The following is a 57,671-nucleotide window of genomic DNA, read 5'->3' as shown; positions in this document are numbered from 1 at the left end:
AGCGATATTGTGTTCGATCAAAGCATATTCTTCAGAAAACCAACGTATCAGATCACATATTTCTGGGTTTTTCGCTAAAATCTGGTACATTATGGCCGTTTTTTTAATCAAGTAAGCTCGCTTCATTCATCGACCATGTTTGAAGCGAGCTTCTACTATCGAGTGAATCAAATCCATGGCTACTCCACAGATTGATAAATTGAGAAATATCGCGATCATCGCGCACGTTGACCACGGTAAAACAACACTGGTTGATAAACTGCTACAGCAATCAGGCACTTTAGAGTCTCGCGGTGAAGCTGAAGAGCGAGTCATGGACTCGAACGACATCGAAAAAGAGCGTGGCATTACCATCCTTGCTAAAAACACAGCAATTAACTGGAATGACTACCGCATCAACATCGTAGATACCCCAGGACACGCGGACTTCGGTGGTGAAGTTGAGCGTATTATGTCAATGGTAGACTCAGTGCTGCTGATTGTTGACGCTGTTGATGGCCCTATGCCTCAAACACGCTTCGTCACACAGAAAGCATTTGCTCACGGTCTTAAGCCAATTGTTGTTATCAACAAGATTGACCGTCCTGGCGCTCGTCCTGATTGGGTTATGGATCAAGTATTCGACCTATTCGATAACCTAGGTGCAACTGATGAACAGCTAGACTTCAAAGTGGTTTACGCATCAGCGCTTAACGGTTGGGCTTCTCTAGAAGAAGGCGAAACTGGCGAAGATATGGAACCGCTATTCGAAACCATCGTTGAAGAGGTGACAGCACCGCAAGTTGACCTAGACGGTCCACTTCAGATGCAAGTTTCTCAGCTAGATTACAGCTCTTATGTTGGTGTTATCGGTGTTGCTCGCGTAACTCGTGGTAGCGTTAAGCCTAACCAACAGGTTACTGTTATCGGTGCGGATGGTAAGACTCGCAATGGTAAAGTCGGCACTGTAATGGGCTACCTAGGCCTTGAACGTCACGAAGTTGACCAAGCTAACGCAGGTGACATCGTTGCAATCACTGGTCTTGGTGAGCTAAAAATCTCCGATACTATCTGTGCACAAAACCAAGTTGAAGCGTTGCCAGCACTTTCTGTTGATGAGCCAACGGTAACCATGACGTTCCAAGTAAACACGTCTCCGTTTGCTGGTAAAGAAGGTAAATTCGTAACGTCACGTAACATCCTTGAGCGCCTAGAAAAAGAACTAGTACACAACGTTGCACTGCGCGTTGAGCAACTAGATGATCCAGACAAATTCCGCGTATCAGGCCGTGGTGAACTTCACCTATCTATCCTGATCGAAAACATGCGTCGTGAAGGCTTCGAGCTAGCGGTATCTCGTCCTGAAGTTATCATCAAAGAAGAAGATGGTCAGCTAATGGAACCGTACGAAACGGTAACTATCGACGTGATGGAAGAGCACCAAGGCGGCATCATGGAGAACATCGGCCTACGTAAAGGTGAGCTGACTGATATGTCTCCAGATGGTAAAGGCCGTGTACGTATGGACTTCATCATGCCATCTCGTGGTCTGATTGGTTTCCAAACTGAATTCATGACGCTAACGTCGGGTTCTGGTCTTCTTTACCACACATTCGATCACTACGGTCCGCACAAAGGTGGCGAGATCGGTCAACGTATCAACGGCGTACTGATTTCTAACGGTATGGGTAAAGCGCTAACCAACGCACTATTCAACCTTCAAGAGCGTGGCCGTATGTTCATCGGTCACGGTGTTGAAGTATACGAAGGCATGGTTGTTGGTATCCACAGCCGTGACAACGACCTAACAGTAAACGTACTGAAAGGTAAGCAGCTAACCAACGTTCGTGCATCAGGTACTGATGACGCACAGGTTCTTACTCCGCCAATCATCATGACGCTTGAGCAAGCACTTGAGTTCATCGATGACGACGAGCTAGTAGAAGTAACGCCTGAAAGTATCCGTATCCGTAAAAAGTTCCTAACGGAAAGCGATCGTAAGCGTGAAGCACGTAACGCTAAGTAATTTTACTTAATCGTTATTTAAGCTTTAAAGCCCTGAGTTGATATCAACTCAGGGCTTTTTGTTGTTACGCAGTCGTAAAGAATGCGTGGCCTTTGTTCATCAGGTAACAGCTATAGTCGCTGAGGCCACAAACGAAAGCCGCCTCACTTGGAGGCGGCCTTAAAGCACTACTTTTGATTGAGCTTTTGCAGGAACTTATCTGATTCTGCTATCGCGGCATTCATATCCTTGATTGCGTACTGGATATCTTGTTCTAAGTTTGCAAACTCGCCTTGCAGTGAACCAATCGCACTCGCATTGAGGTTGTGCTTCAAGTAAAGCGTATTGTCGCGCAATGTATTGAGTACAGGTGTCATCTTATCTTCTGCACGCTTCATCGCGCTTAACATAGTGTTGTATGAGCGCTGAGTCTCTTTGAGTTTCTGTTCACTTGCCCGTTTGAGCTTAGTGCTGGTATAGAGACCTAACTCGCTTTGCCATTCGGCGAAGAGTGCGTCTGACACATCTTCAATTGCTGCAATTCGGTCACTGACTTCTTGTGCTGCTTTTTCACTGTCTTGGTATTTGTCGTTAATCTGGTTGTAGACGGTTTCCAGTTCGCCACCATCAAACTGAGTGAGTGCTGAGAGCGCTTCCAGTGCACTTGTGAACTCTTGTTGCGCATCTTGCTGAGACTGTTTGGCATCTTCGACACGATCTACCATGATGTCGCGTTTGTGATAGCCTACTTGTTCCATCGCTGAGTAATAAGCAGATTGACAGCCCGTGAGGGTAAAAATGGAGAGCATCAGCGCCAGTAAGTACGGCATGATTGTGTCCTTTCCTTTAAAATGATGATGTTAGGATGGCGGAGTTGATGAGGAGTTACAAGTTGAATATCGAGCAATTGAGCAAGCAAAGTCTGAACTTTGGGCGATATCTGCTCACCCGAATGGGGCATGACAGAGTGAACGTTAATGCGGGCTATCTGGCATACATTACCTTGCTGTCGATCGTACCTATGTTAACCGTGCTGTTATCTGTACTGTCTTCGTTTTCTGTATTCGCTAACGCTGGGGACGTGATCCAAGATTTTGTCATTACCCATTTTGTTCCCGCAGCAGGGGATGCAGTAAAGCAGGCGCTACTCGAGTTTGTCGCCAATACTGGCAAGATGACCGCCGTGGGTGGTTTGTTCTTATTTGTCGCCGCTTTGATGCTGATCTCCAACATTGATAAGAATCTCAATTACATCTGGCGAGTGGAGCACAAACGGCGTGCCGTGTTCTCATTCTCCATGTACTGGATGGTATTGACTCTAGGGCCGATCTTGGTCGGGGCGAGTATCGCCGCAACTTCCTATGTAACGTCATTAAAAATTATCGATAGTGAAGCAATTTCAGGGGCTTACGACTTTCTGTTGCGCTGGCTGCCTTTTTTGTTGTCCTTCTTTGCGTTTATGGGCTTGTATATCTTAGTACCGAATAAGAAGGTCTATGTCTCTCATGCGGTAGTCGGGGCTATTGTTGCGGCCTTGCTGTTTGAGGCAAGTAAAAAAGGTTTTGCGGCGTACATTACTCAATTTCCTTCCTACCAGTTAATTTATGGCGCGCTGGCTGCGATTCCAATTCTGTTTGTCTGGGTTTACCTGTGTTGGCTGATTGTTTTGATTGGCGCTGAGGTTACGGCGGCATTAGGTGAGCGAGAGCAGTGGAGTGATGACCAAGAAATGGTACACTCGACGGAAACGATTAAACAGCAGCAAGAAGGAAAAAGCAGTGATAGCGCTGATCCAAAGAGTAAGTGAAGCCGCAGTGCGCGTTGATGGTGAAGTGGTTGGTGAAATCGACCAAGGTCTACTTGTTCTACTTGGTGTAGAAAAGGACGATGATGAAGCTAAAGCGAAGCGATTGATGGAGCGTGTGACCACTTACCGAGTATTTGGTGACGATGAAGGCAAGATGAACCTCAACGTGAAACAGGTGGAAGGTAAAGTGCTGGTGGTTTCCCAATTTACCTTGCCTGCCGATACCAATAAAGGTACCCGTGCTGGCTTCTCCCGTGGAGCGCATCCAGCGGATGCTGAGCGTTTATACGATTACTTCGCTGACCAGTGCTCGCAAGTGCTGCCGACAGAGCGAGGGCGCTTCGCTGCTGATATGAAAGTATCACTGGTTAATGACGGCCCAGTAACCTTCTGGTTACAGGTATAATTATAAAGATAGGCTAGAGGGGAAGCGCCAAGTGCGTTTCCATTGAAAAGGAATTTTATGTTTAAGCTGATCACGCCAAAAACGGATAACCAACTCAATAAGTATTACCACTTTCGCTGGCAAATGCTGCGCGAACCTTGGCGCATGCCGTTAGGCTCTGAGCGTGATGAATACGATCCGATGAGCCACCACCGCATGATTGTTGATGGTCGTGGTCGACCTATGGCTATAGGCCGACTTTACATCACTCCGGACAGTGAAGCGCAAATTCGTTATATGGCAGTGAAAGGCAATCGTCGTAGCAAAGGTATGGGCTCGCTGGTGCTGGTGGCACTGGAATCGCTTGCCCGTCAGGAAGGGGCCAAACGTCTGGTATGTAATGCGCGTGAGGATGCCATTTCTTTCTACGAAAAGAACGGTTTTGAGCGCCGCGGTGAATTAACCGATGAGCGTGGCCCTGTGCGTCACCAGCAGATGGTCAAAAAGCTCGACCCGATGGCTAACGTACTACGTAAGCCTGAGTGGTGTACCGAGCTGCAAGAGCGCTGGGAGCATCAAATCCCTATCAGCGATAAGATGGGCATCAAGATCAATCAGTACACGGGCTATCAGTTCGAGTGTTGTTCTCAGCTCAACCCTAACCTCAACCCGCACAACACTATGTTTGCAGGTTCTGCTTTTACCCTTGCGACCCTGACAGGGTGGGGAATGACGTGGTTGTTGATGAAAGAACGTGGTTTGAGTGGTGATATCGTTCTGGCTGACAGCCAGATTCGCTACCGTCATCCGGTGACGCAGAATCCAGTAGCTTCAACCTCTTTAGATGGGATCAGTGGAGACTTGGACCGCCTGGCTTCCGGTCGAAAAGCCCGTATTGTCATCCATGTCACTATTCACAGTGGCGATACGGAAGCCGTTGAGTTTGTCGGCACTTATATGCTGCTACCGAATTATAAGTCGATGCTGGATTTGCCTGCCTCTTCATCTTCTGAAGAATGATTTGCTTCGTTGGCGGGTACGATTGGTTCGATCGGCTCGCCACACACATCTTGAATCACATTGGTCAGATTGAATATATCGGACCACAATCTCTGGCAGTTGTGCTCACTGGTAAAAATTAATGTGCCAAACTCAGGTTTGGTCAGATCTAACGTCCCTGCCAGCTGCGCTTTCTCCCCTTTCGATGCAATCTCAATCCGGCCACGATCGGCTTGGAGTGTGATTTTATCTAAGGGCCAGAGCTGCAGATAGCTTTGATCGCCATCGACACTTTTTGCTTCCAGCGCACCGTCATGCAGGTAGCCATTGAGCGTACCGCTCAGGCTATGCGCCAGCATTGAATAATCACCAGATAAACCACTCATTTCCAGTTCGACTTCAGCTAGCCCGGCGAGCTTAAACGGCAATTGGGCCTGCAGTAGCGGTTGATTGACTTGAAAACCATCGGCATGCAGTGACAGTTGCCATGGGGCACTGACAGATTGACGCTGCCATTGTCCGCTTGCTTCGATATAGCCTTGATCTAGCGGGATAAAAGCGCGCTCTAAGGTAATGTTACCCTGCTTGGCCGACGCTTTTAGTACGGCTTGGGTAGTCAGCAGCTGTTCAATACTGGCATTGTTGGCACTGATTTCCAGGCTGCCATCGTAAAGCCCGACTTGATCATCATGAATCAAAGTCAGCTCTTGCCCTTCGATATTGAGGCCAGATAACTGCCAGTAGGGAGGACGTTCGACTTGAATAAGTTGGGCATTTTCGATGTCGAGCTCAGCAATCTTAAGCGAGTGCAGAGGCTGTGACATTTGCGCCAGAGTACTGATGAGCTGATCGGTTTGATCCAGCCATTTTACCCCAGTGACCTTTAGGCGGTTAAGTGCGATGTCTTCTGGTGTCAGTATTCCGCTTAGCTGAACACGGCCTTGCTTGAAATCAGTATCAAACTCATCCACTGAGATGTGATTTGAAGTGAAGCCCAGCTTGGCTGTTGGTGCGATAAACCTTAGCTGGTCGAAATCCACACTCTCAGCATCAAACGAGATATAGCCTTGTTCTTGTTGCCACAGAGGGCGATCGAGCGTGAGATTTTCCAAAGACGCATCGAGATGATTGAATTGCCACCCAGCGTAATGGAGGTTGCTGCTGAGGAGGTCGAGACTATTAATATGATAAATCGGTAGGTCGAGCGATTTGAGTCTTGAGAGTAATTTCTCAGCCGAGCTATTTTGCGGTAAATCGAGTTTATTGACGGTGACGTTGATCAACGACCATCCTTGGCTAAATTGCTCCGCTTGACCGGAAATTTCCGCGCCATACCAGCTGAATGACGCGCCATAGATCGTGCTGTCTTGTGCCTGATATTGCGCGTCGATCAGTAGGTTATCTAATGCTTCCCCTTTGACATACAGCTGCTTGGCTGACAGTTGAATGTCACCATAGGGCAGGTTTTGCTCTTGGTTGAGCCATTGAGGCTTTTTCACCTGCAGATTGACGTCTCTGGCTGACCAACCCGGCGCAGTAATGTCGACATGCTGCAGCGCCAGTTGCTGCAAGTGAATGGCATGCAGCAAAGGTGAATTCAGTTCGTTGATGTCTAGATTGGCGCCTTCAATTAAGACAGAGTCAAACGAGGCTTGGTTGTTTTGCCACAGTGTTGGACTTAACCAGACGGTCAGCTTGGGGATGAGTATAGCTTTTGGCTCTGCGTCAATTTCAACATCTTCTAATGTCAGTTGGAAGGGAGGGGAATATGACGCTTGCTGAGCCGTGATGGTATAAGGGGTCAGATTTTTTAGCATCAAGTTGACCACTTGGCTCGCATAGCTGGTGTTGAGCAGAACGAACAGGGCCAGTAGCGGTAAGCTGATCAGGCTGACAATTGCAATGGCAGTCAGCAGCAGTGCTTTCTTCAAAATCTCGACCTTCCCTCGGAGTAGATGTAGCTAGCTTGGAACATTTTTGCTTTTCAGGCAACAAAAAGCCCCTCGAAAGAGGGGCTTAGCTAAGCAATTGGTGACGATATCACTAATCTAGCTGAGGGCCTGCCGCAACCAGAGATTTACCTTCATCGTTATCTGTGTACTTGTCGAAGTTGTTGATGAAGCGCTGAGCCAGATCTTTGGCTTTGCTTTCCCACTGTAGTGGGTCAGTGTAAGTATCACGTGGATCTAGGATTGCTGGGTCAACGTCATGCAGTGCTGTCGGCACTTCCAAGTTAAAGATTGGAATGTGCTTAGTCTCTGCTTTTTCAATCGAACCATCTAAGATCGCATCAATGATGCCGCGAGTATCTTGAATAGAGATACGTTTGCCACTGCCGTTCCAACCTGTGTTAACTAGGTACGCTTCAGCACCCGCTGCTTCCATACGTTTCACCAGTACTTCTGCGTACTTGGTTGGGTGTAGCGTTAGGAACGCCGCGCCGAAACAAGCAGAGAAGGTTGGTGTTGGCTCTGTAATGCCACGCTCAGTACCTGCAAGCTTCGCGGTAAAGCCAGACAGGAAGTGGTACTTGGTTTGCTCTGGAGTCAGCTTAGACACAGGAGGCAGTACGCCGAATGCATCCGCAGACAAGAAGATCACCTTGTTGGCATGACCTGCTTTTGATACTGGCTTAACTATGTTCTCGATGTGCTCAATTGGGTAAGACACACGAGTGTTTTCCGTTTTTGAGCCGTCATCGAAATCAATCGAGCCGTCGCTAAGTACCGTTACGTTTTCAAGCAGCGCGTCACGACGAATCGCATTGTAGATGTCTGGTTCTGCTTCTTTTGAAAGCTTGATGGTTTTCGCGTAACAGCCGCCTTCAAAGTTGAAGATGCCGTCGTCATCCCAACCGTGCTCATCATCGCCGATTAACTCACGTTTAGGGTCGGTGGATAGTGTGGTTTTACCTGTTCCAGATAGGCCGAAGAAGACAGCAACATCGCCGTTTTCTTTACACTTGTTAGCACTACAGTGCATAGAAGCAATGTCTTTAAGAGGAAGGAAGTAGTTCATCATAGCGAACATACCCTTCTTCATCTCACCACCGTACCAAGTACCGCCGATCAACTGCATGCGTTCAGTCAGGTTGAAGACAGTAAAGTTTTCAGAGTTTAGGCCGTGCTCTTTCCATTTTTGGTTGGTGCACTTAGCACCATTCATTACGACGAAGTCTGGTTCGAACGTTGCTAGTTCTTCTTCGCTAGGACGAATGAACATGTTCTTAACGAAGTGCGCTTGCCACGCGACTTCAGTAATAACGCGGATGCTTAGACGAGTATCTGGGTTGGCACCGCAGTATCCGTCAATCACGAATACACGTTTACCTGATAACTGGTCAGTGACCTGATCTTTAAGGTCATTCCAGATCTCTTGAGTGATGGGCTTGTTGTCGTTTTTAACCGCATCAGAAGTCCACCACATGTGTTCTTCTGTAGTTGCGTCTTTAACGATGTACTTATCTTTTGGTGAGCGTCCAGTAAAGATACCAGTATCCACGGCAACCGCACCCAGCTCAGTGACTACACCCTTTTCGTAGCCTTCTAGATCAGCGCGCGTTTCTTCTTCGAACAACATTTCGTAACTTGGGTTGCGGACAACCTCTTTTACGTTGTGAAGCCCGTGTTTGGTAAGATCAATTGTTGCAGCCTTTGCATGTTCCATAACGGTCATAGGTGCTCCTTGTAGGAATATTTTGTAGGGATTTTGTAATAATGTTTTGATTGTTATCTGCTCACCATGCTAGCAACGGGTCTGAGTGAAAACAGGGATATAGCTCAAAAATTATCCATGATTTCTATAGGGTTTTAAGCGACTCATCACATATTGGCTGGGATAGTGTATCCCGCGCGCAAAGGATTGCGCTAGATCAAAAAGGATTATTAATTGATTAAAATTAAGCGGTTGCTTTATTACGTGAAAGGCTAATGTTTACGGGGCTTTGATCACAAAAAGGCCAGCGATGTGCTGGCCTTTTGACTGGTAAATTACGTGCTTCTTAAATTATAAAAATTAATGCAGCGTTTTGTTGCCTGAATCGGTCTGATCGAACAACTCAGATACCTGAGCTTCGTCGAACGTATAGTTCGTGCCGCAGTAATCACAATGTAAAGAAATTGAGCCGACTTCCGCCAAAATGTCATTTACTTCCGCACGATCGATGGTCACGATGGCGGCGCCACTGCGCTCGCGTGAACAGCCACAGTGGAATTCGACAGGTTGTGGGTCAAACAGGCGAACTTTCTCTTGGTTGTATAGACGATAAAGTAGGTCGTTCGCTTCGAGCGTGAATAGCTCTTCGTTTTTGACCGTATCTGTCAGTTGCTCTAGGTGCTCGAAATCTTCAGGTGTACCTGTACCATCTGGCATCACCTGAATCAGCATACCCGCAGCACGCTGCTGGCCTTCGTGTTCTCCGAGGCGCAACCATATACGCGTCTTCAACTGCTCTGAGTTTGCGAAGTAGCTTTCAAGAATGTCCGATAAGTTGTCGCCATCAAGGCCAACAATACCTTGGTAACGTTCGCCCTTTTTAGGATCGATAGTGATCACTAAGTGACCTTTACCCAACATGTCATGAATGCTGGCATCATCGGCGATATCCCCTTCCCAGCGCGCGACGCCACGCACTTTCTGGTCGTGATCGCCATTAATGACAGCCAGAGATACCGGGCCGTCACCTTGTAATTGCATCGTGATAGAGCCTTCGAACTTTAAAGTCGCGGTCAGCAGGGTTGTCGATACCAGTAGCTCACCCAACAGCTTCTGTAGTGGTGCTGGGTATTCCTTGCTAGAAATGATGCGTTGGTAGGCTTCATCCAATTGTACCAACTCGCCACGTACAGACAGGTCTTCAAAAAGGTAGCGGTTTAAAACATTGTTTGCCATGTAAGCATTTCCTCGTACGTATGGTACTACTGATACCAGCCAGATGGTGGCTGATATTATTGATGTTTAAATTTGATGATGTCGCGACGCTGCTTTTTATCAGGGCGACGATCTGGGCTTGGGCTATGCGCATGAAGTTTGCGACGGGCGGCATTTTCTTCACGCTTAGCAAGACTGTCCCCAGTTTCGGTATAGAGGGTTTGTGCTTCGGGAGCGCCACGTCGTTGATCCGAAATCTTTTCGATAACCACGGTTTTCTCCTCGTGCCCCTGTCGAAGAGTAATGATTGCGCCGAGCTCAACCGCCTTACTCGGCTTGCTGCGTTGGCCATTATAGTGAACTTTACCGCCGTCGACCATATTTCGAGCAATGGAACGAGTTTTGTAAAAACGTGCTGCCCATAGCCATTTATCGAGTCGAACTGCTTCAGTTTGGGAACCCATTGTGGATACTAGCCTCTAACTGGTGGTGAATCTTGTGCCAAATTATTGGTGTAACAATGGTGATGAAGCGCGCATTTTTCAAGGTACATGGTAAAATTCCACCGCTTTACATGTTAATCAGGCCGTTAACTATTTAGCCTGTTTCATATTTTGGTAGAATAATTGGTTCAAATAAAAACTCTAATTATAGAGTACTTTGCTTGGTAAACATTACCTTGCATGGCTTCGTCAGCTGGTGATCAAAAGGATTGTGAGTGAACATACGTGGTGTAATTCAACTAGATAGTTTCCTGAAAAATCAGGACCGCTTGAGCTCAATGGCAACGGTAGTGTTGCTGGGCATGAGTGCATGGGTATCTGGTGCATTGATCTGGAAGCCGATGGAGTCGCAATCGGTAACCCCTTGGCAGCCAACGTCAGTGGCAGGTAGTGTCAGCAAGGATTCGGGTTTAAATATCGCTGAGCTGCAAAACAGTAACTTGTTTGGTCGCTATCAAGCGCAGGCGCCGGTTGAGAAAAAGCCTGTAGTAACCGAAGCGCCGAAAAGTCGCTTGAACGTCATCTTGGTCGGTGTTGTAACTAGCACTGAAGCGAATAAAAACCTTGCGGTGGTGGCGAGTCGAGGTCAGCAGGCGACTTATGGTATCGGCGAAACCTTGGAAGGTACCAGGGCGACGGTAGTTCAAGTCTTGTATGATCGTATTATCGTCGATAACTCCGGCCGTAATGAAACTGTCATGCTAGAAGGGCTTAAATACACCAAGAATCTACAGCAACAGCCTAAAACCAAATCGATTAAGGCAGACGTCTCCGCCGATAAGCTGGATGAAATACGCTCTGTCATTCGCAAAGACGCGAAACAAATTTTCCAATACGTTCGTATGTCTCAGATAAAAAGAGATGGCGAAGTTATTGGTTATCGCTTAACCCCTGGAAAAGAGAAAGAACTATTCGAATCAGTTGGCTTACAGTCAGGGGATATAGCAACACAAATCAATGGCCAGGATCTGAGTAACCCCGCGACGATGGGGGAGATCTTCAAAAATATGTCTCAACTTACCGAGCTGAATTTAACGGTAGAACGAGATGGCCAGCCTTATGAAATTTATATTGAATTATAAGAATGATGCAGATGCGTGAATCATTCCGAGGAGTAGAGAGTGAACCATTGGCTTAAAAAAAGCGCTTGGCTTTTAGCAGGAAGCTTGTTGACGTCACCTGCCGCTGTATTCGCTAACGAATACAGTGCGAGCTTTAAAGGCACAGATATTCAAGAGTTCATCAACATTGTTGGTCGGAATCTGGAAAAAACCATCATTGTTGATCCATCCGTACGTGGCAAGATCGATGTACGCAGCTACGACATGCTGTCGGAAGAACAATATTACAGCTTCTTTTTAAACGTTCTGGAAGTCTATGGCTACGCTGTGGTGGAAATGGACAACGGTGTCATCAAGGTCATCAAATCTAAAGATGCGAAAACCTCCGCGATTCCCGTGGTTGGCGATGGATCAATCCAAGGCGATGAAGTCGTAACTCGTGTTGTTGCAGTTCGTAATGTCTCGGTGCGTGAGCTTTCACCTCTGCTTCGTCAGCTAAATGACAATGCGGGTGCAGGTAACGTTGTGCACTACGACCCAGCTAATATCATTCTTATTACAGGCCGCGCAGCGGTGGTTAACCGATTGGCAGACATCATCAAACGTGTCGACCAAGCGGGTGACAAAGAAATCGAAGTAGTTGAATTGGATAATGCTTCTGCTGCTGAGATGGTTCGTATTGTTGAAGCTCTGAACAAGACGACTGATGCGAAAAGCACACCTGCTTTCTTACAGCCAAAACTGGTTGCCGATGATCGCACGAACTCTATTCTCATTTCCGGTGATCCTCAGGTACGTCAGCGCCTGCGTAAGCTGATTAAGCAGCTTGATATTGAGATGGCTACCAAAGGCAATAACCGCGTGGTGTATCTAAAGTACGCCAAAGCGGAAGACTTGGTTGATGTGTTGAAAGGTGTCTCTGACAATCTTCAGGCAGAAAAATCATCAGGTTCTAAACAGTCGTCCAGCGCCAAACGTGGCGAGGTGATGATCTCAGCTCACCCAGGTACCAATGCGCTCGTACTGACTGCGCCGCCAGATATTATGAATGCGCTTCAGGATGTAATTTCTCAACTGGATATTCGCCGCGCGCAGGTGCTGATTGAAGCCTTGATTGTCGAAATGACAGAAGGTGACGGTATTAACTTAGGTGTCCAGTGGGGCTCGCTCGAAACTGGTGCAGTAATCCAGTACGGCAATGCCGGAACCAAGATCGGTAACGTAATGGTGGGCCTTGAAGAGGCTGAAGATCAAAAGAGTACAGAGTATTACACCAATAGTGCAGGTGAACGAGTACCTTATGATGTTACGGAACCAGGAGACTACTCCACATTGGCTTCAGCGCTCTCTGGCGTTAATGGTGCGGCACTTAGTGTAGTAATGGGAGACTGGACGGCACTGATCAGCGCAGTATCAAGCGACACCAACTCTAACATCCTGTCTTCTCCGAGCATTACTGTAATGGACAACGGTGAAGCATCTTTCATTGTCGGTGAAGAAGTACCCGTCATCACTGGGTCTGCGGCAGGGTCAAACAACGACAACCCATTCCAGACTGTTGATCGTAAAGAAGTTGGTATCAAGCTCAAAGTCGTTCCTCAAATCAACGAAGGTAACTCGGTACAGCTTACCATTGAGCAAGAGGTGTCTAACGTTCTGCCTGCGACCAGTAACGCAGCGGTGGATGTCAGCTTTGCTAAACGCCAGCTCAATACGTCAGTTATGGTAGAAGATGGCCAGATGATTGTACTGGGTGGTTTGATTGACGAGCGCGCACAAGAAAGTGAATCTAAAGTTCCGCTTCTGGGCGATATTCCTTACTTAGGCCGTCTATTTAAATCGACCAGCTCTCAGCTACAAAAATCCAATCTAATGGTATTCATTAAGCCAACCATCATTCGCGATGGTGTGACCGCAGATGGTATTACTCAGCGTAAATACAACTTTATTCGTGCCGAGCAGCTTTACAAGGCGGACCAAGGTCTGAGATTGATGGAAGACGTGCAAACGCCTGTGCTGCCTAAGTTTGGTGAAGATATTAGTCACCCTGCTGAGATTCAGGCTTTCCTAGACCAAATGGAAACTAAGTGATGGATGAGTTAGTCACATTCCGTCGTTTGCCATTTAGTTTTGCCAACCGCTTCCAACTGGTACTTGAGCCTTCAGAGCAAGGTCTCACGCTGTATTATGTTGCGCCGTTGGCATTTGAAGCCTTGATCGAAGTAAAACGTGTGGTAGGCGAACATTTTGAGCTGCGCGAAGTGTCCAAAGATGAGTTCGATTCCAAATTGACGGAAGCGTATCAGCGCGACTCGTCGGAAGCTCGTCAGCTAATGGAAGACTTAGGCGCAGATAGTGATGACTTCTTCTCGTTGGCTGAGGATTTGCCGCAAGATGAAGACCTGCTTGAGTCAGATGACGATGCGCCTATCATCAAGTTGATCAACGCTATGCTCGGTGAAGCGATTAAGGAGGGGGCATCGGATATCCACATCGAGACCTTCGAAAAAGCACTTTCAATCCGTTTCCGCATTGATGGCGTATTGCGTGATGTGTTGTCGCCGAGTCGTAAGCTAGCACCGTTATTGGTCTCTCGCGTTAAGGTTATGGCTAAGCTGGATATCGCTGAGAAGCGTGTGCCTCAAGATGGCCGTATTTCTCTGCGTATTGGTGGTCGAGCGGTTGATGTGCGTGTTTCCACCATGCCTTCGTCGCACGGAGAGCGCGTGGTGATGCGTCTTCTGGATAAGAATGCCACTCGACTTGATCTGCATAGCTTAGGCATGACGCCAGCCAACCATGAAAATTTCCGCAGCATGATTGAGCGCCCGCACGGCATCATTTTGGTTACCGGCCCAACTGGCTCGGGTAAATCGACTACCTTGTATGCTGGCCTCCAGGAACTCAACAGCAACGAACGCAATATCCTTACCGTTGAAGATCCGATTGAATTTGATATCGATGGGATCGGTCAGACGCAAGTTAACCCTAAGGTAGATATGACCTTCGCTCGTGGCTTGCGTGCAATTTTGCGTCAGGACCCTGATGTGGTGATGGTCGGTGAGATCCGTGACTTGGAAACGGCGCAGATAGCTGTTCAAGCTTCTTTAACCGGTCACTTAGTAATGTCGACCCTACACACCAATACGGCAGTGGGTGCGATTACCCGTCTGCGGGATATGGGTATTGAGCCGTTCCTTATCTCGTCCTCACTATTAGGAGTATTGGCACAACGCCTAGTTCGTACTCTTTGCCCTGATTGTAAAGTACCTTACGAAGCAGACAAAGAAACCAAAAAGCTGTTTGATCTGAAGAAGAAAGAAGAGCTAATTCTTTATCGAGCTAATGGCTGTGAAAACTGTAATCACAAAGGTTATCGTGGTCGTACTGGTATTCACGAGTTGCTGGTGGTTAACGAGCAGGTACAAGAGAAAATTCACAGCGAAGCTGGCGAGCAGGCAATTGAAAAAGCCATTCGTGAGCATACGCCAAGTATTCGTGATGATGGCCTGAGTAAAGTCCGTCAAGGTATCACTTCTCTTGAAGAAGTCATGCGGGTGACTAAGGAAGGCTAATGGCAGCGTTTGAATATAAAGCCCTCAATAAAAAAGGCAAAACCCAGAAAGGGGTGATTGAAGGCGATAACGCACGTCAGGTTCGAGCCCGGCTCAAAGAGCAGGGGTTAATGCCGGTTGAGGTGAATGAAACACGTCAGAAAGCCAAGAAGCAGACCGAGCAAGCTGGGTTAACCTTTAAGCGTGGCATCAGCACACCTGATTTAGCTTTGATTACTCGCCAGCTAGCGACACTGGTTCAGTCGGGAATGCCTCTAGAAGAGTGTCTTAAGGCGGTTTCAGAGCAGTCTGAAAAGCCGCGCATTCGAACCATGCTGCTCGCCGTGCGCTCAAAAGTCACCGAAGGCTACACGCTGGCTGACAGTTTGGCGGACTTTCCGCACATCTTTGATGATTTGTTCCGCTCTATGGTGTCGGCGGGTGAAAAGTCTGGTCATCTAGATGCGGTTTTGGAGCGTTTGGCGGACTATGCAGAAAATCGTCAAAAAATGCGCTCGAAGCTGCAGCAGGCGATGATCTACCCTGTGGTGCTGGTGGTGTTTGCTGTCGGTATTGTAGCGTTTTTGCTCGCGGCAGTGGTACCCAAAATTGTCGGCCAGTTTGTTCAGATGGGACAAGAACTGCCTCAATCGACTCAGTTCCTTCTTGCTTCCAGTGATTTTATTCAAAACTGGGGCATTCAAATTTTAGTCGCTCTGACCGTGTTGGTGTATCTGTTTAAGTTTGCTCTCAGTAAGCCTAATCTGCGCCTGAGTTGGGATCGCAAAATTGTTCATATGCCGATGATTGGAAAAATCTCTCGTGGCCTGAATACCTCTCGCTTTGCGCGTACGCTATCCATCTGTACTTCCAGTGCAATTCCAATATTGGAAGGGATGAAAGTGGCGGTAGACGTAATGTCGAACCATTACGTTAAGCAGCAAGTTCTCAGCGCGACCGATAACGTCCGTGAAGGGGCAAGCCTGCGTAAGTCACTTGAGCAGACCAAGCTTTTCCCACCAATGATGCTGCACATGATCGCCAGTGGTGAACAGAGTGGTGAGCTGGAAAGTATGCTGACTCGTGCGGCCGATAATCAGGATGCCAACTTTGAATCCACAGTCAATATCGCATTAGGTATCTTCACCCCGGCATTGATTGCACTGATGGCTGGATTAGTACTGTTTATCGTAATGGCGACCCTGATGCCAATTTTAGAAATGAACAACTTAATGAGTGGATAGTCATACTGAGAGCAGTTTAACCTCTCGCTATGAATTTTTATTTGGAGAATATAATGAAAAGAAAAATGAACAAGCAGTCTGGCTTTACGCTTTTAGAGGTGATGGTTGTTGTCGTCATCTTAGGTATTTTAGCAAGCTTTGTTGTTCCTAACTTGTTGGGTAATAAAGAAAAGGCTGACCAACAAAAAGCTATTACTGATATTGTTGCGCTAGAAAATGCACTGGATATGTACAAGCTGGACAACAGCGTTTATCCAACCACAGACCAAGGTTTGGAAGCGCTAGTTAACAAGCCATCAAGCCCTGAACCGCGTAACTACCGCGATGGTGGTTACATCAAGCGCCTGCCAACCGACCCTTGGGGTAACGACTACCAATACCTGAGCCCAGGTGACAACGGTAACATCGATATTTTCACTCTAGGTGCTGATGGCCAAGAAGGTGGTGAAGGTGTCAATGCCGATATCGGCAACTGGAACATTCAGGACTTTCAATAAGGCAGAGGCGGCATAAGCCGCCCTCTTTTTCCTATGCGTCAAGGTTACCCAACTCTCTCTCGTACTGGCTTTACTCTGCTGGAAATCTTACTGGTTCTGGTACTGGTGTCCCTTGCTTCTGTGGCAGTGATCTCCACGTTACCGACCAGCTCAAAAGATGTAGCAAAGAAGCAGGCCGAGTCTCTTTTTCAGCGAATAATGCTACTCAATGAAGAAGCGATGCTCAGTGGCCGAGATTTCGGTCTGCGCGTCGATGAGAAGAAATCGGTCTACTACTTGATGTCGCTGGAAAGTGAAGGCTGGCAGAAACTCAATATCGACCAGATTCCTTACGAAACGAAGTTGAATGAATCGGTAGCCGTGACGCTGACTATGGGTGGTGGCGCGTGGGGCGATGATGATCGTCTGTTTAAGCCGGGAAGCCTGTTTGATGAAGATATGTTTGCTGAGTACAAAGAAGAGAAAAAGCTGCGTCCGCCACAAGTATTTATTGTGTCCAGTGGTGAAGTGACGCCATTTTCTGTTGCCATTTATCCTGAGCAAGGTGATGAAGAGCAGGATGCGTGGAAAGTAGTGGCAAAAGAAAATGGACAGATAGTGTTGTTGGCTCCGGGAGAAAGCGAAGATGAAAGCTAAACGGGGTATGACGTTACTGGAAGTGTTGGTTGCGTTGGCAATATTCGCTACTGCCGCGATCGCGACCATTCGTTCCGTCAGTCAACATATCAACACCTTAAATTACCTGGAAGAAAAAACCTTCGCTGCGTTAGTCGCGGATAACCAGATGGCTAAAGTGATGCTGGCAGGCAGCAAGCCGAGCAAGAAAAAAGGCAAAGACGAATTGGCTGGGCGCGATTGGTTCTGGTCTATAGAACCTGTTGAAACGGCCGGTGATATTTTGCAGGCGTTTGATGTCAAGGTGGCCACCAGTGAAAAAAGTTCGCCAGTAGTTACGGTAAGAAGTTATGTGGCGAAGTAAAACATCGGCCTCTCAGGGCGGTTTCACTCTGATTGAAGTTCTGGTGGCGATTGCCATCTTTGCCAGCTTAAGCGTGGGCGCTTATCAGGTGCTGAATCAAGTACAGCGCAGCAACGAGCTGTCCATGGAACGCAGTGAGCGACTGAAAACGCTGCAACGTGCCTTAGTGTTTATGGATGGCGACTTTCGTCAGATGGCTCTACGCCAGACTAGAACTAATGGTGAGGAGTCCAATGGCCTGTTGGTGCAGTGGAAAGAGTATTTGCTGGATTCCGATGCCAACGGGATCATGTTTACCCGTTTAGGCTGGCATAACCCGCAGCAGCAGTTTCCGCGTGGTGAAGTGAGTAAAGTAGGCTACCGAATAAAGGATGACGTGCTTGAACGTGTCTGGTGGCGCTATGCTGATACGCCCGCAGGGCAAGCGGGAATAGCGATGCCGCTGATCGACAAAGTGGAAAAGTTTAATGTGAAGTTCTTTGACGGCTCCGACTGGAAAAAAGAGTGGGATAAGAAAGCCATGTTGCCTCAGGCAGTAGCGGTTGAACTTGAACTGGAAGATTACGGCAAGATTGAACGCATTTATATGACAGCGGGTGGTGAGATTGGCGGTTCTGAGGAGAAAAGCGATGGCAGCTAAACGTCCTCAGCGCGGTGTCGCCCTGATTGTAATTTTGCTGCTCTTAGCGGTTATGGTCAGTATCGCCGCCAGTATGGCCGATCGTTTGTTCAGTCAGTTCAAGCGTGCTGGCAGCCAAATCAATTATCAGCAAGCGTACTGGTACAGCTTGGGTGTTGAAGCGCTGGCTAAGTACGGTATTGAACAAAGCTATAAAGACAACGATGACAGCATCAATCTATCCCAGCCTTGGGCTCAAGAGTTGGATAGCATGCCATTGGACTATGGCACAGTTAGTGGCAAGTTGCATGATGCTCAGGCGTGCTTCAATATCAATGCGTTGTCTGATGTGGAACAAACCGCTGGGTCTGCACAGTTACCCTTCTTGGTAGAAAAGTTTCAGAATCTGCTTGAAGAGCTGCAGGTGGACAACTACGAAGCAGAAACCATCGCCCAGTCGCTGTGGGAATTTGTGGATAGCAATGATTCAGTTAACTCATCATCGGGTGTCGAAGACAGCCATTACGAAGGTTTATCGCCTGCATATTTGAGTGCCAATACCTTGTTGGCCGACAGCAGTGAGTTACGATCAGTAAATCAGGTTAGCGGCGAAGTGATGGAAAAAGTCAGCCCGATGATTTGCGCGCTGCCAACTTCTGACTTTCGTCTTAATGTGAATACCATTGCGCCCGAGCATGCAGCGCTGCTGGCGGCAATGTTCTATCCGAATCTGAGTTCGTCTCAGGCAAAACAGATTTTGGAAAACCGTGGCCCCGATGGATGGGCGTCAACGGATGACTTTCTCGCTGAATCGGACCTGAGTGGTTTGAGCGAGGATGTTAAAAAGCAGGTCAAAGGTTACCTGAGTGTCGACAGCGTGTATTTTGAGCTCGATGCTGAGGTGCTGGTGGATAAATCCAGGGTGCGAATCCGCAGCCTGTTGTTTAGTAATAATAGAGAAACTGCAACGGTAATACGCCGTCGCTTTGGAGGGATCGGTGAACGAGTTTCTAATCGTTCGGCTGAGCAAAAGTAAAACAGCAGCGATTCAATGGCTGGTTTGGTCAGAAAGCCAAAAGGAAGTGATAGCGAGCGGTGAACTGCAAGATCACCAGGATTTGGCCGAGCTTGCCAATTACGCAGAAGGGCGCCAAGTTATTGTACTGGTGTCTGCAGCCAATCTGGTTCTGACTCAGTTGGAAGTCCCAGCAGGCGCGAATCGTCAGTTTGATTCTATGCTGCCATTCATGTTGGAAGACGATGTGGCGCAGGATGTCGACGAGCTGCACTTTACTGTCTTGGCAAAGGAAGCCAATCAGGCGTATGTCTGTGGTATTGACTACAGCTGGCTGGAATCAATATTGGCTGACATGCGACAGCTTGGCTTCGCGGTGCGTAAGGTATTACCTGACGCATTGGCTTTGCCTGTCGCTGAAGAGTCAGGTTTGAGTGCAGTAGAGCTGGATGGCCAGTGGTTAGTGAAAAAAGGTCAGTTCAGTGCGGTAAGTATTGAACTAGCTTGGTTGCCGCTTTTGGCTCAGTCTGACTGGGTGAAGCAAGAGGAGGAGTACCTGCCACTTCAGGCATACTCACACTTACCAGAGCTGACATTGGCGGATGAGCAAAAATGGCACAATGAACAACCACAGTTGGTCATGCAGCTGCTTTCTGAACAAGCTGTCAAAAGTAAGCTCAACCTGTTGTCTGGTGAGTTTAAGCCGAAATCGTCTTTTGGTCGTCATCTCAAAGTGTGGCGTAAAGCAGCGATTGCAGCAGGAGTTTTGGTTGCCATTCTCAGTGTCGACAACTGGCTGCAAATCCAAAGTGCTGAAACGCAAGCCAATGCCTATCGTCAGGAAAGTGAACGTATTTTCCGCCAAGTGACCAGCAAGAACAAAATTCCGACCGTCACCTATCTAAAACGGGAAATGGAACGAGAGGAGAGCCGACTGTCCGGTGGCGGTAGTGGTGACTCAGTTCTGGAATGGATGGTGAAAATGCCTCAAGTGATGAAGCAGGTACCGGGCCTAAGGCTCACTAGCTTCAAGTACGACAGTACTCGTGGCGAAGTCAGGCTTCAGGCGCAAAGTAATGATTTCCAAACGTTTGAAAAAGCGCGTGAGCTGATGTCGGGTCAATTTACAGTTGAGCAGGGACAACTGAGTAAATCAGGGACTCTAGTTAACGGCACCTTTGTGCTTAAGCGTTTATAGGGAGCCGCTGATGAAACAATTATTATCTTCACTTCAGACGTGGTGGGTTGGCACTAGCCAGCGTGAGCAGCGCTTATTAATCGCTTGTTCGGTACTGCTGTTTTTGGGTGTGATCTACTGGGGCATATTGCAACCAGTCAGTCAGCGTGCCGAAATGGCAACGAATCGTATCCAGAGTGAGAAACAACTGCTCAACTGGGTGAAAGACAAAGCAGACAATATCAGCCAACTGCGTGCTCAGGGTGGAGTAGCGTCGTCGAGCTTGCCACTTAACCAGTCCATTTCTTCAACGGCTTCACGTTTTGGTGCAGAGCTTGTCAGGGTCCAGCCGCGTGGCGAGGAACTGCAGGTTTGGGTTCAGCCGATGCCATTTAACCGCCTGATTGATTGGATGACGTTCCTGCAGGAAAAGCATGGTGTCTCAGCAACCTTTATGGATATTGATAAAGGTGAGCAAGATGGGACGGTTGAAGTCAAGCGCCTACAGTTTGTTAAAGGATAACGCGAAGTGAAAAGAGTCATTCTGCTCAGTTTGGCGCTGGTGATGGTCTTTCTAGTCAGTGCTGTGGCGCATGTTCCCGCTCAGGTTGTGCTGAACTATTTACCATTGCCACCGCAGTTAGTGATTAGTGGTGTTTCAGGTACCATCTGGGATGGCAGCGCCACAGGTGTTAGTTGGCAAAGACAGAAGTTAGGGGCTTTGCATTGGCAATTGGCGCCACTGAAACTTCTAACGGGCAAAGCCGAAGCACAGGTCCGTTTTGGTCGAGGTAGTGACATGCAAGTCACTGGACGCGGTGTTGTAGGCTACAGTATGTCGGGCCCTTATGCCGAGAATCTGATCGCTTCATTACCGGTTGAAAAAATCCTCGAACTGACACCTCCGATGCCAGTGCCTGTTGAACTGACAGGGCAGGTTGAGTTGAGTATTAAGTCGATGGTGTATGCCGTGCCTTATTGCCAGACTGGTGAAGGGTCAGTGGTATGGAGTACTGATAAAGTGATTACGCCATTGGATGAGCTGAGCGTTGGCCCAGTTGTGGTCGACTTTAGTTGTCAGGATAGCCAGATCACACTGAAAGGTGATCAAAACAGTCAACAGGTGAGCAGTGCGGCGGAAGTTGTGATGCAAGCCAATCGCAGTTATCAGGCTTCGGCTTGGTTTAAACCGGGCAACGAGTTTCCAGGCTCATTGGCAGAACAACTGAAATGGTTACCAACGCCAGACTCTGAAGGTCGTTATCAGTTTACTTATCAAGGGCGCCTCTAAGGCTGTTGAAATTCATTAAAAAAAGGGGCTTCGGCCCCTTTTTGTTTTAGTAATTATTTGCCGGCAGTCGGAAAACTGATCTGCGCCCGTAAGCCACCACCGCTACGATTATTGATGATTACATTGCCGTTATGCTGGCTGGCGATACGTTTCACAATCGCTAGCCCAAGGCCTGTGCCTTCGCTACCACGTGCGGTATCGCCTCGGGTGAAAGGTTCAAATAACTTACCGATCTGACTTTGTTCAATACCCGGGCCATTGTCTTCTATGCACACCCAGACCAACTTGTTGTCCGCGGTTACGCCAGTGCTGACTTTGACCCAGCCATTGCCGTAGCGTATTGCGTTAACTACTAAGTTACTCACCGCTCGCTTAATCGCTATCGGGCTACCATTAGTGACCTTAAGTGGTTGCTGCAACTCCGTTTCAATTTGAATTTCGTAGCCACCCTCTGAAGTCGCAATATCATTGGCGATTTCATTGAGATCAACCTCGATGAATGACTCTTTATTGACCGGTTTTAGGTAGTCCATGAACTGGCTGATGATCTCATTACACTCTTCGGTATCACTGATGATACCTTCAGCCAGATAGCTGTCTTCCGGTGACATCATTTCAGTGGCAAGACGGATGCGTGTCAGAGGCGTTCTTAAATCATGACTGATGCCCGCCATCAGCAGTGCGCGGTCTTCTTCCAGAGCCTGAATGCCTTTTGACATCTGATTAAATGCTCGCGTTACCGAACGGATTTCTGTCGCGCCTTTCTCTGGTAAAGGCGGAGGAATATCCCCTCGACCAACACCTTTAGCGGCTTTTTCCAGAGCAATCAAAGGTCGGTTTTGTAAACGGATGAAAAGCCAGCCGCCAGCGACAATCAGTAACGCCATAATCAAGCTATTGCGAAATAGTGGCGCAAAGTCTTCTTCCTGCAATTCAGACAGCGGAATACGCAGCAGAGAGCCGGGCAAAGAATCGATTTTCATCCACAGAATGTAACTTTCGGATCCCAGCATCATGCGCACATCGGTAGGTGAACCGAGCTCTTTACTCATCTCTTCGCTCATGAGATCAATACTGACCGCATGATAATACTCATCCGCTATTGGACTATCGTCGGCATGAATGGTGACACCTAACTGCTCCAGAACTCTGCGTCTCAAGGGGGCATCCATCTGCAAGCCGCCTTCTATGGCAGCAGAATCATCGAGCATCAGATTGATTTCGTGGCCGAGGATCTTATTGAACTGCTGCAAACTCGGCATCAACGCATAGTTAAATACGGCGTAGTAGGAGTAAACCTGACTGGCAATCAATAAGGTCAGAAAGATAAAAATCGATTGAGTAAAGGAACTGCGAATACGCATATTGGCGGCCTTGATAGAGGTGAAAACAAAAAGTGCGAGACATAGTCTCGCACTCTCATCAGGTGAGCAATTATGCTTCTTTACCGTCTGGCACGAACACGTAACCTAAGCCCCACACAGTTTGAATATAGCGAGGTTTACTCGGGTCGACTTCCAACATACGGCGCAGACGTGAAATCTGTACGTCAATGGAGCGTTCCATCGCGGAATACTCACGGCCACGGGCCATGTTCATCAATTTGTCACGTGACATCGGCTCGCGGGCATTGGTCACTAGTGCTTTAAGTACTGCAAATTCGCCCGAGGTTAGAGGCATCGCCTCATCGCCGCGGAACATTTCACGTGTACCTAGGTTTAGGCTGAACTCACCGAACTCGACCACTGACTCTTCTGAGCTCGGTGCGCCCGGCAGCTCAGTTGTCTGACGGCGCAGTACTGCTTTGATGCGAGCCAGTAGCTCACGTGGATTAAATGGTTTTGGTAGGTAGTCGTCTGCGCCCACTTCCAGGCCGACGATTCGGTCAATTTCGTCCCCTTTTGCGGTGAGCATAAGGATCGGTAAGGTGCTGTTGGCATTACGCAGGCGACGACAAATCGACAGGCCATCTTCGCCTGGCAGCATTAAATCCAATACCATCAGGTGAAAATTTTCACGGGTTAACAGGCGGTCCATCTGCTCACTGTTAGCAACACTACGTACTTGGAATCCCTGTTCAGACAAGTAACGCTCCAGCAATGCACGCAAACGTGCATCGTCATCAACGACTAAGATCTTGTGATTTTCTTGCATGTAATGATTCCACCTATTAAATAAGCTAGCGCTTTGACAGAGCTGCTGTGCAGCCCTTTTTCACGAATCAGAATGTAACATTGTTCTGATGAAAGTGGCGCAAAGAATTGTTAACGATTATTACCTTTTTAAGTCCTTTTTAGCTAATGTATACGCCATATTCAATTCACTAGCGTCAGAAATATGAAAACAAACCTAATCACACGCGAAGGCTTTGACCGACTTAAAAAAGAACTCGATTTTCTATGGAAAGAAGAGCGCCCGGAAGTGACCAAAAAAGTGACGTGGGCGGCGAGCTTGGGGGATCGCTCAGAGAATGCGGATTACCAATACAATAAGAAACGTCTGCGTGAAATTGATCGTCGAGTACGTTATCTACGCAAGCGTCTTGAGCAGGTTAAAGTGGTCGATTACGCTCCGCAGCAGGAAGGGAAAGTGTTTTTTGGTGCATGGGTCGAAGTGGAAAATGAAGCCGGAGAAGTGAAAAAGTTTCGCATTGTTGGCCCCGATGAGATTTATGGTGGCGCCAAAGATTACATCTCGATTGACTCGCCAATGGCGCGAGCTCTGCTAAAGAAAGAAGTGGATGACGAATTCAGTGTCAAAACGCCGGAAGGCGAGAAAGAGTGGTTTGTGAACAGTATTTGTTATACCGGTTGAAATGGTGCCGCGCAGAGCAGCGCGGCACTTGTCTTTTATTTTTCGTAGTCCGGTTTTTCAGTAATGATGTAGTCCTTATCACTGCTGACAATTGCCCCGTATTTGAGGAAGTTCTTGCCCAGAATCATGCTGTAGTGGAATCGCCCTCTGTCTTGCAGGTTAACGCGAATGATCTTATCCAACTCTCCCAGCCTGACTCGCATTTCAACCACAGGGCGCACGTTGGCTTTTTCCCCTTTCTTGGCTGTAATGCGCATCACATCGACTACTTCTCGAGTGAATTCCTGTTTCATCCCGACATCATTTTCGTAGGTGAACGTCACCATATCTTTGCCATCTTTCTGATATTGCTTGATGTTTGTGGCATTGATTGAGCTGACATCCGCTCCCGTGTCGAGCTTGACCGGAAAAGCCAGATCTTCCACCTGAACAACTTCAATGTGACCAGCTTTGAACAGTGGGCTTGGGCTGAGTAGATCCTCTGTGCGGGTGTTGAGTAGTACACTGCTTTTCGCCATGCTGTGGCCCATGACGAAGAAAGGCTTAGTGTCATTTTTGCCAAGATTATCGATAGCAAATTCGAGTTCTCGTTTCTTGTCTCCTAATTCGAATACGCCCTCGACAACCGGACGAACGGATTTACCGACTTTGAGTTTACGAAGAACAGGCTTCGTCACCGTTTTCATTTCACCTTGGCTGTTTTCAAGCGTGAAACTGACCTGTTCCTTACCGCTTTTCTTACTGAGCTCAAACTCTTTGACTCTCAGCAGTGGAGTTTTAACGATAAAACTAGGTTGCGCAGGAATGCTGAACTCTTGGTCTATGGTGATAGTCTCTTTGGGAGAGATCACCAATGGGTCAGACTTGAGGGCAGTCTTGAAGCTGGTATCGGCCTTTTTGAGCAGGTTTTCGCTATCGGTATCGATAACGAAATGTTCGCTGGCGACATCTCGTCCAAGGCTGATCTGACTGCTTAAATGGCTGCGGTCACGTAAATAAACCAGCCAATGCTGAGTGCGATTCTGATTGAGCTTGACTGGTAGGTAAACCAGTGGACGCTCACCATTGCTGGTGTTCAAAATACGGATTAATGGCAGAGTCATGGCTTTACGCTCGCCCTTTTCATCTTCCAACTTGAACGATACTGATTGAGCCTTTTTGTCGATTTTTACATCCACAGCATGGGCGTTGGAGTAACGACTGGTGGTTGCGACACTCACCTTATAGGGCATGCCGTCAACTTCTACGGTTTCTTTTTTACCGATAACTTGAGCACGAGGTTGCTCTTGCAGGTAATCATAACCTGCCATCACCCAAGCGTTATCTTCAAGAAAGGTTTTACCAATCAGGATGGGCGACGAAAACTGGCTGCGCTTGGTGAGGTTAATCATGGCTTCCACGGTACGGCCGCCGATTGTTAGTGGCATTCTTACCGCTGGACGAAGAATAGGTTTTTTACTGGTGCGGCTGCGGATGATGCTGATGCGTTCAAGATCGTCTTTGATATTGATATCTTCACCGGTATACGGGTGGCGAATAGTAAAGGCAATAGTGACCTGATAAGACAAGTAGGTTTCTGTATTTCTCTTCAGCTTGTTTTCACGTCGGTCGTTAACCACCGCCCATAGCAGGTCATTATCGGTCAAATCTTTAAAGTCTGGATGCGTGCTGGTGAGGTGAATGTTTTCAGCATGAATCGAGGTGGTATCAGCGCCGGTGTCAATCTTGCCCATAAAGGGTACGCCTTTGAGTTCTGGAATATCGTTGTAGTAGACGTTCTCGATGCGGCCCAGAATCAGTTCGTTGTCCACCTGATAGGCTGGGTTTTGTGTGGTGGCGGAAAGGGTCTCAGACCAAGCTTGTGGGGCGGTCATTAGGGCGCCTGTCAAAGTCAGAATCAAAGAGAGCTTCTTCATGCAATAATTTCCCAAACTAAATCAAAGTATCGATACTTATTAAGTAACTCGAAAAGGTATAACTTACTTAAATATAATGAATATATTTCAATTGCGACTGCAGTTTTGACACAAATGTGCACCGCGTCTATCAGGAGGCGGTGATTTTTTCCGGTCAAGATTTAAAACATTGCAAAATCCATGATTTGCCCCAATCTCTAGAACAGACAAACTCCTTCACATTATAGAATTAAGAGAATCAACGGATGAGCCAAGCTATCTGTCAAATGATTGCTCAAGAACTGAATGTTCGCACTGAGCAAGTTACCGCTGCTGTTAATCTGATCGATGATGGCAACACGGTGCCATTCATCGCCCGCTATCGAAAAGAAGTGACAGGTGGTCTGGACGATACCCAATTGCGTAATCTCGACAGCCGCCTCTCTTACCTGCGTGAACTGGATGATCGTCGTCAGACGATTCTGAAATCCATTCAGGAGCAGGGCAAACTGACGACTGAGCTTGAAACTGAAATCCATCAGGCGGACAGTAAAACTCGCCTTGAAGACTTGTATCTTCCGTACAAGCCTAAGCGCCGCACCAAAGGCCAGATTGCGATTGAAGCTGGTTTGGAACCGCTGGCAGACAAATTGTGGAACGAACCGCAGACGGAGCCGGAGCAAGAAGCGGCTCAATACATTGACGTAGACAAAGGTGTTGCAGACACGAAAGCGGCGCTTGATGGCGCGCGTGCCATTGTGATGGAACGCATTGCTGAAGATGCCAATCTGCTGGAAAAAATTCGTGCGCACCTTAACCGTAACGCAGAGCTGGTGGCTCGCGTTGTGGAAGGTAAAGAGCACGAAGGCGAAAAATTCAAAGATTACTTTGAGCACAATGAAGCCTTAAGCAAGGTGCCATCACACCGTGCACTAGCCATGTTGCGCGGCCGTAATGAAGGCTTCTTAACATTGGCGATGAATGCTGACCCAGAACAAGAAGAGGGGGCTCGCCAGTCGTATTGCGAAACCATTATTGCAGATCACTACGGTATTTCACTTAGCCAAGCCCCAGCGGATGTGTGGCGTAAGCAAGTGATCAGTTGGGCGTGGCGCATCAAGGTGTCGATGCACATGGAAACTGAGCTGATGGGAGCGATGAAAGAGCGTGCTGAAATCGAAGCGATTGAAGTGTTTGCCACAAACCTGAAAGATTTGTTAATGGCGGCTCCTGCAGGTCCACGAGCCACATTAGGCCTCGATCCAGGCTTGAGAACGGGGTCGAAAATCGCGGTGGTGGACTCAACTGGTAAAGTGTTAGCCACGGAAACCATCTACCCTCATCCGCCGCAAAAACAGTATGACAAATCGGCACAGGTGGTGGCGAAGCTGGTACAGCAGTTCAATGTCGACCTAATCGCTATTGGTAACGGCACGGCTTCGCGTGAAACTGACAGCTTTGTCGCTGATCTGATTAAGCGAAATAACCTCAAAGTGCAGAAGATTATGGTCAGTGAAGCGGGCGCGTCCGTCTATTCGGCGTCTGAGCTGGCGGCCAAAGAGTTCCCGGGTTTGGACGTGTCACTGCGTGGCGCCGTGTCGATTGCTCGTCGTCTGCAAGACCCACTGGCAGAGCTGGTGAAAATCGACCCTAAATCGATTGGTGTTGGCCAGTATCAACACGATGTCAGCCAATCGATGCTGGCTAAGCGTCTGGATGCGGTTGTTGAGGACTGTGTAAACGCTGTTGGTGTTGATGTGAATACGGCGTCTCCTGCTTTGTTAACGCGAGTGGCGGGGCTGTCGAGCACTATTGCGCAGAACATTGTTGATTACCGTGATGAGAATGGCCGGTTTGAAGCACGTACCACACTGAAGAAAGTTGCCCGCCTTGGGCCAAAAGCGTTTGAACAGTGTGCTGGTTTCCTCCGTATTATGGATGGTAAGAACCCGCTGGATGCGTCATCGGTTCACCCAGAGGCTTACCCTGTGGTGAAAGCAATCGCGGAGAAAAACAGTAAAGACGTTCGCGCCTTGATTGGCGATACTCAGTTCCTGCGTGGCTTACATGCTGTGGACTACACCGATGACAATTTTGGTGTTCCGACGGTCAGCGATATTATCAAAGAGTTGGACAAGCCGGGACGTGACCCTCGTCCTGAATTCAAAACCGCAACGTTCGCCGATGGCGTAAATGAAGTGTCGGATCTCGAACCGGGTATGGTGCTGGAAGGCGTGGTATCCAACGTGGCGAACTTTGGTGCTTTCGTTGATATTGGCGTTCATCAGGATGGTTTAGTGCATATTTCGGCTTTAACCGATCGATTTGTCTCTGATCCAAGAGAAGTCGTGAAGGCGGGGGATATCGTTAAAGTCAAAGTGATGGAAGTGGATATTCAGCGTAAGCGTATTGGTCTGTCTATGCGTCTTAATGATGAGCCGGGCCAAGATAACCGCTCTCAGCGTTCTTCTGCGCCACGTGGTCAACAACGTCAGAGCCAAGGCAACAAAGGTGGCCAACGTCGTCGTGAAGAGCCAGCAAATGGTGCAATGGGCGGGGCATTTGCCGCTGCTTTTGCTAAAGCCAAGAAATAGTCTCGGTTAGAAATACAAATCCCCGCAATTGCGGGGATTTTTTTCGGTATTTCCTAATCATTATGCTTAGGTACTACAACACCGCAATTACATCTGAAGGTGTATTGGGTGCAACCGCATCACCGTAGTGAAACTTGATTACGGTTCTGCGCTTGGCCATCTTGCCTTCAGTTATCGCCGCATCGATTATGTGCCTTGGTAACCGAAAGCGCATTGCGTAGCCCTTGCCCTGATCTTCGCTGTAGCTGTCCAGAGCAATCAGCTGGAAAATCCGTTCGAGCGTATCTTTTGGATCTTCCTGATAAGTGGCTTTAACTTCTTCCTGTTCACTGGCTTCATAGCTCGGGTGCTCAGCTGGATCCCAAGAGGATTGTCGTCGCCTTTTATCATCGGCTTTGACTTTACGTTCAGCGTTACTTTTGGTTAACGCTACAGTGGGAGTGACGGGCTCGCGGACTTTATTGTCTCTGGCTGCCTGCTCCGTTTGCACATTAACCGATGGGGCGATCAGCGGTACACTTACGTTCGTAGGTGATACGAGCATTTTAACCTCCTCACGCCCAGCCAGAAAATGCAATAAAACAGCGTTTTCTTGGCTCGATTATTTATCGGCCTTTATAGTCAAAATTTTAGCGTATCGGATAAAATAATTTTTATCTACCAGCCGAAAATCGGGTAACTTGCTGACAAAACTCATTAAGTTCGGTCATAAATGGTGCGTGTGATGAAGCGCCAAACATATAACTCTCACTGGTCGGCATCAGTGTGTCGACATCAGTCGCAACTTTGGCTGGCACTAGCCCGTCCAAGCGTCCGTATAAACGCAAGGTAGGCACTGAGACATCGAGTAGCGCTTGGCGATAATCCACATCGGCAAGCAGCTGTAGGCCTGCGAGCAGGGACTGAGGGTTCGGTTCAGGGCGAGATAGGACCGCTTGCTTGAGGGTTTTGACATCTTGGCGAGCAGAAGGGCTGCCCATTGCTTGCAACGCCATAAATCGCTCAATGGTGACGCGAAAATCATCTACTAGTTGCTCGGTGAACGCACTCAGAACTTGGGGTTGGATTCCACGCCAGCGCTTTTCTGCTGAAAACTTAGGTGAGCTAGCAACGGTGATTAGCTTGGTTATGCGCTCTGGGTGATGAATCGCGATGTGTGTTGCCACCAAGCCACCCAAAGACCAGCCGAGCCAAATCGCATTGTCAGGTGCGCTGTGCAGAACCTGTTGCGCGAGCTCTTCCATCGTTTCGAAGTGTAATTGATGGCTGTGGCCAAACCCCGGTAGGTCAACGACGTGCACGCGAAAATGCTGGCTTAACTGCTCAACGGCCTGATGCCAGACAGCACCATTCATCCCCCACCCATGAACTAAGACCAAATCGTCACCTTGACCTGTTGACTGCCAATATGGCGTTGTTGGTTTGATCTCATTCTGTGCCACGTTTTCCATCCTTTACACCTGATTTAAAGCGGTAAGTTAATTATCTAGTTGTCAGATATTGAGCGCCATGTTAACCGATTGGATTAAGAAACACACAGCCTACCTGTTACCCAGTCATTGCGATTTGTGCCAGATGGCGATCGGATCGCAAGCGGCGCACCCCTTATTCTGCTGTTTCTGTCTGCGACGTTTTGCGCCAGTTCCTCGCTGCAGACGATGTGGCTTGGTGACCTCTGAGTACGTCGAAATGTGTGGGGAATGTTTAGTTGCCCCGCCATTGTGGACGCACTTGTATTGTGTCGGAGACTATCAACCGCCGCTATCGAGTTACGTTCACCGACTTAAGTACGAAGGTCAGTACTGGCAGGCTAAAACCTTGTCTTTGCTGTTGGTGTCACGCATCGACACTCGACCAGACCTGATTACTTTTGTCCCCTTGCACTGGCGTCGTTACTGTTATCGTGGCTACAACCAAAGTCAGCATCTGGCATGGCAAATTGGTCGAGAGCTGGATGTGCCTTGTGAGGCTCTATTTAAGAAAAAGCGTGCAACGGAAAGGCAACAAGGAATGGATAAAAAGCAGCGTAAGGAGAATGTGCGTCAGGCTTTTCATCTAAGAAAGTCGATAAATGCCGAGCATGTCGCTATTGTCGATGATGTGTTAACTACGGGCAGTACAGTACATCAATTATGTGAATTATTGCTTGATGCTGGAGTGAAAACCATTGATATTTATTGCATTTGTCGCACTCCTGAACCTTCTAGCCGCTAAAGTGTCTCTGATTTGATCTAAAAGGCTAGATCTTGCGAAAATCAGGAGTAAAATGGTGCTCAAATAGCCTACAAATTTACTCAGGTATTCGTCGTGTCAAATCCTATTACTATTACTGAAAATGCCCAGAAACACTTTGCCAACCTTTTGAGCCAACAGCCAGAAGGGACGAACATCCGCGTATTCGTTGTGAATCCGGGGACGCAAAATGCAGAATGTGGCGTTTCTTACTGCCCAACTGAAGCGATTGAAGCTACAGATACTGAGATCAAGTATGAAGGTTTCTCTGCTTACGTTGACGAGCTGAGCCTGCCATTCCTTGAAGACGCGGAAATCGACTTCGTGACAGACAAAATGGGTTCTCAGCTGACGCTGAAAGCGCCAAACGCGAAAATGCGTAAAGTGTCTGACGATGCACCATTGGTTGAGCGTGTTGAATACGTGATTCAAACTCAGGTAAACCCTCAACTAGCAGGGCACGGCGGTCACGTCAATCTGGTAGAAATCACTGAAGACGGTATCGCGATTGTTGCCTTTGGCGGTGGTTGTAACGGTTGTTCTATGGTTGATGTGACACTAAAAGAAGGTATCGAGAAAGAACTGCTGCAACAGTTTGAGGGCGAGTTGAGCGCAGTTCGCGATGCGACTGAGCATGACCGTGGTGAGCACTCTTACTACTGATAACTGGATAAATAACAGATTTAACCATATGCAATACAAAGGGTTGACGAAAAAGTCAGCCCTTTTTTGTTTTCAAACATGACAGTTTTCTCATATATTAAAGACTTCCTCTACGGCTAAGGAGTAAGCAAGTGGCTAAACGGAACCCACCAGAAATTCTGGCAAAACAAACTGTAGCTCAATCCAAATTGTTTGCCGTTGAAGCGCTTGATTTACGCTTTAGCAATGGTGTTGAACGCACCTACGAACGCATGAAACCGAGTGGTCGTAACGCGGTGATGATGGTGCCAGTAACCGCAGAGGGAGATATATTGCTGGTTCGCGAATATGCCGCAGGTACCGAACGTTATGAACTCGGCTTTCCTAAAGGGTTGATTGATGCTGGAGAGTCGCCAGCAGAAGCTGCCGACAGAGAGTTGAAAGAAGAAATCGGCTTCGGGACCAACAAGCTGACACCATTGAAAGATGTGGTGCTCGCGCCTTCTTATTTCTCGAGCAAAATGACCCTGTTTATCGCAGAGGATCTATACTCAGAACAATTAGAAGGGGATGAACCTGAACCTTTGGAAGTAATTCGCTGGCCACTTGCCCAGGCAGAAGAGCTTCTGACTCACCTCGATTTTTGTGAGGCGCGCAGTATTACCGCGCTGATGCTTGCTCTACGTATCTTAAAACCATAATCAATGTAGAGCGTGAAGGATTGACTATGCCAATGACAGAAGACCTTTCCCACCATTTGCCTGCCGTGATTGATATTGCCCGCTCGGCAGGTCAGCTAATTCTTGATATTTACGAGAAAAAAGAATACCAAGCCTACACCAAGAGTGATGAAACACCGGTGACCAGTGCGGATATCGCAGCACATAAACTGATCATGGAAAAGCTCTCCGATCTGACGCCGGATATTCCCGTGTTATCGGAAGAAGCCGCTGATATCAGCCTCGATAAGCGCTCGCAATGGAGCCGTTATTGGTTGGTGGACCCGTTAGACGGGACACAGGAGTTTATTGCTCGTAGCGGCGATTTCGCGACTATTATTGCATTGGTTGAGAATCATCAGCCGATAATGGGAGTGGTGTATGGCCCAGTGTCTGGCGTGACGTATTATGCCTACAAAGATAAAGGGGCATGGAAAATCCCAGACATGGACGAAAGTGTGCGGATTAAGACCCACAATCACGATGGTCAGGCGCACCCAATTGCGATTGCGATCAGCCGTCGCCAAGACATCAATCGTATTACTAGTCGCATGAGCAGTGGTTGGAATTATGACTTGGTACCATTGGGCTCTGCGGCGCTTAAAGCGTGCTTAGTGGCGGAAGGCGCGGTGGATTGCTATCTGCGTCTTGGACCTACTGGGGAATGGGATACCGCGGCGACTCAGTGTATTGTTGAAGAGGCGGGTGGCCGGATTCTAAGTACTCAGCTTGAACCTCTGTCCTACAATGAGCGTGAGACGCTGGAAAACCCTAACTTCATCGTTCTTGGCGATGAACGCCTACCTTGGGACGAAATCCTCCAAGTGAAAGACTAGCTAAACTAAAGCGCTTGTCGCACTGTTTATTACTCTCACTCTTCAAATAAAAAGGGTTGGTCATTGTGTACCAACCCTTTCTACTTTTCTTACTATGCCTTCGAATACATGTCTCGGTCTCCCAGCCAGCGGTCGATAATCGCTGCTGCATTGTCTGGGAAGTTATCATGAATATGACGCGCGACACGTTGCACTTCAGGGATTAAATGCTGATCCCGGATTAAATCGGCAATCTTAAAGTCAGCCATTCCGGTCTGCTTGGTCCCCAGTAGTTCTCCGGGGCCGCGAATTTCCAAATCGCGCTGCGCAATGACAAAGCCATCGTTGCTCTCACGAAGCACACCTAAACGCTTTTGTGCGGTTTTAGACAGTGGAGAATGGTAGAGCAGCACACAATGGCTGGCGACGCTGCCTCGACCCACTCGACCGCGTAGCTGGTGCAGCTGAGCCAGTCCCAATCGCTCTGGGTTTTCAATGATCATTAAGCTTGAGTTAGGGACGTCCACACCCACTTCAATCACGGTGGTCGCGACCAAGAGGTGCAGCTTGTTGTCTTTAAAGTCCTGCATGACCGACTGTTTTTCCGCCGGTTTCATCCGGCCATGCACTAAGCCAATTTTAACGTCAGGCAGCTTTCTTTGTAGCTCTTCAGCGGTATCAGCAGCAGCCTGAGCTTCTAAAACTTCTGACTCATCAATCAGGGTGCATACCCAATAGGCCTGCTTGCCTTCATTGAGGCAGGCGTTGCGAACACGTTCGACAATATCATCTCGTTTGGTATCTGGGATGGCGACGGTCTGAATTGGCGTTCGGCCCGGTGGCAGTTCATCAATGACGGAGGTTTCAAGATCGGCATAGGCGGTCATCGCCAGTGTGCGCGGAATCGGTGTCGCCGTCATGATCAATTGATGAGGAAAAGCGCCTTGCTTTTCGCCTTTCTCTCTCAGTTCAAGGCGCTGGTGGACGCCGAATCTATGTTGCTCGTCAATGATGACTAACGCAAGGTGATGAAAGATGACGTGCTCCTGAAACAGAGCATGGGTACCGACCACCATTTGTGCTTCGCCACTGGCAATTTTCGCCAGCTCGATTTCTTTGGCTTTGCCTTTTAATTTACCTGCAAGCCAGCCAACGTTTATGCCCATTGGTTCCAGCCACTGAGCAAAGTTGAGCGCGTGCTGCTCGGCCAGCAGTTCAGTCGGCGCCATTAGCGCTACTTGATAACCATGCTCCAGGGCCCGTAGCGCTGCTAATGCCGCGACTAAGGTTTTACCTGAACCGACATCCCCCTGAACCAGGCGCATCATCGGGTGAGGCTTCTCAAGGTCTTGCTCAATTTCGGCGACAACGCGTGATTGTGCTTTGGTTGGTGAGAAAGGTAATTGATCGAGTAATTGCTGTTTAAGTTGGTTCCGCTCAGCCAGCGGCAGAGCAACATCTTGTTGGCCTTTGCTACGGACGGAAAGCATGGAGAGATTCTGAGCCAGTAGCTCTTCCATAATCAGGCGTATTTGCGCCGGGTGCTTACCCTCATCAAATGCCTGCAAATCAATATCCGGTGTCGGGCGGTGAATGGTGTGCAGCGCCTGAGCGAGCGAAACTTGCTGGTTATACAAGCCAGAAGGCAGTAGTTCTTGGACCGCGGCTTTGTCAATTAAGGCTAATGCTTGATCGGTCAGATTGCGCAAGGTGATTTGGCGCAAGCCGTCTGTGGTCGGGTAAACCGGCGTCAGGTTCTGCTCCACTTCGGCTGGCTGATTAGGGGCATAAAACTTGTAATCCGGATGGACGATTTCCAACCCGAAACTGCCGCGTTTGATTTCACCATAGGCGTGAACGGTTTTACCTTCGGCAAAATTATTCTTCATTGCAGCGGTGAAATTGAAAAAGCGCAGTGTAATGGTGCCATTGCCATCACTGATTTTTACCGTCAGCATTTTTCGCTTGCCAAACAAGGTATCGGCGCTCATCACTTTCCCTTGTACTGCGGCCCACAACCCAGCATGCAGCTTGACGATAGGGTAAATGCGTGTGCGGTCTTCGTAACGAAGCGGTAAGTGGAAAAGCAGATCTTGTACTGAATTGAGCCCGACTTTTGCCAGCTTTTCCGCGACTTTGGCGCCAACGCCAGTCAGAGAAGTGAGAGGAACAGCAGATAGCAATTGGGACATAACAAAGCTCGGTAAGTTATTCAGTAAGTTACATAGGCGATTACCCTAATAGTTAACCACCGAGCTGTGTTTTTGTACAGGAGAAAATAGCGCGCCTTGCCTGACGCTGAGCAGCGGGATTATTTCTTCTGCATTTCCTGCCACCATGCTTCGTCCGCGACAATCTGACCTTGTTCGTCGAGTGGTGGGTACGCTAAGCCTTTACGCTTGGCAACTTTTGCTAAAACAGGGTGGCCACGCTCAAACAGAATGCGATGGATGGTTTCTTGCGGTAAGTTGCTGACCTGATTGTCGTACATACCGGCTGCTTGGCGCTGGCGCTGAGCTTCGTACATGATAACCGCGCTGGCAACCGAGACATTGAGTGACTGCACCATGCCAATCATCGGTATGATGATGTCTTGATCCGCCAGTTGCTTAGCCTCTTCGGAAGCGCCAATTTTCTCGCTACCAAGAATAATGGCTGTCGGTTTGGTGTAGTCGATCTCACGAAAATCGACTGCAGTGTCAGACAGGTTGGTGACCAATATCTGCATGCCCTGATCTTTCAGCTCGGCAACTGCCTTACCGATAGAGTCGTGGGTTTCCACTTCAACCCAGTTACGGGCACCGGCAGAAGTATGGCTAAGAGTGCGCATATCATTCGGCCAAACAGCATGGATCTTATGGATACCTGTCGCATCGGCAGTTCTTATCACCGCAGATACGTTGTTTGGCTTGTGGACTTCCTCAAGACAGAAAGTCAGGTCAGCCTGACGGGACTTGAGGACTTGTTGGATTCGGTTGTAGCGTTCTAAATTCATAATGGCAGTAAAACAAAAGCCCTTGAAACGGTCATTTCAAGGGCATTTTTCTTCGAAAAAAGAGATTAGTTTTTACGACGTCGCACTTTCAATGTGTGTGGCATCGCTTTGATTTTCCGCATGATTCCAGCTAGGTGGACACGATCTTTAGTTGTCAGAAGTACGGTCACTGTGTACAGGCGGCCATCTTTTTCTTCTGTGGAAAGACCATGAATGTTTGACCCCGTTTGGGAGATCACATTGGTCAACTCAGCCAGAGCACCCTGACGGTTTTGTACATCGACATTCAGTTCAGTAATGAACTCTTGATCGTAGTCTTCAGACCATTCCACTGCCATGTACTTATCTGGTTCTTTCTGATAACCGCGTACGTTTGGACAGGTTTCACGGTGCACCACTAAGCCGCGACCCGGTGAGACGTGAGCAATAATGTGATCGTCTGGAATCGGGTGACAACAGTTGGCGAATGTTAGAAGCAGCCCTTCCGCTCCACGGATTGGCAGCTTCTTCTTCGGTTTATTGCTATCGCTGCTTGCTACTTCGGTCAGCTCATCGACATCACCCAGTAAGCGACGAGCAATAACAATACTCATCAGCTCACCCAAGCCGATATCCGCCAGCAGGTCTTCCACGCTGTCGACTTTCAGCTCAGAAAGGACATGATTGATATTCTCTTCGTCTATGTCAGACAGAGAGAGATCACCAAGTGCATGGTTAAGCAAGCGACGACCTAGCGTCACCGACTCTTCACGGCGCATAGTCTTCAGAACCTGACGAATCTTCGTACGCGCACGAGAAGTCACTACATAGTTCAGCCAAGCTGCATTTGGACGTGCGCCAGGCGCACTGATGATTTCGATCGTCTGTCCGTTCTTAAGCGCTTTGCTGAGTGGATACGGGTTACGGTCAACACGTGCACCAACACAGGTATTACCTACATCAGTGTGTACCGCATAAGCAAAATCAACCGCAGTGGCGCCAACAGGCAGTTCAACAATGCGTCCTTTCGGTGTGAAGACGTAAATCTCATCCGGGAATAGGTCAGACTTAACATTTTCGATAAATTCGAAAGAGTTACCCGCACTTTGCTGTAGCTCAAGCAGGCTTTGCATCCAGCGCTGGGCTTTGACCTGTGCTGTGGTACCGGTGCGATCACCACTGCCTTTATAAGACCAGTGTGCTGCGACACCTTTGTCTGCCATTTGATCCATATCTTCGGTACGGATCTGCACTTCAACCGGCACACCATGTGGGCCAACCATTGAAGTGTGGATAGACTGGTAGCCGTTCGCTTTTGGTACCGCAATGTAATCTTTCATACGGCCCGGGCGCGGCTTGTACAGGCTGTGGACCTGACCCAATACGCGATAACAGGTATCGGCATCTTCAACCACAACACGGAAAGCGTAGATATCCATGATGGTGTGGAATCGCTGTTCTTTAGTCTTCATCTTGTTGTAGATGGAGAACAGGTTCTTCTCACGACCAAATACACGAGCTTTCAGGCCAACGTCTTCAAGACGGCCTTCAATTTCATCATGAATACGCTGAATCATCTCTTTACGGTTACCACGCGCCGATCTCACCACTTCTTTAAGAACGCGATAGCGGTTCGGGTACAAGGCTTCAAAACCTAATTCTTCAAGTTCGGTTTTGATGTTGTGGATACCAAGACGGTGAGCGAGTGGAGAATAGATTTCCAGCGTTTCACGGGCGATGCGACGCTTTTTGTCAGCACGTAGAGCACCCAAAGTGCGCATGTTGTGCGTACGGTCAGCCAGTTTGATCAGAATAACGCGAATGTCTTGCACCATGGCAAGGACCATTTTGCGGAAGTTCTCAGCCTGAGCTTCTTTGCGATCTCGAAATTTAAGCTTATCCAGCTTAGACACACCATCGACCAGTTCGGCCACTGTAGTACCAAATTGAGTTTCTAACTCTTCTTTGGTGACTTCAGTATCTTCAATCACATCGTGAAGAAGGGCGGCTTGTAGCGTTTCAATATCAAGGCGCATTTCCGCCAAGATACGAGCTACAGCAACAGGGTGGATGATATAAGGTTCACCGCTTGAGCGGGTCTGCCCTTCATGGGCATCTTTCGCTACCACATAAGATTGACGCAGAGCCTCAACTTGAGGCTCTGATAGGTATTCTTGGGCAACGTCTTTTAGGCTATCGAATAGATACAAACTTTAGGCCTGGAAGATAGTTGATGAGAAGGAAGTCAGATTAACGACTGTGAGCAATGCTGCTTACGGCTGCTAGTTCTGCTGCTTCTTGTTCCTGCTGTTCCTGACGCTCACGAGCATCTAGGATTTCTTTAGTGATCAGGCCTTCTTCGATTTCGCGTAGAGCGATAACCGTTGCCTTATCATTCTCTTCTGGCACTAGTGAATCTTTACCGCCAGTTTGCATTTGACGAGCGCGGCGAGCCGCAATGAGAACTAGGTCGAAACGGTTGCCAACTTTTTCAACAGCGTCTTGAACAGTTACGCGTGCCATGAGGACTCCAAATTAGTTAACTAAAATTTTGTATGACGAGAAATTATACAGTCTCAGTGTTCCCAGTGTCTAGATCAGAGTAGGCAGAGACAGTATTTCTTGATAAACAGCTTGTTAACAAGCCAGTTTATTCTGCTAAAAGCGCGTCAAGCATGCCTTTATATTTAGCAGCTTGCTTATCTTGCTTCAATCTTTCTGCACGGATGATGGCTTTAAAGTCCATCAGTGCGCTATCGAAATCGTCATTGACGATCACATAGTCGTATTCGTTGTAGTGTGAAATTTCTGATTTTGCTTCGGCCATGCGCTTAGCAATTACGGCTTCGCTATCTTGACCGCGAGCATTGAGGCGTCGCTCTAGCTCACCATTTGATGGTGGCAGAATAAAGATGCTTTGTGCCTGAGGCATCTGTTCGCGGATCTGACGAGCGCCTTGCCAGTCGATATCAAGAAAGACATCGATACCTTTATCGAGATTCTCTTCAATCCACGGACGTGAAGTGCCGTAATAGTTACCAAACACTTCGGCGTACTCAAGGAAAGCACCTTGGTCGATCAGCTCTTCAAAATACTCTTTCTGGACAAAATGGTAGTGGACGCCATCTTGTTCACCCGGGCGCATGCCGCGTGTCGTGTGCGATACAGACACTTTCATTGCGTAAGTCGGATTGGTTTCCAGCATGGCTGAAATCAAGCTCGATTTACCCGCGCCGCTTGGTGCAGATACGATATAAAGAGTGCCTTTGCCCATAGGTACAATTCCACGTTTGGTTTGATCTTGCCGACTTGGAAAGCCGACATGTTAAAGATAGCACCGACCATGAAGGATCACCGAAGTGGTGAAAATTAGGTCAGAAAAATGGAGGCGAAGAGTAGCATGATCCTAAGGATCTTCACAAGCATTTGAGTGGAGAGTAGCTGCTTTTTAAATGCAGATGATCGGCGCTTTTTCCTCCTCCGAAATGCTTAGTTGAATGACCCTGATTGATTTCAATTTCTCCTTACCAATCAGTCTTTTAAATAAGTTGATGTGCGGTTAAATTCTTTTTTTGTCTAGTTTTTGAACATAATTAACTGATTTATTTATGATTTAGACAATAGATTGAATTTCTATAGCACACTTTTTTTCGATAATCGTTGCTTATGAATAAATTTTAATGATAATTATTTTCATTTGTGATCTTATGCAACTGAAAGAAAGGAGTGGCAAATTATGACGGCCATCAGCCCTGTGGATATCAACGAAGTAGACAGCATGTATCGAGAGCATCATGGCTGGCTTTCGTTGTTTATTCAGCGGAGATTGAGTTGCCCTCAAGTCAGTGCCGATCTGGTCCAGGATACGTATTTGCGCCTTCTTGTCAGCGGTAAATTGCCCGAGCGTAAAGATTCACGTCGCTACCTTACGCACATTGCCAAAGGCTTGGTGATTGACCTCTATCGCCGCCGCCGGATTGAAACCGCCTATTTAGAGCTGCTTGAACAACAGCCTGAAGACGTGGCGTCATCGCCGGAAACTCAAACCATGATGGTTGAAGTGCTGGTGGAGATTGATGCCATGTTGCACAAATTGCCATTTAAGGTTCGTCAGGCTTTGATCCTCAGGCAGATGGAAGGCTTGAGTTACAAGGAAATTGCTCAGCGTCTTGAGGTGTCGGTCTCTTCAGTGGAGAAATACGTCGCCAAAGCGTTGCAAGGTTGTATGTTGGCTGCCATGGAAGGTTATTACTGAACATGGAGCGCGTATCTCGCAAATCAATTGAACAGGCGTCATTGTGGATGGCACGGATGTGGTCGGACGATGTGACCGAGCAGGATAAGCGTGCATTCCATCTCTGGCGCACTCGTCACCCAGACAATGACTACGCTTGGCGACAGATGGAGTCGCTACAGCAAAAATTTACCTCCCTGCCGGATCCGCAGTCGGGTAGTAAGGTGCTAGGAACCTATCGTCAACGCGTGTCACGCAGGCAAGTGTTGATTTGGGGCGGCGTTTCTCTAGCCACCATGAGTTTGGTGCTTTCCAGTGATGCAGCCATGCCACAAGGTGAAACGGAATACGCCTCTGCCACTGGAGAAGTGAAGCCGATAAAGCTGTCGGATGGCACCGTGGTTGTGCTCAATACCGCCAGTCGCATGCGTGTCGATTTCAATCAGCATCAAAGAGTTATCCGCCTGATGGAAGGTGAAATTATGGTCACCACTGGCCATCACCTGACGCCTTTCCATGTCATCACTCCACAGGGCAGTGTGACGCCGATCGGGACTAAGTTCAGTGTTCGCCTCGAACCTGAACAGACGCGGGTCAGTGTGTTCGAAGGCGAAGTCATCGCGAAGTCTCAGCGACAGGCACAAGGCCAACACTTGCTCGCTGGGGAGAAAAGCGAGTTTAGCGCTTACCATCAAGGCCGAAAACAGAGCTTGCTCGCCACGGATGCGTTGTGGTTAGAAGAAAAAATCCTCGCCCACGATACGCCGTTACCGGAATTTATTGCTGAGCTGTCCCGTTATCGCCGCGGCGTGATCAAGGTGTCCCCTGAGCTATCAGCGTTGCGTATCTCCGGTGTGTACTCGATTCGCGATACCGACCAAACACTGGAAAATCTGCGCCAGATCTTGCCCATTGAAGTGCACTTCCGTACTCGCTTCTGGGTCAGTATTGCTAGCAAAAGAGCATGAATTACTGACAACTTGGATAATTTTTCTCTCATCGATTGAGGCTTTGACTCATTCGCTCGGTGTAGTCACTAGTTAACCCAGCGAATAAGGACATAAACGTGCAGTCTCCTTTCACCTCTAACCTTTTGTCGACGGCGATCCGTACCCAGCTTGGTTTGGCTGGTCTGGTACTGCCCATTGTGGCGCTATCTGCTCAGGCGCAGAATTTCAATATTCCCGCAGGCGACTTAGATAGCGTGCTCAATCAGTTTGCGCTTCAGGCAGGTATTGAATATTCGATTGATGCCAGCCTGAGTCAGGGCCAGTACAGCTTAGGTTTACAAGGAGATTACCAACCAGACGATGCGTTTAATGTTTTACTCGCGGATGCCGGGCTCAGTGCGCAAAAGCAGCTTGATGGTTCGTATGTGGTTGACGGTGGTGATGAATGGTCGCTGGATGCGATTCAGGTTGGGACCAGCCTTGACGGTGGCATTAGCCGCGATGAAGCGGGTGAAGCCAATGTCTATGACAAAGACGCCGCAACGGAATACCGTGGCAAGGAAGAACTTGAGCGCTTCAAAGGGGCGGACGCTTCGGACATCTTTAAAGGGATGGCCAACGTACACAGTGGCGATGCGCGCAATGGCGGTGGTATTGACCCGAATATTCGCGGCATTCAGGGACCGGGCCGGGTCCCTGTGATTATTGACGGTACTGAGCAGGCGATTACGGTGAACAACGGTTATCGCGGGGCGTCTAATCGAAGTTTTCTCGACCCGAACTTGATTGGTGGCATGACAGTTCATAAGGGTGCGCAAATCAATCCAGACGTGAACACCTCAGTGGGCGGAGCGGTGGAAATCACGACGTTATCTCCACGAGATATTGTGCAACCCGGCGAAACTTTTGGTATGGAATTCATTGCCGAAAGCAGCAGTAACTCAACTGCACCAGAAGAGCCGAGGTTGTATACAGGACAAGATGTTAGCACCATTCCGGAATATGCTAACCTCGATAATCCTGCAAGTGATCTGTTGTACAACGACCCTGCTTTGGTTATTAATCCTGATCAGCGTCAGGATGATAATCCGTTAAATGGTGAAGATACGGCTTACCGATTGGCTGTTTCGGGTATTGGGCCAAAAGTGGAGTGGTTGGCGGCTTATGCTTATCGCAGTCGAGGTAACTACTTTTCAGGCAAGAATGACGCTGGATTTTACCGACAGCCTTTGGCGGAAGGAGAAGAATTAGGAGGGCGCCAGACAGTGATTCGTCCAGAGCACTTAGCCTTGGTCTATCGCCCCGGTGAAGAGGTACCGAATACTTCTTCTAAAATGGAATCGTTTTTGGGTAAATTTGCCTTTAACCTAAACTACGATACTAAGGTCGAGGTGGGGGCTCGCTACACCAAGAGTACCCACGGTGAAATCCTTGCAAGCCGTGCTGAAGCAAGGTACTTATCAGGTGTGGCTCAATGGCCGTTAAATGAGACCAGACTGCAAGCCTACAATCTTAAACTAAGTTCCAAGCCAGATAATCCCTATATCGATTTTAAATCCAACCTGTGGATGACTTTGTCCGATGTTAGTTCAAATTCGGGATCCGGTTCCCCCAACAGCCTGACAGATGGCTCGACAATTATTAAAAACACAGCACGCATAAACTCTGAAGAAGATCGCTATGGCTTGAGTGTCAGCAACAAAATGCTGCTTGGTAACGATGTTGATTTCACTCTCTCTGGTAACTACCAATTCCATGAGCTGGCGCCTAAAGGCGACTTGAACGCTGTGATTGAGGAGTTTGAGCAAGCGCGAGCGGGGGAGCGAACGGAATACAATGGCAGTGCCAATATTGAGTGGCGGGCGACGGAGTCATTGATTTTCAACGCTGGTATTCGTTATGGCTACTACAAAACCGTCGATAACTATGTCAAAAATCGCTTGGCAGCGGGCGACACTCAAGCGTTATCTCAGTATGGCAGTGAAGGCTATAAGCTTTCTTATCAGATGAATGTGCCGATTACTGATGCGAATCGTGCGGAGTATTTGTCTGGTATTGAAAGTGGCATCCGAAATGCGGATACCAGTTTAAACGAAGAAATTGCAAATTTGAGGCAGGCGTTAAACGATGTCCCTCCTTTTCTTATTCCCATTGTGCAGACACAGTTAGATGCCAAAATAGTTGAGCAGGATGCGCTAGTAGCTCAGGGAGTCGCTGACGCTGCCACACACACATCCTATGTGGAAGATATTGAGTCAGAATGGCGTCATGATGGCCAGAATAACTACAGTGCATCAGATAATGGCTGTATTGCTGCTGCGAATGACCCCAACTACGTTGCGGGCAGCTGCTCAGCACAATCCATCAGTGCCTCTTCAACCAGTACCTACACCAATACCGAATCAAGTGACAGCGGTTGGATGCCATCGGCCTCTTTGACCTGGTTAATGACCGAAGACAGCCGCAGTTATATTCGCTACGCCGAATCATTGCGCTTTCCTAGTATGTTTGAAAGTACGGTTGGCTTTTCGGCAGTGCCATCGGTGTCATCGCCATTGGCGCCTGAACGTTCCAAACTCTGGGAGCTGGGCTATGTCTATTACTTCGATCACGCCAATATCAAACTGACCTATTTTGATCAGGTGATTGAAGACGTGATGGACAGGAATACGTCACTAAATACAACCAGCTTTACTAACTTAGAGAAATTGAGTACCAGTGGCTTAGAATTGCAGCTGGATTATGACGATGGCGATTACTTTGGTGATTTATCCGTTGCCTACAATCTTGAATATGAAGTATGTGATGAAAGTGCAGCCACGCAGCGTTTTATGGCGGACATTGCCAGCACTGGCTCTGCGGAGTATAAGCAATGCCGACGTGGTGGCTTTAGCAATACCAGCTATCTCGCCAATAAAGCCCCCCCTGAAATCAGTGGTAGTGTTCATTTTGGGGCACGATTCTTTAACAAGAAGCTGATTGCCGGAACTCGCACCTATTATGCGTCAGACAGTCATTCAGAAGACTATGTTAAACGCGATCATGTGACTACTGTGGATGCGTATATTGGTTACGCCTATAACGAACATCTTCAGTTTGAAGTACGTGGCAGTAACCTAACCGACATGTACTACCTCGAACCTGGAGCCGTAACTGGGATTCCTGCACCGGGTCGCACCATCAGCGTCAAACTGACCAGCCGATTCTAACTTCAATCAAAAATCCGCAGCTAAGACTGCGGTTTTTTTCATGCTTATTTACGGGTTCCTCTGTTTCATCCGGTGTATTGAATGAAGCTGCTAAAGACAGCGGATAAAAACGTCTGGGCAGCAGATGACAACATATAGCCTATTAAGGATTGAATAATGAAAATCGTACAACTTTCATGGATTTCAGCGGCCATGCTTGGCCTAAGCTCACTGGCACATGCTGGTTTTGATGGTGCCATCAGTGACGGTTCGCAGCGTCAGGTGGGTGAATCTGAAGTCTGGGTTCCGTTTATCCACTCTAAAGGTAAAGCAGGTATCGGTAGTACAGGTGGTAAAAAAGTCGACTTTGACGGCCTAACCGTCTTTGCCAGCCAAAATGGGGATGTGTATACCTCTGGCAGTGACCACAACAACTCTAAATACGTTTTCTCTCAGGTTGCTGGTCAAGATATCTGGTTTGGTGAATGGTCTTCAGGCACTGAAAACGGTCAGGCTGTGGATCGCGCAGTTTACTACGTGGGCGATGACACAGGCACAACCGTACCTACATCTGGCTCAGCCACCTATACAGTCGCTGGTATCAATAACGGTGCAACTCTAAGCGGTCAGTTCACGGCGGATTTTGGTGCGCAAACACTTAACGGTGCTCTTTCAAATAGCAATCTGTCGATCAATCTATACAACAACGCGATTAATGCGTCTACCGCGGAATTCTCTGGAACCGCAGTGGCGAATGGCATGTCTATCGGTCACTCTCAAGGCCACTTCTTTGGCGCCGATGCCGCTTTCCTAGCTGGCTTTGCTAAGTTTGCTGGCGACAGCACGCTAGATACTGCCTTTGGCGGTAGCAAAAACTAATTTTCGTTTTTGTCTTTCTCTTTTGGGGAGCAAGTGACTTGCTCCCATTTTTTCTCCGATTGAAATACATCAATGAAAATCGACCGTAACTTTATTCTTGGCTCACTGTTAATGGTGAGCGTTAGCTATTCCTTTTTCTCTTACGCGGATCAGGATACCGATTTACGTATCCAGCAACGCGACGCGCTATCTTCCCGTCAAAACGAAAATGCTCTTATTGAAGAAGAGCTGGAAAAAGAACGCCTAGCTGAACAGTCGGCGTCAGGCTCAGAATCGAGTGTAGCGAACACCGCAGATGAGCTTGGACCGGCATTGCATGTCGCGGTTCGGCAGCGTCAATGGGCACTGGCAGAGAGTCTGCTGGAAAGGTATATGGCGTTGGCGGATTTTGATCCTATGTTGGTGCACTACGCATCGGGGGCATTGGCACGCAATGCGCGTGATTATAATCAGGCAGAAACGCACTACTCGGCATTGCTTGAGATGCAGGAAAACTTTTTGCCCGCAGAGCTGGAGTTAGCTCGCGTCTGGTTTGAAGACAGAGAAAACAGCGCTTCTTTGTCGTTGTTTAATGACATCCTCACCCGCTTACCTGCTGATAACCCGAGATCGGCGGGAGTCCGGAATACGGTAGAAAGTTTTGTTAGTGCACTGGAGTATCGTGATGATTGGCAAGGCGCGTTTTCCTTTGGGCCGACCTACAATGACAACCTCAATTTGTCCTCGAAACATTATGAATGTCTGGTCTATTTCACCAATGGTCAGTGTTTTTTAGAGCGCAGCGCGCCCAAGGTTAAATCTGCCTATGGTATTGACTACGACGCCAGTTTAAATCGACGTTTTTCGCTTAGTGGTCATCATGGCTTGCAGCTACGCAGCTTTGCCTATGGCACCAATTATCAGAACCACAAAGAACATAACGAGCAGACGTTAAACGTGACCTTTGGTTACAGCTATCAGACTGCCAAACATCAGATCAGTATTGCACCGCAGTTTGAATATCGCGCCTTAGCGAATCAGGCGTTGTTTGCTTCGGGCGGCTTCAAGGCGGATTGGTTCACCAATCTTAGCCAGACTTCTGCTATGAAACTCGAAGTGGAAGGGGAATACCTCGATTATCGTAATCAGGCCTTTCGTTACCAATCCGACTGGCAATGGTCTGTCTTTGGCACTTACTGGCATCAGTTACCCGACAAATGGTTAGTGTTTGGTGGTGTAGACTGGACACTGAAACAAAACCGACAGGCGGTGCATGAGTACGATTTGTGGGGAGGTCGATTGGGCGTGAATAAAACCTTCACATCGCTGAATACTGACGTGGCCTTATTCGCTTCGTTGCGGCAACGTATTTATGGTGACTTCAATGCGGTGCTCGGTGAGCGGCGTGACGATACTGAGCAAAATTATACCTTAGTGGTGACCTTGCCAGAGCTGTTTGCCGGGTTTAAACCGCTCATCGAAGTCAAAGCCAATCAGACCAAGAGTAATGTTGATTGGGCATACAGCTACAAGCAGCATCAATACAGTATAAAACTAGAAAAAAGATTCTGAAAATAATCAATGGTTTACTGGTCATTTGAAAAATAAATGAAAAAACTTTTACGGATTTTCATTGTTGTTCGGTGTTACTGATAGAGGTGCACGTGTTTGGCTAGGCATAGTGCGCACAGATAAACCGAATGTGAGTAAAACAATGGAATGCTTATCCAGAACACTACTGATAATTTACTTTTTTTTAGCGGCCCCATTCAGCTGGGCTGAAACAACGTCAGAAATCGGGTCACAACCCGTTATGCAGGAAAGGGCGACCATCGCAGAGAAGGCTGAAATCTCTGCGCTTCCTGCACCGGTGAGCGACAACATGTCGCCACCGGATTTGGTCGCCGCAACTCCTCAACACGACATGTCTCCCTATGGCATGTATCAATCGGCTGACTGGGTGGTTAAAGCGGTGATGATTTTACTGCTGGTGGCCTCAGGCGTGACTTGGGCGATTGGTATCGCAAAGCAAATCCAGTTAAACCTAGCGCGTCGCCGTGCGCGTCATATTCTTAATGAATTGCTTGATTCGGAAACCTTGGTCGAAGGCAAGCTGCGCTGCGACAGTGCAGAAGGCGCTGGGCTGGCGTTGATTGAAGCTACAGAAAAAGAGCTTGCGTTATCTGCTCGAGCAGACAATGAAGATGGCATTAAAGAGCGCTTACAGCTCAGACTCGAACGTGTTCAGGCTGGTTTAAGCAGTGCGATGGTGGGAGGTACCGGAGTGCTGGCGACGGTTGGTTCTGTTGGCCCTTTTGTCGGCCTATTTGGCACTGTTTGGGGGATCATGAATGCCTTTATCGGCATCGCTAAATCTCAAAACACCACATTAGCCGTCGTGGCGCCGGGGATTGCAGAAGCCTTGCTGGCAACAGCGATTGGTTTGGTAGCTGCGATTCCTGCTGTTGTGCTTTATAACCACTTTACTCGTGGCGTCAGTCAGTATCGCGCGCTCATGGCGGATATCTCTGCAGCGCTGATGGTACTGGTGAGCCGAGATCTCGATAGAGAGCCCGTTTCTATCGACGGAAAAAAGTTAGCAGCCTGAGCGGAGAATAGATATGGGATTTAAAGTTGCTTCGCAGCAGGATGAGTTGGCGGTCAATCATGAGATCAACATAACGCCATTTGTTGATGTCATGCTGGTGTTGCTGATCATAGTAATGGTTGCGGCACCACTGGCGACGGTCAATATACCGGTCGATTTACCAACGTCTTCGGCGGCACCGACACCTCAACCTAAGGCTCCGTTTTACTTGACCGTCAGCACCGATCTGGCACTGACATTGGGCGAGGAGAAAACAGTGACTCTCGAACAACTGCCTCAAGCGTTAGCCCAAGCTTTGCCCGATAAAGAGCAACGTATCTATTTGCGTGCTGACAAAGCACTGGATTATCAAAGCTTGATGAAAGTGATGAATGCGTTGGTCGCGGAAGGTTATGCGCAGATCGCTTTGGTCGGGTTGGAACAACCAGAGACAGCAGGGGCATGATGGGCAGTCAGTTAGGCAGAGCCACATCGCATGATAGCTTTGGCCCTTGGTTGTTCCCCGGTATAGCCGTTAGTGTCGGCCTGCATCTGGCTGTCGCGGCCTATTATTTTTACCAACCTAAAGCTGAATTTATTCAGCCGCCGGCAGCGATTCCGGTCAGTGTTGCTTTGGTTGCGCCCGTCGCGGCGCCACATGTTGAAAAGCCTGCATTAAACACTGGCCCAGAGCAAAATGAGTCGATGGACTCTATGGCGTCAATGGCTCGCCCAGAGCCGCTTGAGCTACAAAAGGAGATCCAACAAGAGGTCGAGAGTGCACCAGAGCCGACTCCGATTGTGGTCAAAGAAACACAGCGTCCTTCAGAGATTGCGACTACTGTGCCCAAGCCGGCAAAACCAAAAGAAACGAAGCCAAAAAAGAAAGCAGAAAGCACACCTGTAGCTCAGGTTCAAAAACAGATGGAAACGCCGAAAGTCGAGACGCCTTCAGTCAGTCAGCAAGCTTCGGTCGCCCAGATTAAAAAGAGTGCTCCCAAGCTTGAAGTCGAAAAAGAGCGTAAGCAGGTTCAAGGCGTATCGGGGGCATTCAGCCAGCACCTCAAACAAGTCAAGGTGAGTTGGAAGCAGCAACTGGTGCTACATCTTGAGCAGCATAAGCAGTATCCGCGCCGCGCTAAGCGAATGCGTAAACAAGGTGTGCCCTTGATAACTTTTACTATGGATAGAGCAGGGCAGGTGTTGGGCGTCAAACTGGTGCGCAGTAGCGGAACAGAATCGCTCGATAAAGAAGCGGTGGATCTTGTTTACCGCGCTATGCCATTGCCATTACCACCCGACGAAGTTAGTGGTGCGACCTTAACTTGGACGGTTCCGGTTCGGTTTTACGTTCAGTAGTGAATGAATCTAGCATTTGATTGACCAATACATACTCGAAGCAAACGTTTGCTAAATTTACACAAAAGCATTGAGATTTCACTCAAGATCCTTACAATCCGCGCAAACGATTAAATGCTGTATATGTCTGATGAAATGGATTGGACGTTTCTACCGCTGAGCCTATCTCGGTGACTACAGTTGCTTTGCCCCTTTTCTCTTCATACAGCATTGAACCCGTTTACTGTTTACCCCACTTGTAAAGGTTTCATTGTGAGTCTCGAATCAACCCTGAAAAGCCAGAATCAGTCCGGTGTACTGGAATCGGTATTTAAAATCACTCAACGTAATACCACCCTAGGTACTGAGCTGTACGCAGGCTTTATTACGTTTTTGGCGATGAGCTATATTCTGGCTGTTAACCCAGCCATTCTGGGCAGTATTCCCGGTATGGATAAAGGCGCGGTGTTTACGGCGACGGCGATCGCAGCGGCGGTAGCCACCTTGATTATGGGCATTTGGGGCAATTACCCAGTGATGCTAGCGCCAGGCATGAGCATGAATGGCTTCTTCAAGGGGATGTTGCTGAGTAGCTCGGTTGCATTGGTGTGGCATGAAGCACTGTTTGGTATCTTTCTCTCCGGTGTGTTGTACCTGATTCTGTCGATGACCAATATCCGCAAGGCGATGATTGAGTCGATACCAGAAGATCTTAAGCTGGCGATCACTGTTTCACTTGGACTGTTCATTGCCTTTCTTGGCCTGAAAAACGCCGGCATTATTGTTTCTAACCCGATCATTCTGGTCAGCATGGGCAAGGTGACAGACCCACAGGTCATCATTGCTTACATCAGTATCTTTGTCGCTTTGGGATGCATGGTGCGCGATATCAAGCTGGCGACCTTTATTTCTTTTGTCACTGCTATTGTGTTAACCGTCTTTGCTGACATGGTGATGGGGACCAACAACGCGCCGATTCCAGAGCAATTGGTCTCCGCGCCGCCAAGCTTAGCGGGCAGTTTTGGTGCAGTGTTCGATTTTTCAGGATTAACGGCGGACAAAATGTTTGATCTGCTGCTTATTGTGATTATTTTCCTAATTGTCGATTTCTTTGATGGCCTGAGCACGATTGTTGGCGTTGGCCGTGATGCAGGGATCATCGATAAAGATGGCAAGGTACCCAATGCACGTTCTGCATTGGTTGCAGATGCTGGTGGTACAGTGATTGGTTCAGTTCTGGGAACCACCTCCATCACTGCATTCTCAGAGTCCGGCATCGCTTCTTCTCAGGGCGCCAAAACCGGATTAGCTGCCGTGATGGTCGCAGGCCTGTTCTTAGTGTCTCTGTTCCTATATCCGCTGTTTTCGATTTTCTCAGCCGCCATGGTAGCGCCAGCGATGGTCGTAGTGGGCATTTATATGATCGGGCGCTTAGGGCAAATTAGCTGGGAGCAAAAAGAATCCCGCATTGCGGCATTCTTTACCATCATGTTCACTGTTCTAAGTTTTTCACCAGCCAACGGTATGGCGATGGGCTTTATTAGCTACGCATTTACCATGGTTGTGGCAGGTAAAGGTAAACAGGTTCATCCGGTGATTTACGCTCTATCGGCTATCTTCCTGACTTACTTGATACTGCTGTAATAAGATTCTGAAACTAAAAAGCCCCGCTCTCAGAGCGGGGCTTTTTTAATTATCCTGATTTTAATCATACCTTTTGCACAAATATGCAATATATTTACTTGATGTATTTTTAGTCAATTTCATCTTGTCAAATTATAATCAAGTGTTATTGTACCTGACTCATAAATAATAAATTAATTATTCGTTTTACAAAAAAATAACGTTTGATTGGCAGGTAAAATATGTTGTCTTTCCAGTGTGGAGTTAAAGCGACCGCACTCGGTGTTTTTGTTGTTATGTCAATTAAATTGAGCATGGCTTCAACCCTCATAAATGTAGTGTCTCCTTCTACTCTTGCTGAGCAAGAAAGAGAGCAAGCAATCAGATTAGAGCAGTTAGAAAAAGCAAAAGATTCGGTTAGTCAGTTACACAATTTCCCTACTTTACCAAAAAGTGACAGCGTAGAATCGGCTGAATGCTTTGAAGTGCATAGTTTGAGCTTCGAAGGTAACGAGATTTACTCTGACGAAGAGCTGGTGCATTGGTTGAATTTTTCCCCATCATGCATTGGCTTAAATGAAATAAATGAATATTTAAGGGTAATTACAAACCACTATGTCAAGAGTGGTTACGTTACCTCACGCGCTTTCCTAATCCCTCAGGATCTTAGTTCTGGAGTGCTTAAGATAGTAATTCTGGAAGGAAAAATAGAGCAGATACTATTAAATGGTGCTCCTTCGTCTAGTTTGAATATGGTACTTCCAAGGGCCATGAGAGGAGTGCTTAACTTAAGAGATATTGAGCAAGGTTTAGAACAGATAAATCGATTGTCTCGTTATAATGCTCAAATTCAGTTTCTGCCAGGTAAAAAACAAGGCTACTCGATTGTTGATATAAAAACTGAATTAGGTCGAATAGTTTCAGCTAGTGCCGGTTTAAGCAATGGTGGTCAAAAATCGACGGGCGAAGAGCAATTATCGCTCAGTGTCTCGGCGGAAGATATGCTGAATTTATTTGACAAATGGACAATTTCAGCCACTAAGAGTGCCGCTTTTATCGATTCTAGAGATTCCGAGAGCCTATACTTGAGCCTCGACTTCCCAGTCGGTTATTGGAATATTGGCTACAGGTCAGCGTTCAGTAAATACAGCACCAATTTCACAAGTAATGACTTTGTCTTTGATGCGTCTGGAAAAACAAATAGTCATGATGCAGATATAAAATGGTTATTTTATCGAGATGATAGGAGTAAGTCTTCTTTTAGACTTGGAATTAATCATCGACGGGAAAAAAACTACCTACTTGATCAATTGCTTGAATCTAGCTCACGAGATTTGTCTTCTGCTTCATTTTCATGGGAACACAGCACGCGCTTGGGTGATGGTTTCTTAACGGTCTCTCCTAAATATTCTTTAGGGACTGATTGGTTTGGTGGTGAAGAGAATCAGTCTTCAGACCCTACTATTCCAAGAGCTCAGTTCTCAAAAGGAACTATATCTGGAAGCTATACCCATTTTCTGGCGAATGAACTTATTTTTTCTAGTACATTTTTTGGTCAGTGGAGCAATGACACCCTGTATGGCGCAGAGCGAATTAGTATTGGTGGCGAATACTCGGTTCGAGGCTTTAAAGGTAAATCCTTATCTGGAGATGAAGGTTATTACTGGCGTAATGACCTAACAAAAAATGTAAGCCAATACCCTTACCTAGGGCAAATCTCGCTTAATGCTGCCTTAGATATGGGAAGCATAGCTAAAGATCCAACTGATGAATCAGAACGCGGTTCGCTTGCCGGTGCTAGCTTTGGGGTTAAAACAAGATCGAAGCATGCATCTAGCTCCCTTTCTTTAGGCCTCCCCTTGGCTTTTCCGTCTCAGCTTAAAGCTGATGATTACGTTGTCTATTACCGACTTGAACTGTCGATTTGAGTATAAGGCTTTCTTCTATGGATAAACGTTTGACTTTTAGTCAGGTGACTCTGACCTATACACTATGCTGTTTGATGACACTTCAGCCAGCGATGGCTAATGTGGTAATCGATACCTCAGTAGTAAACACATCGAAAGTTGCGGCTGGCAATGGTGTAGAAGTGGTTAATATCGCGACACCAGACAGCAACGGTTTGTCTCATAACAAGTATAAACAGTTTAACGTAGATTCGAAGGGACTTATCCTCAATAACTCGACTGCGCAATTAGCGCAATCACAGCTTGGTGGCTTGTTACAGAACAACCCCAACTTAAACGGAAAATCCGCCAGTGTCATCTTGAATGAAGTGACAGGAGCTAACAGAAGTAAGCTTGAGGGGTATACCGAGGTTTTTGGTCAAAGTGCCAATGTTATTCTTGCAAACCCATACGGGATTACTTGTAACGGATGTGGTTTTATCAATACACCTCGGGTGACCTTCTCAACAGGTACGCCTGAGTTTGAGAAGGGCGCTTTAAGCGGATTTAATGTAGCCGAAGGTTCGGTAAGTATCGAAGGGCTTGGGCTGGATGCCTCAAATCAAACTTATTTTGACATTATAAGTCGCACAGCAGAAATAAATGCGGCTATTCATGCTAATGATTTATCCATCATTACGGGAAGTAATCAAGTTGAATATTTGACGAACAAAACCATCAAACAAGAGAATAGCCCCTCAAACAAACCTCAATTGGCGATAGATACTTCATCTATTGGAGGGATGTATGCGGGTCGTATCGCTTTAATTGCAACAGAAGATGGTGTTGGGGTTAATGTTGGTGAACTGTCAACTTCCCAGGGAAACATCACAATTAGTGCTGACGGTGAGGTTCGCCTAGGAAGAGTGGATAGCGCTAAATCACTAGAGATTAGCAGCCAAGACAATGTGGTTATTGAAGGCGAACAACGTATCAAAACTGAATTGTCAATTGAAGGGGCAGAAGTAGCTATCCAGGATGCAAAAGTTGCGGCAGGACAGAATGTAGACTTGGATGCTGATGGTTTGACGTTGTTGGGAAGTCAGATCGATACCATCGATCTGGAGGCAAAAGTTAGTCGTAGCCAGTTGAATGCTAGCAGCTCGTTAAATACTCAAAATGCTCAATGGAGTAATGTGAGCCGTCTTGAAAACCAAGGATCTATTTCGGTAGCCGAGACATTGGATGTGTCAGGAAAGACGTTGAGTGTAACGGGCTCAGGAACAATACAAACAAAGCAATTGAGTATTTCTTCGGATACTTTGACATTTGGTAGCACAGCAAGAACAGAGCAAGCGGTGCTGAGATCAAATGAGCACTTGAAATTAACAGAAGAAACGGATCTCAGTGCAGTAGATAATCTAACTTTAAGTAGTTCTCATATAGATGCTAGCGGCCATCTTAAGTCAGGTTCTAGCCTACTAGTTAGCGGTGAAAAAGTAGTTCACCGAGGACAAGCGCAAGGTAAGACTGTAGTTATTGATGCGGCAGCCTCTTCTATAACAGGTGTGTTGGAGAGTGTTGGAGACCTGACGGTACAGGGTGAGCATCTGGACATTTCTGGGACGGTGCAGTCGACGGGTGAGGCTTTGCTGGCCGGTGGTACTCAAGTGAGCAGCGGGCGTGACAGTCAGTTGCTGGCGGGTCAGCGTTTGAGAGTGACGGGTCCTCAAGTTTCTTTGACAGGTAAGACAGGTACGGGTGCAGAGTTAGTCATAGAAGGTGATTCGGTGACACTGGGCGGTACAGTGACGTCGCAGGATGCTGTGACGGTGCGAGGTCAGTCGTTATCACAAAGTGGTGTGTTAGCCAGTGTTGGGGATATGACGTTATCGCAGCGTGATTCGGTATCGTTGACGGGTGATGTTGAGTCAGGTGGTGCGTTATCTGTCGAGACGGGTGTGCTGTCGAGCAGCCAGAAGTTGTTATCGAGCAAAGTCATGAGTCTGACTGCTGACACGACAACGTTGCAAGGTGAAGTGAGTAGCGGAGAGCAGCTCACACTGAAGAGTGATTTGCTGACTCAGTCTGGTCAGATGGTGGCCAAACAAGCGTTGTCATTGTTGGCGGGTGAGGCTCATCTTAATGGTCGTGTCCAGAGTGATGATACCTTATCCGTCACGCTTCAACGTGACCTAAATGTGGGGAGCCAAGGGCAGCTGGTTAGCCAGTTGCCATTGACGATAACCAGTCAAACCTTAGTGAATCAGGGTCAATTTTCCAGTGGTGGTGATATTGACGTGTCGGCGGAGCATCTGACCCATCAAGGGACAATCTCATCGGCAGGTGCAGTTTCACTCAATGGTGGCACGTTAGTTCAAAATGGTGACATTGAAGCCAATCAGGGTATTCAGTTAATCACAGAATCCGATTTAGTGTCGGATGGTGATGTCGTCAGTGGTGGCGAGATATCGGTCACCGCGAAAAGTCTGGATAACCGAGGGGAGTTATCGACATCGGATGCGTTGGTTGTGCGCGTGACAGAAGGTGTGGTGAACCGTGCGTCTGGCGTCTTAGCGGGCGAACAATTGACGTTATCGTCACGCAGTATAACGAATGCGGGGACGTTGCAGGCTTTAGATACGCTGAACTTAACCGCAGATTCTCTGCTGAATACCGGACGTGTAATTGCCTTGGGTCAGGCGCTGATAAACGCCAATCAAAGTATTAATAACAGTGGTGTGGTGTCGGTTGACCATACTCATGCGCTGTCATCGGGCTCAGGAGTGGGTAGCGTATTGCTGCGTACAGCGTCTCTTACGCAGTCTGGAACCGTGGTGAGTAGTGGTGATGCGCAGTTATTGTCAGACAGCCAGACCCTTTCAGGGACCACTGTCAGTGGGGGAGACCTGACGGTGCAGGGTGAGCGTCTGGACATCACTGGGACGGTGCAGTCGACGGGTGAGGTTTTGCTGGCCGGTGGTACTCAAGTGAGCAGCGGGCGTGACAGTCAGTTACTGGCGGGTCAGCGCTTGAGAGTGACGGGTCCTCAAGTTTCTTTGACAGGTAAGACAGGTACGGGTGCAGAGTTAGTCATAGAAGGTGATTCGGTGACACTGGGTGGAACGGTGACGTCGCAGGATGCTGTGACGGTGCGAGGTCAGTCGTTATCACAAAGTGGTGTCTTAGCCAGTGTTGGGGATATGACGTTATCGCAGCGTGATTCGGTGTCGTTGACGGGTGATGTTGAGTCAGGTGGTGCGTTATCTGTCGAGACGGGTGTGCTGTCGAGCAGCCAGAAGTTGTTATCGAGCAAAGTCATGAGTCTGACTGCTGACACGACAACGTTGCAAGGTGAAGTGAGTAGCGGAGAGCAGCTCACACTGAAGAGTGATTTGCTGACTCAGTCTGGTCAGATGGTGGCCAAACAAGCGTTGTCATTGTTGGCGGGTGAGGCTCATCTTAATGGTCGTGTCCAGAGTGATGATACCTTATCCGTCACGCTTCAACGTGACCTAAATGTGGGGAGCCAAGGGCAGCTGGTTAGCCAGTTGCCATTGACGATAACCAGTCAAACCTTAGTGAATCAGGGTCAATTTTCCAGTGGTGGTGATATTGACGTGTCGGCGGAGCATCTGACCCATCAAGGGACAATCTCATCGGCAGGTGCAGTTTCACTCAATGGTGGCACGTTAGTTCAAAATGGTGACATTGAAGCCAATCAGGGTATTCAGTTAATCACAGAATCCGATTTAGTGTCGGATGGTGATGTCGTCAGTGGTGGCGAGATATCGGTCACCGCGAAAAGTCTGGATAACCGAGGGGAGTTATCGACATCGGATGCGTTGGTTGTGCGCGTGACAGAAGGTGTGGTGAACCGTGCGTCTGGCGTCTTAGCGGGCGAACAATTGACGTTATCGTCACGCAGTATAACGAATGCGGGGACGTTGCAGGCTTTAGATACGCTGAACTTAACCGCAGATTCTCTGCTGAATACCGGACGTGTAATTGCCTTGGGTCAGGCGCTGATAAACGCCAATCAAAGTATTAATAACAGTGGTGTGGTGTCGGTTGACCATACTCATGCGCTGTCATCGGGCTCAGGAGTGGGTAGCGTATTGCTGCGTACAGCGTCTCTTACGCAGTCTGGAACCGTGGTGAGTAGTGGTGATGCGCAGTTATTGTCAGACAGCCAGACCCTTTCAGGGACCACTGTCAGTGGGGGAGACCTGACGGTGCAGGGTGAGCGTCTGGACATCACTGGGACGGTGCAGTCGACGGGTGAGGTTTTGCTGGCCGGTGGTACTCAAGTGAGCAGCGGGCGTGACAGTCAGTTAC

48 protein-coding genes and 1 riboswitch are annotated in these 57,671 nt (G+C 48.0%); of the genes, 33 read left to right on the top strand and 15 right to left on the bottom strand.

All coding sequences use genetic code 11. The features are described from left to right. Positions 1-175: 175 nt before the first annotated feature. Complete coding sequence (typA, locus tag VIC_RS00870) at positions 176-2,005, top strand: translational GTPase TypA (RefSeq protein ID WP_006957230.1); 1,830 nt, start codon at positions 176-178, stop codon at positions 2,003-2,005. A 167-nt stretch (positions 2,006-2,172) separates the two neighbouring features. Here typA and VIC_RS00865 read toward each other — a convergent pair whose 3' ends face one another. Continuing rightward, positions 2,173-2,814, bottom strand: a complete 642-nt coding sequence (locus tag VIC_RS00865; protein ID WP_006957229.1) for a DUF2959 domain-containing protein — start codon at positions 2,812-2,814, stop codon at positions 2,173-2,175. Between the two features lie 35 nt (positions 2,815-2,849). Between VIC_RS00865 and VIC_RS00860 the strand changes: the two genes are divergently transcribed. The 3 genes from VIC_RS00860 to VIC_RS00850 are packed head-to-tail and all read left to right on the top strand — an operon-like array spanning position 2,850 to position 5,196. After that, positions 2,850-3,791 (top strand): virulence factor BrkB family protein, encoded by a 942-nt coding sequence (locus VIC_RS00860; RefSeq protein WP_021458385.1) that lies wholly within the window; start codon positions 2,850-2,852, stop codon positions 3,789-3,791. Further along, positions 3,763-4,197 (top strand): D-aminoacyl-tRNA deacylase, encoded by a 435-nt coding sequence (gene dtd, locus VIC_RS00855; protein ID WP_006957227.1) that lies wholly within the window; start codon positions 3,763-3,765, stop codon positions 4,195-4,197. The genes VIC_RS00860 and dtd overlap by 29 nt, the downstream gene beginning before the upstream one ends. Positions 4,198-4,254: 57 nt before the next feature. Further along, complete coding sequence (locus VIC_RS00850) at positions 4,255-5,196, top strand: bifunctional GNAT family N-acetyltransferase/hotdog fold thioesterase (protein ID WP_006957226.1); 942 nt, start codon at positions 4,255-4,257, stop codon at positions 5,194-5,196. On the opposite strand, the gene VIC_RS00845 is transcribed toward VIC_RS00850, so the two are convergent. From VIC_RS00845 to hslR, 4 genes are all read right to left on the bottom strand, one after another. Then, complete coding sequence (locus VIC_RS00845; RefSeq protein ID WP_006957225.1) at positions 5,148-7,106, bottom strand: AsmA family protein; 1,959 nt, start codon at positions 7,104-7,106, stop codon at positions 5,148-5,150. The genes VIC_RS00850 and VIC_RS00845 overlap by 49 nt on opposite strands. A 112-nt stretch (positions 7,107-7,218) precedes the next feature. After that, on the bottom strand, positions 7,219-8,850 hold the full coding sequence (gene pckA / locus VIC_RS00840) for a phosphoenolpyruvate carboxykinase (ATP) (protein WP_006957224.1): 1,632 nt from the start codon (positions 8,848-8,850) through the stop codon (positions 7,219-7,221). Between the two features lie 339 nt (positions 8,851-9,189). Further along, entirely contained in the window at positions 9,190-10,065 is an 876-nt protein-coding gene (hslO, locus tag VIC_RS00835; protein WP_006957223.1) for an Hsp33 family molecular chaperone HslO, read from the bottom strand. A 56-nt stretch (positions 10,066-10,121) separates the two neighbouring features. Beyond that, positions 10,122-10,508 (bottom strand): ribosome-associated heat shock protein Hsp15, encoded by a 387-nt coding sequence (gene hslR / locus VIC_RS00830; RefSeq protein WP_006957222.1) that lies wholly within the window; start codon positions 10,506-10,508, stop codon positions 10,122-10,124. A 254-nt stretch (positions 10,509-10,762) separates the two neighbouring features. Between hslR and gspC the strand changes: the two genes are divergently transcribed. The 12 genes from gspC to VIC_RS00770 are packed head-to-tail and all read left to right on the top strand — an operon-like array spanning position 10,763 to position 21,984. After that, a complete protein-coding gene (gene gspC, locus VIC_RS00825) occupies positions 10,763-11,629 on the top strand; it encodes a type II secretion system protein GspC (protein ID WP_006957221.1) in 867 nt (288 codons plus the stop codon). A gap of 39 nt (positions 11,630-11,668) precedes the next feature. Continuing rightward, positions 11,669-13,699 carry a type II secretion system secretin GspD gene (gene gspD, locus VIC_RS00820; protein WP_006957220.1) on the top strand — a complete coding sequence of 677 codons (2,031 nt, stop codon included), beginning with the start codon at positions 11,669-11,671 and terminating at the stop codon, positions 13,697-13,699. Then, positions 13,699-15,183: a type II secretion system ATPase GspE gene (gene gspE, locus VIC_RS00815; protein WP_006957219.1), complete on the top strand. Its 1,485-nt coding sequence runs from the start codon at positions 13,699-13,701 to the stop codon at positions 15,181-15,183. Before gspD ends, gspE begins: the two co-directional genes overlap by 1 nt. Continuing rightward, positions 15,183-16,406, top strand: coding sequence for a type II secretion system inner membrane protein GspF (gene gspF, locus VIC_RS00810; RefSeq protein ID WP_006957218.1), 1,224 nt, complete (start codon positions 15,183-15,185; stop codon positions 16,404-16,406). The genes gspE and gspF overlap by 1 nt, the downstream gene beginning before the upstream one ends. Before the next feature lie 53 nt (positions 16,407-16,459). After that, a complete protein-coding gene (gene gspG, locus VIC_RS00805) occupies positions 16,460-16,903 on the top strand; it encodes a type II secretion system major pseudopilin GspG (protein ID WP_006957217.1) in 444 nt (147 codons plus the stop codon). Positions 16,904-16,936: 33 nt separating this feature from the next. Next, positions 16,937-17,539 (top strand): type II secretion system minor pseudopilin GspH, encoded by a 603-nt coding sequence (gene gspH, locus VIC_RS00800; protein ID WP_006957216.1) that lies wholly within the window; start codon positions 16,937-16,939, stop codon positions 17,537-17,539. Then, complete coding sequence (gene gspI / locus VIC_RS00795; RefSeq protein ID WP_006957215.1) at positions 17,529-17,882, top strand: type II secretion system minor pseudopilin GspI; 354 nt, start codon at positions 17,529-17,531, stop codon at positions 17,880-17,882. The genes gspH and gspI overlap by 11 nt, the downstream gene beginning before the upstream one ends. Then, entirely contained in the window at positions 17,869-18,522 is a 654-nt protein-coding gene (gene gspJ / locus VIC_RS00790; protein ID WP_006957213.1) for a type II secretion system minor pseudopilin GspJ, read from the top strand. Before gspI ends, gspJ begins: the two co-directional genes overlap by 14 nt. After that, complete coding sequence (gspK, locus tag VIC_RS00785; protein WP_006957211.1) at positions 18,512-19,537, top strand: type II secretion system minor pseudopilin GspK; 1,026 nt, start codon at positions 18,512-18,514, stop codon at positions 19,535-19,537. Before gspJ ends, gspK begins: the two co-directional genes overlap by 11 nt. Next, positions 19,500-20,714: a type II secretion system protein GspL gene (gspL, locus tag VIC_RS00780; protein ID WP_006957209.1), complete on the top strand. Its 1,215-nt coding sequence runs from the start codon at positions 19,500-19,502 to the stop codon at positions 20,712-20,714. Before gspK ends, gspL begins: the two co-directional genes overlap by 38 nt. A gap of 10 nt (positions 20,715-20,724) precedes the next feature. Continuing rightward, positions 20,725-21,216 carry a type II secretion system protein M gene (locus tag VIC_RS00775; protein ID WP_006957208.1) on the top strand — a complete coding sequence of 164 codons (492 nt, stop codon included), beginning with the start codon at positions 20,725-20,727 and terminating at the stop codon, positions 21,214-21,216. A 6-nt stretch (positions 21,217-21,222) separates the two neighbouring features. Then, positions 21,223-21,984 carry a type II secretion system protein N gene (locus VIC_RS00770; protein WP_006957207.1) on the top strand — a complete coding sequence of 254 codons (762 nt, stop codon included), beginning with the start codon at positions 21,223-21,225 and terminating at the stop codon, positions 21,982-21,984. Between the two features lie 53 nt (positions 21,985-22,037). On the opposite strand, the gene envZ is transcribed toward VIC_RS00770, so the two are convergent. After that, positions 22,038-23,348 carry a two-component system sensor histidine kinase EnvZ gene (envZ, locus tag VIC_RS00765; protein WP_006957205.1) on the bottom strand — a complete coding sequence of 437 codons (1,311 nt, stop codon included), beginning with the start codon at positions 23,346-23,348 and terminating at the stop codon, positions 22,038-22,040. Positions 23,349-23,418: 70 nt separating this feature from the next. Then, entirely contained in the window at positions 23,419-24,138 is a 720-nt protein-coding gene (gene ompR / locus VIC_RS00760) for an osmolarity response regulator transcription factor OmpR (protein WP_006957204.1), read from the bottom strand. A 183-nt stretch (positions 24,139-24,321) separates the two neighbouring features. Here ompR and greB point away from each other — a divergent pair, with 183 nt between their 5' ends. Then, the gene (gene greB / locus VIC_RS00755; protein ID WP_006957202.1) at positions 24,322-24,798 is read left to right on the top strand and encodes a transcription elongation factor GreB; all 477 of its coding nucleotides are present in this window, start codon (positions 24,322-24,324) and stop codon (positions 24,796-24,798) included. A gap of 35 nt (positions 24,799-24,833) precedes the next feature. Here the strand turns inward: greB and VIC_RS00750 are convergent, their stop codons facing one another. Continuing rightward, a complete protein-coding gene (locus tag VIC_RS00750) occupies positions 24,834-26,714 on the bottom strand; it encodes a putative ATP-dependent zinc protease (RefSeq protein ID WP_006957201.1) in 1,881 nt (626 codons plus the stop codon). Between the two features lie 245 nt (positions 26,715-26,959). On the opposite strand from VIC_RS00750, the gene VIC_RS00745 reads away from it, so the two are divergent. Next, positions 26,960-29,287, top strand: coding sequence for a Tex family protein (locus VIC_RS00745; protein ID WP_006957200.1), 2,328 nt, complete (start codon positions 26,960-26,962; stop codon positions 29,285-29,287). Between the two features lie 73 nt (positions 29,288-29,360). Here the strand turns inward: VIC_RS00745 and VIC_RS00740 are convergent, their stop codons facing one another. Beyond that, a complete protein-coding gene (locus tag VIC_RS00740) occupies positions 29,361-29,831 on the bottom strand; it encodes a hypothetical protein (RefSeq protein ID WP_006957199.1) in 471 nt (156 codons plus the stop codon). 109 nt (positions 29,832-29,940) lie between these two features. Further along, a complete protein-coding gene (bioH, locus tag VIC_RS00735; RefSeq protein WP_006957197.1) occupies positions 29,941-30,738 on the bottom strand; it encodes a pimeloyl-ACP methyl ester esterase BioH in 798 nt (265 codons plus the stop codon). A 58-nt stretch (positions 30,739-30,796) separates the two neighbouring features. Between bioH and VIC_RS00730 the strand changes: the two genes are divergently transcribed. The 4 genes from VIC_RS00730 to cysQ all read left to right on the top strand — a co-directional run bounded on the left by VIC_RS00730 (position 30,797) and on the right by cysQ (position 33,716). Next, the gene (locus tag VIC_RS00730) at positions 30,797-31,501 is read left to right on the top strand and encodes an amidophosphoribosyltransferase (protein ID WP_006957196.1); all 705 of its coding nucleotides are present in this window, start codon (positions 30,797-30,799) and stop codon (positions 31,499-31,501) included. Between the two features lie 93 nt (positions 31,502-31,594). Beyond that, the gene (nfuA, locus tag VIC_RS00725; RefSeq protein ID WP_006957194.1) at positions 31,595-32,182 is read left to right on the top strand and encodes a Fe-S biogenesis protein NfuA; all 588 of its coding nucleotides are present in this window, start codon (positions 31,595-31,597) and stop codon (positions 32,180-32,182) included. Between the two features lie 131 nt (positions 32,183-32,313). After that, positions 32,314-32,862: an ADP compounds hydrolase NudE gene (gene nudE / locus VIC_RS00720; RefSeq protein WP_006957191.1), complete on the top strand. Its 549-nt coding sequence runs from the start codon at positions 32,314-32,316 to the stop codon at positions 32,860-32,862. A gap of 26 nt (positions 32,863-32,888) precedes the next feature. Further along, positions 32,889-33,716, top strand: a complete 828-nt coding sequence (cysQ, locus tag VIC_RS00715) for a 3'(2'),5'-bisphosphate nucleotidase CysQ (RefSeq protein WP_006957188.1) — start codon at positions 32,889-32,891, stop codon at positions 33,714-33,716. A 92-nt stretch (positions 33,717-33,808) separates the two neighbouring features. Here the strand turns inward: cysQ and recG are convergent, their stop codons facing one another. The 5 genes from recG to gmk form a co-directional block, all read right to left on the bottom strand. After that, complete coding sequence (recG, locus tag VIC_RS00710; protein WP_006957187.1) at positions 33,809-35,887, bottom strand: ATP-dependent DNA helicase RecG; 2,079 nt, start codon at positions 35,885-35,887, stop codon at positions 33,809-33,811. Between the two features lie 119 nt (positions 35,888-36,006). Next, complete coding sequence (gene trmH, locus VIC_RS00705; protein WP_006957186.1) at positions 36,007-36,690, bottom strand: tRNA (guanosine(18)-2'-O)-methyltransferase TrmH; 684 nt, start codon at positions 36,688-36,690, stop codon at positions 36,007-36,009. A 65-nt stretch (positions 36,691-36,755) separates the two neighbouring features. Then, positions 36,756-38,879, bottom strand: coding sequence for a bifunctional GTP diphosphokinase/guanosine-3',5'-bis pyrophosphate 3'-pyrophosphohydrolase (gene spoT / locus VIC_RS00700; protein ID WP_006957185.1), 2,124 nt, complete (start codon positions 38,877-38,879; stop codon positions 36,756-36,758). A gap of 40 nt (positions 38,880-38,919) precedes the next feature. After that, positions 38,920-39,192 (bottom strand): DNA-directed RNA polymerase subunit omega, encoded by a 273-nt coding sequence (gene rpoZ / locus VIC_RS00695; protein WP_006957184.1) that lies wholly within the window; start codon positions 39,190-39,192, stop codon positions 38,920-38,922. Between the two features lie 127 nt (positions 39,193-39,319). Then, complete coding sequence (gene gmk / locus VIC_RS00690; RefSeq protein ID WP_006957183.1) at positions 39,320-39,943, bottom strand: guanylate kinase; 624 nt, start codon at positions 39,941-39,943, stop codon at positions 39,320-39,322. Positions 39,944-40,405: 462 nt separating this feature from the next. On the opposite strand from gmk, the gene VIC_RS00685 reads away from it, so the two are divergent. The 11 genes from VIC_RS00685 to VIC_RS00635 form a co-directional block, all read left to right on the top strand. Beyond that, positions 40,406-40,924 carry a sigma-70 family RNA polymerase sigma factor gene (locus VIC_RS00685; protein WP_006957182.1) on the top strand — a complete coding sequence of 173 codons (519 nt, stop codon included), beginning with the start codon at positions 40,406-40,408 and terminating at the stop codon, positions 40,922-40,924. A 2-nt stretch (positions 40,925-40,926) separates the two neighbouring features. Then, positions 40,927-41,871: a FecR domain-containing protein gene (locus tag VIC_RS00680; RefSeq protein WP_006957181.1), complete on the top strand. Its 945-nt coding sequence runs from the start codon at positions 40,927-40,929 to the stop codon at positions 41,869-41,871. Positions 41,872-41,969: 98 nt separating this feature from the next. Beyond that, positions 41,970-45,062 (top strand): TonB-dependent receptor, encoded by a 3,093-nt coding sequence (locus tag VIC_RS00675; protein WP_006957180.1) that lies wholly within the window; start codon positions 41,970-41,972, stop codon positions 45,060-45,062. A 156-nt stretch (positions 45,063-45,218) separates the two neighbouring features. Then, positions 45,219-45,920: a Slam-dependent surface lipoprotein gene (locus VIC_RS00670; RefSeq protein ID WP_006957179.1), complete on the top strand. Its 702-nt coding sequence runs from the start codon at positions 45,219-45,221 to the stop codon at positions 45,918-45,920. Positions 45,921-45,992: 72 nt separating this feature from the next. Beyond that, positions 45,993-47,471, top strand: coding sequence for a surface lipoprotein assembly modifier (locus tag VIC_RS00665; protein WP_006957178.1), 1,479 nt, complete (start codon positions 45,993-45,995; stop codon positions 47,469-47,471). A 241-nt stretch (positions 47,472-47,712) separates the two neighbouring features. Then, complete coding sequence (gene exbB, locus VIC_RS00660) at positions 47,713-48,507, top strand: tonB-system energizer ExbB (protein WP_006957177.1); 795 nt, start codon at positions 47,713-47,715, stop codon at positions 48,505-48,507. 13 nt (positions 48,508-48,520) lie between these two features. Continuing rightward, on the top strand, positions 48,521-48,952 hold the full coding sequence (exbD, locus tag VIC_RS00655; RefSeq protein ID WP_006957176.1) for a TonB system transport protein ExbD: 432 nt from the start codon (positions 48,521-48,523) through the stop codon (positions 48,950-48,952). Further along, positions 48,949-49,845 (top strand): energy transducer TonB family protein, encoded by an 897-nt coding sequence (locus VIC_RS00650; protein ID WP_006957175.1) that lies wholly within the window; start codon positions 48,949-48,951, stop codon positions 49,843-49,845. The genes exbD and VIC_RS00650 overlap by 4 nt, the downstream gene beginning before the upstream one ends. 97 nt (positions 49,846-49,942) lie before the next feature. Then, positions 49,943-50,042: riboswitch (purine riboswitch) on the top strand. A 55-nt stretch (positions 50,043-50,097) separates the two neighbouring features. Further along, positions 50,098-51,468, top strand: a complete 1,371-nt coding sequence (locus VIC_RS00645; protein ID WP_006957174.1) for an NCS2 family permease — start codon at positions 50,098-50,100, stop codon at positions 51,466-51,468. Between the two features lie 221 nt (positions 51,469-51,689). Then, on the top strand, positions 51,690-53,375 hold the full coding sequence (locus VIC_RS00640; RefSeq protein ID WP_006957173.1) for a ShlB/FhaC/HecB family hemolysin secretion/activation protein: 1,686 nt from the start codon (positions 51,690-51,692) through the stop codon (positions 53,373-53,375). Positions 53,376-53,392: 17 nt separating this feature from the next. After that, on the top strand, positions 53,393-57,671 hold a 4,279-nt coding region (locus VIC_RS00635; protein ID WP_039951097.1), incomplete at its 3' end, for a two-partner secretion domain-containing protein.

This window comes from Vibrio coralliilyticus ATCC BAA-450 (genome assembly GCF_000176135.1).
GTDB lineage: Bacteria > Pseudomonadota > Gammaproteobacteria > Enterobacterales > Vibrionaceae > Vibrio > Vibrio coralliilyticus.
The sequence above is the reverse complement of the archived record's forward strand: the minus strand, read 5'-3'. Positions and strand labels throughout refer to the sequence as shown.

Coding starts and splice junctions, on each gene's coding strand:
- recG (WP_006957187.1), bottom strand. CDS start 35,887: ATGTCCCAATTGCTATCTGCTGTTCCTCTCACTTCTCTGACTGGCGTT.
- trmH (WP_006957186.1), bottom strand. CDS start 36,690: ATGAATTTAGAACGCTACAACCGAATCCAACAAGTCCTCAAGTCCCGT.
- gspG (WP_006957217.1), top strand. CDS start 16,460: ATGAAAAGAAAAATGAACAAGCAGTCTGGCTTTACGCTTTTAGAGGTG.
- VIC_RS00670 (WP_006957179.1), top strand. CDS start 45,219: ATGAAAATCGTACAACTTTCATGGATTTCAGCGGCCATGCTTGGCCTA.
- pckA (WP_006957224.1), bottom strand. CDS start 8,850: ATGACCGTTATGGAACATGCAAAGGCTGCAACAATTGATCTTACCAAA.
- VIC_RS00850 (WP_006957226.1), top strand. CDS start 4,255: ATGTTTAAGCTGATCACGCCAAAAACGGATAACCAACTCAATAAGTAT.
- VIC_RS00750 (WP_006957201.1), bottom strand. CDS start 26,714: ATGAAGAAGCTCTCTTTGATTCTGACTTTGACAGGCGCCCTAATGACC.
- gspE (WP_006957219.1), top strand. CDS start 13,699: ATGGATGAGTTAGTCACATTCCGTCGTTTGCCATTTAGTTTTGCCAAC.
- hslR (WP_006957222.1), bottom strand. CDS start 10,508: ATGGGTTCCCAAACTGAAGCAGTTCGACTCGATAAATGGCTATGGGCA.
- VIC_RS00730 (WP_006957196.1), top strand. CDS start 30,797: ATGTTAACCGATTGGATTAAGAAACACACAGCCTACCTGTTACCCAGT.
- ompR (WP_006957204.1), bottom strand. CDS start 24,138: ATGCAAGAAAATCACAAGATCTTAGTCGTTGATGACGATGCACGTTTG.
- gspH (WP_006957216.1), top strand. CDS start 16,937: ATGCGTCAAGGTTACCCAACTCTCTCTCGTACTGGCTTTACTCTGCTG.
- exbB (WP_006957177.1), top strand. CDS start 47,713: ATGCAGGAAAGGGCGACCATCGCAGAGAAGGCTGAAATCTCTGCGCTT.
- exbD (WP_006957176.1), top strand. CDS start 48,521: ATGGGATTTAAAGTTGCTTCGCAGCAGGATGAGTTGGCGGTCAATCAT.
- envZ (WP_006957205.1), bottom strand. CDS start 23,348: ATGCGTATTCGCAGTTCCTTTACTCAATCGATTTTTATCTTTCTGACC.
- typA (WP_006957230.1), top strand. CDS start 176: ATGGCTACTCCACAGATTGATAAATTGAGAAATATCGCGATCATCGCG.
- VIC_RS00640 (WP_006957173.1), top strand. CDS start 51,690: ATGTTGTCTTTCCAGTGTGGAGTTAAAGCGACCGCACTCGGTGTTTTT.
- VIC_RS00680 (WP_006957181.1), top strand. CDS start 40,927: ATGGAGCGCGTATCTCGCAAATCAATTGAACAGGCGTCATTGTGGATG.
- VIC_RS00865 (WP_006957229.1), bottom strand. CDS start 2,814: ATGCCGTACTTACTGGCGCTGATGCTCTCCATTTTTACCCTCACGGGC.
- VIC_RS00740 (WP_006957199.1), bottom strand. CDS start 29,831: ATGCTCGTATCACCTACGAACGTAAGTGTACCGCTGATCGCCCCATCG.
- hslO (WP_006957223.1), bottom strand. CDS start 10,065: ATGGCAAACAATGTTTTAAACCGCTACCTTTTTGAAGACCTGTCTGTA.
- greB (WP_006957202.1), top strand. CDS start 24,322: ATGAAAACAAACCTAATCACACGCGAAGGCTTTGACCGACTTAAAAAA.
- gspK (WP_006957211.1), top strand. CDS start 18,512: ATGGCAGCTAAACGTCCTCAGCGCGGTGTCGCCCTGATTGTAATTTTG.
- gspI (WP_006957215.1), top strand. CDS start 17,529: ATGAAAGCTAAACGGGGTATGACGTTACTGGAAGTGTTGGTTGCGTTG.
- bioH (WP_006957197.1), bottom strand. CDS start 30,738: ATGGAAAACGTGGCACAGAATGAGATCAAACCAACAACGCCATATTGG.
- VIC_RS00685 (WP_006957182.1), top strand. CDS start 40,406: ATGACGGCCATCAGCCCTGTGGATATCAACGAAGTAGACAGCATGTAT.
- VIC_RS00860 (WP_021458385.1), top strand. CDS start 2,850: ATGGCGGAGTTGATGAGGAGTTACAAGTTGAATATCGAGCAATTGAGC.
- VIC_RS00775 (WP_006957208.1), top strand. CDS start 20,725: ATGAAACAATTATTATCTTCACTTCAGACGTGGTGGGTTGGCACTAGC.
- gspJ (WP_006957213.1), top strand. CDS start 17,869: ATGTGGCGAAGTAAAACATCGGCCTCTCAGGGCGGTTTCACTCTGATT.
- rpoZ (WP_006957184.1), bottom strand. CDS start 39,192: ATGGCACGCGTAACTGTTCAAGACGCTGTTGAAAAAGTTGGCAACCGT.
- gmk (WP_006957183.1), bottom strand. CDS start 39,943: ATGGGCAAAGGCACTCTTTATATCGTATCTGCACCAAGCGGCGCGGGT.
- cysQ (WP_006957188.1), top strand. CDS start 32,889: ATGCCAATGACAGAAGACCTTTCCCACCATTTGCCTGCCGTGATTGAT.
- gspF (WP_006957218.1), top strand. CDS start 15,183: ATGGCAGCGTTTGAATATAAAGCCCTCAATAAAAAAGGCAAAACCCAG.
- VIC_RS00745 (WP_006957200.1), top strand. CDS start 26,960: ATGAGCCAAGCTATCTGTCAAATGATTGCTCAAGAACTGAATGTTCGC.
- VIC_RS00665 (WP_006957178.1), top strand. CDS start 45,993: ATGAAAATCGACCGTAACTTTATTCTTGGCTCACTGTTAATGGTGAGC.
- VIC_RS00650 (WP_006957175.1), top strand. CDS start 48,949: ATGATGGGCAGTCAGTTAGGCAGAGCCACATCGCATGATAGCTTTGGC.